Below are 49,974 nucleotides of genomic sequence, written 5' to 3' on the forward strand. Positions count from 1 at the left end.
GGCGGGATAGGCGCGCCCTCCTGTCATTGCGAGGGAGGGGCGGCACCCAGCCGCGCTGGGTGGCGCCCGACCGAAGCAATCTCCTCCTTTAGCGGCAAGGGTGTCTCTTTCGTGCGCGCGGGAGATTGCGTCGCTGCGCTCGCAAGGACAGGTTGCGTCTGTCACTGCGAGGGGGTGTAGGGGCAGCGCGCCGCGCTGCCTACCCCCGCAGCAAGCTCCGCCTTCGGCGGAAAGGGTGCGTGATCCGGCGCCCGGCCCTGAAGGGCCGGGCTAAGCTTACGAAGCCCGCTGCGCGGGCTGGCCCTCACCCCCAGCCCCTCTCCCACTAGCGCGGGAGAGGGGCGTGCCGCTGCCATGTTCGGGAGGGATGGCTGCGCTGCGCGGGCAATGATAGGCGGGATAGGCGCGCCCTCCTGTCATTGCGAGGGAGGGGCGGCACCCAGCCGCGCTGGGTGGCGCCCGACCGAAGCAATCTCCTCCTTTAGCGGCAAGGGTGCCGTTCTCGTGCTCGTGGGATTGCGTCGCTCCGCTGCGCTGCGCTCGCAAGGACAGGCGAAAAGCGGGTTGCCGCACTCAGAGTCATACTTTCTTTCCCCACAGTTGCCGATTTCTCACTTTTCTGATCACTGGCACGTCTGGTATAAGTGTTAAGGCATACCATAAATTTCCTTCAGCTTATGCTAAGGAGCGCCAAAACGTTATGGCAACCGCGACCACGATGACCCTCGACCAACTGGCGCGTGGCCAGCCGGCGGTGATTGTGCGGATTGAGGGCGATCGCGCGCTGCGCCGCCGTTTGCTCGATATGGGGTTGATTACCGGCGAGACGGTGATCGTGAGCGGCGTTGCGCCGCTCGGCGATCCGCTGGAGGTGACGGTGAAGGGCTATCGGTTATCGTTGCGCAAGGCCGATGCGCGTTCGATTCAGGTGGAGCTGAAGCAATGAAACAGACGAGCCATCCGATTCCGTTGCGGTTTGTTAATCACGGGGTTCGCGCGAAGTTGGTCGGGATTCAAAGCAGCCAGCGCATCAGCCGGCGCTTGTCTGAGTTGGGGTTTGTGCCCGGTATTGAGCTGTCGGTGGTGGCGGATAGCGGCAGCGCTTTGATGATTGCTCTCGGCGATACCCGGATGGCGCTGGAGTATCCGCTGGCCCATGCGTTGTTGGTGACGGTGGTTGAACAGGGGGCTTGCTGATGGCAGCGGTACTGGTGGCTTTGGCTGGGAATCCGAATGTGGGCAAGAGCACGATCTTCAATGCCCTGACCGGCCTTAATCAGCACACCGGCAACTGGCCGGGCAAGACGGTCGAACGCAAAGAGGGGCGCTTGTCGCTGAAGGGGATGGCGGTGACGGTGGTCGATCTGCCCGGCGCCTACAGTCTGGCCGCCCGTTCGCTCGAAGAGCAGATCGCGCGCGATTTTATCGTCCGCGAGCGGCCCGATCTGGTGGTGAACGTGGTTGATGCCGCGAATCTTGAACGCAACCTTTACATGACGGCCCAATTGCTCGAAACTGGCGTGCCGTTGTTGGTGGCGGTGAATATGATCGACATCGCCAAAAGCCGCGGTATCACCATTCATACTGCGGCGCTGGCCGCTGGGTTGGGGGTGCCGGTGGTGGCGCTAGCGGCTGGTCGCGGTGAGGGTTTGCCGGCGCTGAAAGCGGCGATGGCTGAGCGGTTAGCTGCTCTGCCCAAGCACGAGCTGGCGCGTGAGGTGGCAGTATGACGACGATGGCTGGGTTTGCGCCGCAGATTCCTTTTTCCTATCCTGCACCGGTCGAGCGCGAGATCGCGCAGTTGGCGGCGCTCTTCGCCCAAACGCCGGCCTTGGCTGTCTACCCGGCGCGCTGGCTGGCGATTCAGGTGTTGGAAGGCGATGAAGCGCTGCTGGCCGAGATCGAGGCCCACGGCGGCAGCGCTGTGGTCGCGGCGCTGAACGATAGCCTTGAGCGGCTGCGCGCGGTCTATGGCGATGAGCTCGATATTGTGATGGTTGACCAGCGCTACCGTTTCGTCCACGAGGTGGCTACGCGCGCCGTGACTCGCCCGGCGACCCCGCCCGCCACACTCTCTGACCGGATCGACCGCATCGTGACCCATCGCTGGTTCGGCATTCCCATATTTCTGGCCGTCATGTGGGTGGTCTTCAAACTAACCACCGATGTCGCGGCGCCGTTTGTTGATTGGCTCGATAGCGTGGTGAGCGGCCCGCTCAGCCGTGGGGTGAGCGCGTTGCTGGGCATGGTTGGCGCCGGCGGCGGTTGGTTCGAGTCGCTGCTGATCGATGGCGTGATTGCTGGGGTGGGTGGGGTGCTGGCCTTTGTGCCGGTGCTGTTGAGCCTCTACTTTGCGCTGGCGCTGTTGGAAGATTCGGGGTACATGGCCCGCGCCGCCTTCGTGATGGATCGGGTCATGCGGCTGTTTGGCCTCCACGGCAAGAGCTTTTTGCCCATGATCGTCGGTTTTGGCTGTTCGGTGCCGGCGATCTACGCCACTCGCACGCTCGACAGCCGCCGCGATCGCATTCTGACCGGTCTGCTGGTGCCGTTTATGAGTTGCAGCGCGCGCCTGCCGGTCTATGTGCTGATTGCGATGATCTTCTTCCCCGCCTACGCCGGGCAGGTGATCTTTGGGTTGTACCTCACCGGCATTGTGGTGGCAGTGGGGGTGGGGGCGCTGGCACGCCGTACGCTGTTCGGGCGCCAGCCGCCAACCCCATTTGTGCTCGAACTGCCGCCGTACCGCTTGCCCACCCTGCGCCATATCTGGCGGCAGATGTGGGAGCGCACCGCGGCGTTTGTGCGCAAGGCGGGTACGGTGATCTTGGCGACGAGTGTTGTGGTCTGGCTGTTGCTGGCAATCCCGGCGCGCGGCGATGGCCAATTTGCTGCGACGCCGGTTGATCAGAGCGCCTTTGCTACGCTGGCCCACGCGGTGGCGCCAGTGTTTGCGCCGCTCGGTTTTGGCAATTGGGAAAGCAGCGGTGCGCTGGTGACCGGCCTGATCGCGAAAGAGGTGGTGGTTGGCACGCTGACGCAGGTGTATGTGGGAGAGGATGCGGTCGCCGAGCCGGCAGCGCCGCCGTCGTTGGGTGAAGATGTGGTGGCGATTGTCACCGGTTTTGGTGCGGCGATTGGCGATGCGTTGCGCGCGTTGCCGGGGATTATCGGGATCAACCTCAGCGCGGTGGAAGCTGAGCCGGTGGCTGACGAGTTGGCGACGGCGATCCAAGCCGGTCTCGCTGCGAGCAGCAATGGCCATGCGACAGCGGCGGCGCTCGCCTTGCTCGTCTTTGTCTTGCTCTATACGCCGTGCGTGGCGACGCTGGCTGCCAGCCGGCACGAGTTCGGCCTGCGCTGGATGCTGACCAGTTTGCTGGGCCAGTTTGCGATTGCGTGGCTGGCGGCGTTGATCGTGTTCCAAGGCGGGTGCATGATCGGCATGTAAACTGCTCGTTGCGTGAGCGATGAGGGTGAGGCGTCAATGCTCTATCAAATCCTCGAAATCCTCGAACAAGCTGAACAACCGTTGTCGCTGGCCGAACTCAGCCAGCGCTTGCAGATCGAACCGAGCGCGCTTGAGGGGATGATCGCGTTTTGGGTGCGCAAAGGCCGGTTGCGCGATACGGCGGTGCTGGGTTGCGGCGGGGGCGGGGCCGGCTGCACGTGCCACGCCTACCCGCAGGGCTGCCCGTTCCGCAGCGCCGGCCCGCGCATGATCACGTTGATCGACTAAACCCCTCGCCAATCACCTCGTCGACCTCGCCGACAATCACGAAGGCGGCGGGGTCAACCGTGCTAATGATATTCTTGAGCGCACCAATTTCAGTGCGGGCCACCACGCACAGCAACACGGCCCGCGTCATACCGGTGTAGCCGCCAATGCCTTCGAGTTGGGTGAGGCCGCGACCGAGCCGGTGGAGCACGGCTTGCCGGATCGGTTCTGGCGAGGAGGTGATAATTAGCGCCTGCCGCGCGCCTTTGCCGGCAGCCAGCACTGTGTCAATCGCCCGGCTAGAGGTGAACGCCACCAGCAGCGCGTACAGAATCTTTTCGGGGCCGTAGCTAAACAGGGCCGCGGTAAAGACCATCGTGTCGAAGCCTAACAAGCTGCGCCCCGGTTGAATACCGAAGCGCCGCTCGATCAGGCGGGCGAGAATATCGCTCCCGCCGGTGGTACCGCGCGCGCGCAAGACCAACCCAATCCCCAACCCGTCAATCAGGCCGCCGTAGAGACTGTACAGCAGCGGATCGTTGGTGATCGGGCGGGCAAAGGGGGCGAGGCCATCGATCGCCAGCGACATCACCACCACCGTGTAAAACGTGCGCACGCCGAAAACTGCCCCGCCAAGGTAGCGCCAGCCGGCAATCAGCAACGGCACGTTGAGGATCAGCACCACCGCGCCGACCGGCGTACCGAGAAAGGTATTCAGCAACTGGGCCACGCCAGTAATGCCGCCGCTCACCACCTGATTCGGCACTAGAAAGAAGCGCACGGCAGCGGCGCTCAGCAGCGCGCCAATCGTGAGCAAAACGTAGTCGTACATTGTGCTGGCAATCCGCCGCCAGCGCGATGAAGCGGTCATGTCACACCTTTATGCACGCAAAGACGCAAAGGGATGGAAGCGGGTAAAAGCACGCTTTTACGCACTAACAACCCTTTGCGTCTTTGCGTTCGTTTTTCCTATCAGCACTACAACCCAGCCGCGCGGCGCAACTCCTCCACGCGGTTGGTGCGCTCCCACGGCAGATCGATGTCGGTGCGGCCAAAGTGCCCGCCGGCTGCCGTCTTGCGGTAGATCGGACGGCGCAGATCGAGGTCGCGGATGATCGCGCCGGGCCGCAGGTCGAACACCTCATTGACCGCCTTGAGAATCACCTCATCGGCGACCGCGCCGGTGCCAAAGGTCTCGACGCTGAGCGAGAGCGGGCGGGCGACGCCGATGGCGTAGCTCACTTGCAGCTCGACGCGGCGGGCAAGGCCGGCGGCGACGATGTTCTTGGCCACCCAGCGGCAGGCGTAGGCGGCGCTGCGATCGACCTTTGAGGGGTCTTTGCCGCTGAAGGCGCCACCGCCATGGCGGGCCACGCCGCCGTAGGTGTCAACGATAATCTTGCGTCCGGTCAGGCCGCTATCACCCATCGGGCCGCCGATCACGAAGCGTCCGGTCGGGTTGATGAAAATCTTGGTCTGCGTGTCGAGCCACGCTTCCGGCACCTCAGTCTTGATCACGTGCTCGATCAGATCGGCCCGGATCTGCTCTTGGGTGACATCCGGCGCGTGCTGGCTGCTGATCAGCACCGTATCGACCCGCACCGGCTTGCCGAAGCTGTACTCAACCGTCACTTGCGACTTAGCATCGGGGCGCAGGTAGGGCAAGGTGCCATCTTTGCGCACCCGTTCGAGCCGGCGGATCAGCCGGTGCGCGAGTGCAATGCTAGCCGGCATCAGCTCAGGCGTCTCGTCGCAGGCGAAGCCGAACATCATGCCCTGATCGCCGGCGCCGACTGCCTCGACATCATCCTGCATCGCACCGATCTTGGCTTCGAGCGCCTTGTCAACTCCCATGGCGATGTCGGGCGATTGGCCGTGGATAGCGACCATCACGCCGCAGGTATCGGCGTCGAAGCCGTATTCGCCACTGGTATAGCCGATCTCTTTGACCGTGCGGCGGACGATCTCTTCGATCGGGATGTAGCCGCGCTCGTAGGTCACTTCACCCAACACGACGATCAACCCGGTGGTGGTGGCGGTCTCGACCGCGACCCGCGCTTTCGGATCGTGGCTGAGGAAGGCGTCGAGGATGGCGTCGCTGATCTGGTCGCACATCTTGTCGGGGTGCCCCTCGCTCACGCTTTCGCTGGTGAAGTAGAAGCGCGGGGAGTTCATGAAGGTGTTCGCCATAGTCAACCTCTTGCTGTGTGGTGGTTCGACCTGTTTGCTATCGGACGGGAGGCGCGGCCCCACGGGGCCGCGCGTCCGCGACGATTTACGTGCCCTCTTGCCACGAATTGAGGTAGGCCTCTTGTTCGGGGGTGAGGGTGTCGATCGAGATGCCCATTGCCGCCAACTTCAACGCTGCGATCTCGCGATCGAGTTCTTTGGGCAGAGCATGCACGCCGACCGGCAACTTGCCTTGGTTGCGCAACAAGAACTCGCTCGCCAACGCCTGATTAGCGAAGCTCATATCCATCACCGCGCTGGGGTGGCCTTCGGCGCTGGCCAAATTGATCAAGCGGCCTTCGCCGAGCAGATTGATCGCCCGCCCGTCGCGCAGAATGTACTGATCAACGAAGGCGCGGGGTTGGCGCTTCTCGACGCTGAGCGCTTCGAGGGCCGGGATGTTGATCTCGACGTTGAAGTGGCCGCTGTTAGCGATCACGCAGCCGTCTTTCATCACCGCGAAGGCATTGCTGTCGATCACATGCTTGTTGCCGGTAGCGGTGACGATAAAGTCGGCTTGCGGCGCGGCCTGCTCCATCGGCATGACCCGGAAGCCGTCCATCACCGCTTCGAGCGCCTTGACCGGATCGATCTCGGTGACGATCACATTTGCGCCCAAGCCGCGCGCACGCTCGGCGATGCCGCGCGAGCACCAGCCATAGCCGGCGACGACGAAGGTCTTGCCGGCCAGCAGGATGTTGGTAGCGCGGATGATGCCGTCGAGCGTGCTCTGGCCGGTGCCGTAGCGGTTGTCAAACATGTGCTTGGTGTCGCTATCGTTGACCGCGATCACCGGGAAGGGCAACACGCCTTGCTTGGCCATCGCCTTGAGCCGGATAACACCGGTAGTCGTCTCTTCGGTGCTGCCGACCATATGCGGGATGAGGTCAGGCCGATCCTTCAGCACGCCAGTCACCAAATCGGCGCCGTCGTCCATCGTCAGTTGCGGATTGTGATCCAGCGCTGCCCGGATATGGCTGTAGTAGACGTCGTTGCTCTCACCCTTAATCGCGAAGACCGGGATCTCTTCGTAGGCAACCAGCGCCGCCGCCACATCATCTTGGGTGCTCAGCGGGTTGGAAGCGACCAGCACCACATCGGCGCCGCCGGCGGCCAGCGTGCGCATCAGGTTAGCGGTCTCGGTGGTGACGTGCAGACAGGCGCTGATGCGCAGGCCGGCCAATGGCCGCTCGCGGGCAAACCGCTCGCGGATCAGGCGCAGCACTGGCATCTCCTTCTCGGCCCACTCGATCCGCTTACGGCCCTGCTCGGCAAGGCTAATGTCTTTGATGTCGTAGCTCGCGGTCATACCGTTTCGTTGCTCCTTTACTCATGCCCAACCAGCGTGCCTGCCGGCCACTCCGGCGCTAACGCTGGTTCGAGAATAACCGAATGTGTTGCAGTGTTGGCGCTGGCAAACAGCGCCTCCATCGCAGCGAGATTATCGAGCGATTCGGTGAGCGGCATCGCGCCGATGGCGGGAATAGGTTCGCCAACGGCGGCCAGCCGCGCAAAGCCTTCCGCCTCTAGTTGAAAGTGATCGGCGGGCGGAATGGTGATCGTTTCCACCGTAACGTGGCGACCGCCGCGAGCCACGGCGATGGTTGTCGCCTGTTCGGGGGTCGGGTTAAACGGACGTTCGAGATGGATCCAGCCGGCGTCGCCGATAATCTCAACCCGCTGGTTCCACGCGCTGCGGAAGCTGCACGTGATGGTGGCGAAGCGATCGCCGGCAAAGCGCAGCAAGCCGCTGAGGCTTAGATCGATCGGTTCACCGGCGCTAAACGCGCTCGCGATCTGGGGGCGGGAGCCAACGACCATGCGGGCATAGCTCAGCGGGTAGCAGCCAATATCGTAGAGCGCGCCGCCGCCTAAGGCGGGGTCGAGGCGAATATTCGCCGCATCATCGAGCCAGAAGGCGAAGCTGCCGCGAACCTGTTGCACCTCGCCGATCACGCCGTCGGCCAACAAGCGTTGGACAGTGATCGTCTGCGGATGGAAGCGATACATAAACGCCTCCATCAGCAGCCGCCGGTTGGCTTGGGCCGCAGCCACCATCGCCAACCCGTCGGCTAACGTCGTCGCCATTGGCTTTTCGCAGAGCACGTGCTTGCCGGCCTGCAAAGCCGCAATGGCCCATTCGGCATGCAGGGCATTGGGCAGCGCGATATACACCGCCTCAACATCTGGATCGGCTAACAGCGCGGTGTAATCGCTATAGGCGCGCGGAATGCCGAAATCGGCGGCGAACGTCACGGCGCGGGCAGGGTCACGCGCCGCGATCGCGACGGTCTGTTCGGTTGGCGAAGCGGCCAGCGCACCGGCAAACCGGCGGGCAATCCGGCCAGCGCTGAGAATGCCCCACTTCATGCCGCCTCCCGCAGCGAGAAGACGTCGAGCGGCAGATCGTGACCAAACGCAGCGCGGTACCGGCTGGCAAACTGGTTCAACGTAAAGCGATGCTCTTGGCAACCGCGCTCTTCAATCGCGTAGGCCGCGCAGAGCGCCGCGATCCGGCCGGTCACTTCCAGCGGCAGACCGCGCGCCAGCCCAAACGCAATCCCAGCTAGATAGGCATCGCCGGCGCCGGTCGGGTCGCGCACCTCGCTCACCGGCGCAACCGGAATCTGGGCCGCTAATTGGCCATCGACATAGATCTGCGAGCCATCAACCCCGCGAGTGACGACCGTAATCGGCGCGCGTGCGATCAGCTCGTCTTCGCTGATGCCAAGGCACTTCGCCATCATCCCAAACTCGTAGTCGTTGCTGATCAACACCCGCGCCCCTTGCAAGCCAACCGCCAGCAGGTCAGGGTCAAGCCGCGGCGTCTGCTTGCCCGGATCGAAGATATAGGGCACTCCCATCTGCTGGCATTCGAGGGCGAACCGGCGCATCGCATCGGGGTTAGTCGGAGAAATCAGCACCAGATCATCCGCCGTCAAGCCGCGATTTAAAAGGGAATTGTGGTGATCGTGCCCCATCGCGCCAGCGTAGAACGCGACAATCTGATTATTGGCCTGATCGGTATTGATAAAGCAAGAGGAGGTAAACTCGTGCTCGATGATCGCAATCCCGCTGGTGTCCACTCCCTGCTCTTCGAGCCACTCGCGATAGGCGCCGAAATCGTGGCCGGCGGCGCCGACGATCAGGGGCCGTTCGCCGAGCAGCGCCAAATTATAGGCAATATTCCCGGCGACGCCGCCGCGCAGCTTGCGCATCGAATCGACCAGAAAACTGACCGAAATAATATGCGCTTTGTCGCTCAGCATAAAATCTTTGAAATAGCCGGGAAAATCCATGATGTAATCGAAGGCAAGTGAACCGGTGACCACGATCTTCACGGTACGTACTCCTCTGCATACCCCGCGACCAGCGGGAGACCAATGTTACATGTCAGTAAAACCAACCGCCTGTTGGATTAACTGCGCCGTTTCGGCGCAAAGCTGCAACGCTTGTTCAGCTTGGGCCGGATTAAGGTAGGCTAAGCTACCGGTAAATGAGAGAAACGATTGGCGCTGCACCACTGCCGCATCAACGCCGGTGGTGGCGGCGATCTGATCGATCGCCTGCAACGTCTGATCACGCAGCTCGGCACTCTGCGCGTTGGCGAGCAGGCGCGCTTCTGCCGGCACTACTCCCCACGCCACACATCCGCCATCGGCCAGAAATTCGGCGAGCGGCGTCGCAGCGGCTAGCAGCGGTTGTAGATGGTCGGCCAGATGGCAGCCGATCACATCGACCGGCAGATGCAACACCTCTCCCCACTGCACCGCGCCGCTCAGAAAGAGACCGCGGCGGCTCGGCAGAGCAGCCAGCAACCGGTTGAGCAGATCGAGGCCATCCTCCCATGTGAGCGGGCAGAGCGGCGTTGACAGCGCATCGAGGAACGGCTCATCAATCATTGCTAGCCGGCGAATGGCGTAGCCTTGCACCTGTTCGTGCTGCCATGCCACGCGCAGGCTGCACAAATAGAGCAAGAGCTCGCGCCATTCCGGCTCATAGGCCAGTGGCCGGTCGTGATCATCGGTCAGCGCCAAGCTGAGGCTCACCGGGCCAATCGTCTCGTATTTGAGCAGCAGCGGTTGCCGTTCTTCGGTATTGAGCCGGCGCAGCAATTCTTCCAGCACAGTGACTGCCGGGCCGCTCAGCGCGGCAAACTGGGCATCGCCGCGGAGGTAGGCGAGACCAACTTGGGCCGCATCGCGTTCCAGCGTTTCGTGCTCAACCGCCAACCGGTCACGTTCCACATCGATCTGCACGCCGGGCAACCCCTGCGCCGCCAGCGCAAACGGCGTATCGGCTAGCGTGCGCGGCGGCGGCAACGGCCATGCCGGCGTTTGCGGCAGATACTGGCAGATCAACTGGGCAACCGTTGCCGGGTTGGCATGCGGCAACCCGCCGCGCAGCAGCGGCCGGCAAGCTGGTTGAAACGCGCCAAAGCCGCTCATGGCTTGCTCGCAAGTTGACGTAAAGCGTCAAGGAAGGGCGGGCGCACCACGCCACGCTCGGTAATAATGGCCGTCACCAATTCGTGCGGCGTCACGTCAAAGGCTGGGTGCGCGGCATTGACACCGTGCGGCGCAATCGCGATCCCGGCAATATGCGTCACCTCAGCCGGATCCCGCTCTTCAATCGGAATCTCGGCGCCGCTAGCAGTGGCGAGGTCGATGGTGGAGTAAGGAGCGGCGACGTAGAAGGGGATGTTGTGATAGCGGGCCAACACGGCCAAGCCGTAGGTGCCGATCTTGTTGGCGACATCGCCGTTAGCGGCGATGCGGTCAGCGCCGACGATAATGCAGTCAACGAGGCCGCGCTGCATCATAAACGCGGCCATATTGTCGGTAATCAGGGTCTGGGGGATCCCGGCTTGAAGCAGCTCCCACGCGGTCAAGCGCGCTCCCTGCAAGAAGGGGCGCGTCTCATCAACAAAGACGTGGATCGGGCGGCCTTGGGCGAAGGCGGTGCGGATCGGGGCCAGCGCAGTGCCGTAGCCGGCGGTGGCGAGCCCACCAGCGTTGCAGTGGGTGAGCACGTGACCGCGGGGCGGGATCAGCGGCGCGCCGTGGTCGCCAATGGCGTGGCACATGGCCAAATCCTCGGCATAGATCGCCTCAGCCTCGGCCAAGAGCGCCGTCTTGATCGCGTTGACGCCTTCGACGGCAACCGCCTCGGCCCGGCGCACCATGCGCGCGGTGGCCCATGCCAGATTCACGGCGGTGGGACGCTGCGCGTCGAGGGTTGCCTTCGCCTGCTGGAGATCGGCGAGCAACGTCTCTGGATTGGCAGCGCTGCTCTGGCGGGCGGCCAACGCCATTCCGTAGGCGGCGGTGCAACCGATCGCCGGCGCGCCGCGCACTTGCATGCTCCGGATCGCGTGAGCAACGTGGGCCAACTCGGTGCAATGCACCACTTCAAAGGTATGCGGCAGCTTGCGCTGGTCGATCAGGCGAACCGATTCCTCTTCCCACCAGACAGTGCGGAGTTCCATAGGCGTTGCAATAAGATGGAGCCACTCGCGCGGCGAGAGGCTCCGATAATCACGTCGTTCCTCTCATCTTCCGGCCAATGTTGTCCATTGCCGCTGGATTTGGCACCTTCCCTGACGGGGGTTGCCGGGCGTCATCGGGCCAGTCCCTCAGCCCATCTCGATGAGCATCTGAAGTTTGCCGGCGCGCCATGGCGCTGCGCGCAAACGTTGTGTGCGATTATAACACGGGTATGCACAAGCGGCAAATGACCGCGATCGCCGCTTCTACACAAAGTGGGCAAACACCTGATTGCCCAGCATCCGGCCACGGTCGGTCAACCGCACCCGTTCGTGATCGATGGTGATCAACCCCTGCGCGCTGAGTTCGGTCAGGGTGGCGCCGTACACCGCGGTTAACGGCTGGCCGGTGCGGGCGGCGAAATGGGCGAAACTGACGCCGATGTCGAGCCGCAACCCCATAAACATCGTTTCGGCGGCCAGATCGGCGCCGGTGAGCGGCGTGGTTTCGGCGATCGGGCGCTGGCCGGCCTGCACTGCGGCGATGTAGTTGTCGATTGGGCGCAGGTTGGCGTACCGCTGCGGGAAGACGTGGCCATGCGCGCCGGCACCGGCGGCAAGATAATCGCTGTTGAGCCAGTAGGCCAGATTGTGCTGGCAAGCCAGTGTGGGCGGCGCGCCGGGCCGGTCGGCGGGATGCGGGCGCACCCAGTTGGAAATCTCGTAGTGGCGGTAGCCAGCTTGGCCGAGCAGCTCCATCGCCAGCTCGTACATCGCGCCGGTCAGATCGTCATCGGGCACGCGCAAGCGTCCCGCCGTCACCTGTGCGTAGAGCGGCGTGCTCTCTTCCAGAATCAGCGAGTAGAGCGCGAAGTGATCGACGTCCCACCTGATCACCTCTTGCAAGGTGGCGCGCCATTCGGCCAAGTCTTGCCCCGGCAAGCCGAAGATGAAATCAAGGTTAATCGACTCAAATCCCACGCTGCGAGCGTCTTCGTAGCTGGCCCGCGCTTCGGCGGCGGTATGAATGCGACCGAGCATGCGCAAGGTCGGGTCGTGCAGGCTCTGCACTCCCATACTCAGCCGGTTGACGCCAAGCGCGCGCAGATCGCGCAGGTAGTCGCGGCCCAATACCGTGCCGGGGTTGGCTTCGAGCGAGATTTCGGCTTGCTCGATAGGCACGATTGCCACCGCTGCCTGCAAGATGCGCTCGATCTGGGCCGGGGTGAGCATACTCGGCGTGCCGCCGCCAAAGAAGATGCTCGGCCGCAACGCCGCCGCTTCGGGCGAGGCCGGCAATGGCGGGATGTGTTCGCGCAGCATGGCCAGCTCGGCGCAGAGCGCATCAACATACGCCGCGATCCGGTGCTCCATGTTGGCGTAGGTGTTGAAATCGCAGTACGAACAGCGGCGATGGCAGAATGGAATATGAAGGTAGAGATGGCGCATAACAGCGTTACCCGATCAAAATCTGCTCTTCAGGGTAGGCAACCGCTTGCGGCGCGGCATTGGGTCGCGCGATCGCGGTGATGATCGTCAATGCGCCTAACCTGCCCCAAAACATCACCGCAATAATCACGAGTTGGCCAAAGGTATTGAGTTCACTGGTGAAGCCGAGCGTCAAACCGCATGTCGCAAACGCTGACACCACTTCAAAGACGGCGCGATCGAGGGTGGTGTCGTGGGTGGTGACAATCAGCCACGACGCAAACAGCACCACGAAGAGCGAAATGGTTAACACAGCGGCAGCGCGCCGCACCATGCCGGTAGCGAGACTGCGCCCGCCAAACTGGGCGGTCGGCAAGTTGCGCGCGTAACTCCAGAGCGAAATCGAGAGCACGGCGAAGGTTCCGGTGGTAATGCCTCCTCCCATCGAGGCCGGCGCACAGCCGATGAACATTAACGCGATGAGCAGCAGTTGGCTGCCCGCTGTTAATTCCTCAAAGTTGGCGATGCCCGAAAAGCCGGCGGTGCGGGCCGAGATGGATTGAAACGTGGCGACGATGATCTGGCGGTCAAGCGGTTGCCCGTGCAACGCGCCATCGGCATCGAACCCCTCGCTCAACCAAAGCCCGACGGCGCCGCCACTCACGAGCAGCATGACGACAATGAGCGTAATGCGCGTGTGTAGCGATAGCTTGCGTTCGTAGGGGTATGAGAGAAGATCGGCGATGACCGGTATGCCTAAGCCGCCGAGAAAGATTAAACTGCCCAAAATAAACAGCGTCACGCTGTCACGGGGAATCCCATTCTCAAAACCGGGGGAGCCGGTAAAGAGATCAAACCCGGCGTTGCAAAATGCCGAGACAGCGTGAAACATCGCGTAGAAGAGCGCTTGCCCCTCACTCAGCCGCGAGTCGGTGCGCCAATGAAGGTAGAGCAGCGCGGCGCCAATGGCTTCGATGGTAATCACTGTAATCAGCACCCGCCGGGTGAGCGTAACAATCGCTGCCGGCGAGAGCAGGCCCAGCGAGTCACTCAGAGCAATGCGATCCGTAAAGCTGATCCGCCGTCCCAACAACCGGAAGATAATCACGGCGACGACCATAAAGCCGACACCGCCGATCTGAATCAGGAGCATGAGCAGGATTTGGCCGGCTAATGAGAGGTCTTGCACCGGCGTAATCACCGACAAACCGGTGACGCTCAAGGCGGAGGTCGCGGTGAACAGCGCCTCCATGAAGGTTAATGGTCGCGTGCTGCTGATCGGCAGCAAGAGCAGACCGGTGCCAATCACAACCAAGAGCGCTAATCCACCCACAATCCGGATCGGCGGTGGGATGGGCTTGCGCCGCAAGCGAGCTAGATTGCTCCCGCTGACAAGGGTCGTCATGATGATAGATCGCAGAAGGTGCTGATACTGGCGTCAGCGCCGATGATCAGAATCCGGTCATCGCGGCTGAACACGTACTCTGGCGGCGGTGTAACGATCATCTTATCGTTGTGTTTGACCGCCAGTACGTTGATCCCGTAGCGCCGGCGCAAGCCGCTTTGCATGAGGCTCTGCCCAACCAGCGGCGCCGGCACTTTGACTTCAGCCACACTGAAACCATGGCCAAGGTTGAGGTGCTCGAGCACGTGCGGTTCGGCGAGTTGCCATGCCAGCCGGGCGCCGGCTTCGTGTTCCGGCAACACCACCATATCGGCGCCGACGCGGGTTAAGATGTATTGCTGCCGCTCGTTGAGCGCCTTGCACACCACCCGCTTGACGCCGAGTTGCTTGAGTGCGACGGTGGTCATCAGGTTGGCTTCAAATTGCGATCCGATCGCCACCACCACCGTGTCGAATGACAAGATGTCAACCGCCCGCAGCGCATCTTCGTTGGTTGAATCCAGCGCGACCACTTGGGTCATGCGGTCGGCTAATTGCTGGACAATATTCGGATCGCGATCAATCCCTAACACCGTGTGGCCGCGTTCAAGCAAGTTTAGCGCGACGCTGCGCCCAAAGCGGCCAAGGCCGATCACGGCGAATTCGAGCCGGCTTGGCTTGCGCGCCATGCGACTCTCCCTCCTTCAATGGCGTCGTTATTCATGTCACTGGTGTCATTGTACCGCATGGGGCGCATGGCTGTGCGGGGGGCGGGGCCAGAACATCTGTCCGGCGCCCGGCCCTCAAGGGCCGGGCTACGCTTACGAAGCCCGCTGCGCGGGCTGATGCCCCCACCCCTTGCCCCTCCCCCGCTGGGGGAGGGAGCCAGAACTGCCTCTTATGCACTTCCTGTCATTGTGCGGGCGCGCAGCATCCGTGGCAATCTCCCCCTTCGGTGGAACAGGTGCATGAGGGGATGGCTCCCGTGCTCGCGGGGGATTGCTTCGCCTCGCTAGCGCTCGGCTCGCAATGACAGGCGGAGAGCGGGGCGCGCACAGCCCCCACCCCTTGCCCCTCCCCCGCTGGGGGAGGGGTGATGGGGAGCGTGGCACCGGGCTTTGAGGCATCGCGCAGCGATCAACCGTTGTCATCAATCAAATGTTCTGTCCGTACCGCTGTGCGGGGGGTGGGGATCCGCACCGCCGTGCGGCTCTACAGGTCGTGGTGTACCGGCGTGGGGGGGAGCCGCACGGCCGTGCGGCTGAACAATACGTGGGGCACATCGTCAGGGGGAGCCGCACGGCCGTGCGGCTCTACAATGTTTTACAGGTCGCGGGCCAATGCCCGGCCCTGTTCGGTCAGGCATAACACGTCGCCTTGCCGCCGCACCAACCCGCTCTGTTCGGCCCGGCGGACGATCGCGTTGGCGAAGGCCGGTGGCCAGCGCAGTTCTTCGATCAGGTGGCGGGGATGGCACTCGATCGCCGCATCGCCAGTGCTCTCGTGGTTGAGCAGGTGCAGAGTTAACATCTGCACGGCAAACCGCTCGCGCCGGCTGCGGTGTTGCAACGCCTGCGCAACGATGCCGCGCTGCGGCGCGAAGAGCCATGCCGCGCCGAAGCCAATGCCGGCCATGGTCGCCATAGCGCCGGCGATCGAGACATCGAACCAGCGCGCAACCCAATACCCGCTCAGCGCAGCGGCGACGCCGATCGCGACGCTGAGACCAATCATGCGCGGCAGCCGGTCAGTGAGCAGGTAGGCCGTCGCCGGCGGCGCGACCATCAACGCGATCACCAAGATCGAGCCAACGGCGTCAAAGGCAGTGACGGCGGTTAGCGAGACGCTGGTCATCAGGCCGTAGTGGATGATGGCGGGGCTGAAGCCGAGAGTGGCGGCCAAGGCCGGATCAAACGTCGCCAATTTCAACTCTTTGTAGAAGAGTGCGAGCAAGATCGCATTCAAGATCAACGCGCCGCCGCCGAAGATCAACGCGCGCGGCAGATCGATTCCCAACAGCTCGATCCGGTCAAACGGCGCAAAGGCCAATTCTCCCAGCAGCACGCTGTCGGTGTCGAGGTGGATGTTGCCGGTGTAGCGCGAGATGAGCAGCACCGCGATACTGAACAGCGCCGGAAAGACCAACCCGATCGCGGCGTCTTCACGCACCAGCCGGCTGCCGCTCACCATTTCGACCAACCAGACCGTGATCACGCCCATTGCTGCTGTACCCACAAACAACAGCGGCGAGGCGAGGCTGTTGCTGATCAGGTAAGCCAGCACAATCCCCAGCAAGACGGTATGGCTGATCGCGTCGCTCAGCATGGCCATGCGGCGCAACACAAGGAACACTCCCGGCAAGGCGCAGGCGGCGGCGATGATCACGGCAATCAGTTGCACTTCGAGTTGTGGCGTCAGCATGGCCTCCACCTCATCACTCGCCATTCCCGATCTGCCATTGCCGCATCAGCCGCCACCGTCGCCAGAGCAAGCCGCGTTCGGGGGCGATCAGCAGCGAGATTGCGGTTAAGGCGCTCATCGCTAGCACAATCACCGGCCCAGTAGCGAGCCGCTCGCCCTGCGCGCTGATCCACGCGCCGATAAACGCCGCTAGCGCGCCAAAGCCGGCGGCCAGCAGCACCATCGTCTCGAGCCGGTTTGTCCATTGGCGGGCAGCCACCGCCGGCGCAATCAGCATCGCGCTCATCAACACCACCCCGACCGTCTGCAACCCGATCACGATAGCCGCGACGAGCACACCGGTTAGCAAAACCTCAAACCGGCGCACCGGCAGTCCAAGGCTGCGGGCAACATCGGGGTCGAAGCTGATCAGTTTCACTTGCGGCCAAAAGATCGCGATCAACGCCAGCGCCGGCCCGCCAATCGCCAGCATGGCCCACAAATCGCGTTCGACTAAGGCCGCTGCCTGCCCGAACAGAAAACTCTTAAGGCCGGCTTGGGCAGCGGTGGGTTGGCGCTGGACATACGAGAGCAGCACCAAGCCAAAGCCAAAAAAGACGGCGAGGATGAGGGCCAGCGCCGCGTCATCCTTGATCCGGCTGGTGCGCACAATCGCCAACAACCAGAGCGCAGCGACCAGCGCTGCAATGGCGGCGCCGAGCAGCAGCGTAAACGGGTCGCGCTGGCCGGTCAGCAAAAACGCGAGCGCAATGCCGGGCAAAGCCGCGTGCGACATTGCATCGCCGAGCAATGCTTGCCGGCGCAGCACCGCAAAGCAGCCAAGCAAGCCGCTGATCGCGCCGAGCAGCATTGAGCCGAGGGTAACGTTGCGCAGCGTATAGTCGGTGAAGAGTTCCATAGGCTCACATCAATCTCCCGGCGCCGGTGTGGGTGTGGTGACAGCGCCAGCCGAACCGTTCGCCCCCAGCAGCGCCACCCGGCCACCGTAGGTTGCGCGCAGATTGGCTTCGGTAAACACCTCGCGCACCGGGCCGGCGGCAATCCGGCGCACATTGATCAACGCCACCTGATCGAAATACTCTGGCACGGTTTGTAAGTCGTGATGCACCACCACCACCGTCTTGCCGGCGGCGCGCAGCTTGCGCAAGACGTGGATGATCGCCCGCTCGGTGACAGCGTCCACCCCTTGGAACGGCTCATCCATAAAATAGACCTCGGCGTTCTGGGCCAAGGCGCGGGCCAAGAAGACCCGCTGCTGCTGGCCGCCGGAGAGCTGGCCGATCTGGCGGTGGGCGAAATCGGCCATCTGCACCTGTTCGAGCGCAGCCAGCGCCGCTTCGCGCTCGGCCCGGCCCGGACGGCGCAACCAGCCAAGCTGACCGTAGCGCCCCATCATCACCACATCCAACACCGTCGTGGGAAAGTCCCAGTCAACGCTGCTGCGTTGCGGTACATAAGCGACAAGGCGGCGTTGTTGTTCGTAGGGCTGGCCGTGAATCCGCACACTGCCCGCTGCTGGCTTGATCAACCCCAAGGTAGCCTTGAGCAGCGTCGTCTTGCCGGCCCCGTTAGGGCCGACAATCGCCATCAACACCCCCTGCGGCACGCGCAAATCAACATCCCAGAGCGCCGGTTTATCGCCGTAGGCGACGGTCAGGTCTTCTATTTCGACGGCAAACGCCATACGTGTTTCCTCCATCAGTACGGTTATTCAATTACTGCTGGTTGCTCTCATCAATCTGAACCGGCAGGCGCGAGCGCAGCGACGATCGTCTGCATATTGTGGCGCATCATGCCGGCATACGTCCCGGCTGGCCCATCGGGATCGCCAAGCGAGTCAGAGTAGAGTTCACCGCCAACCCGCACCTCGTGGCCGGCGGCGCGAGCCGCGCTCTGCACCGCCTCGATCGTGCGCGGCGAGACGCTGGTCTCGACGAAGATCGCCGGAATGCGGTTGGCGACCACCAGTTCGGTCAAGGCGCGAATATCGGCAGCGCTGGCTTCGCTGGCCGTGCTAATGCCTTGCACCGCTTCCACCCGCAAGCCGTAGGCCTGCCCAAAGTATTGAAAGGCATCGTGCGCGGTCACAAGGATGCGCCGCTCGGGCGGAATCTGCCCAGCCAGCGCGCGTAGCTCCGCATCGAGTGCTTGCAACTCAGCCAGATACTGCTCGCTGCGCTGCCGGTAGATCGCGCTGCCCGCCGGGTCAACCGCGATCAACGCATCGCGCACCGCTTCCACCGCGTAGCGCCAGCGTTGTGGATCGTGCCACACGTGCGGGTCATAGACCTTATCACCCTCCTCCCAGCGCAATAGCAGCGCCTCCGGCACCGCTTCCGCCACAGCGATCGCGGGTATCCGCCCGCTCCGGTTGATCGCCGTAAACACCCGGCTCAGACCAGCTTCGAGGTGCAAGCCGTTGTAGAGAATCAGCCGGGCCTCTTGCAGGGCAAACAAGTCGCTCTCAGTCGCAACATAGGTATGCGGATCAATGCCGGGGCCGAGCATCGTGCGCAACGCCACCCGCTCGCCGGCCAACGCCTGCACAATATCGCCGATCGGGCCAGTGGTCGCGACCACCCGGATCCTCCCATCGGCTGCCGGCGCGGCGCAGCCGCTTAAGATCACGAGCATGATCACGATGAAGCCTAGCCGAAGACGCATATCAATCCCTGCAAAAATATTTTTTAGCCATGCCTAAAATAGCAGAGAAACCACCCCCTGTCAAGAGGCTCTAACCGTAGATGTTTTACCGCAGAGGGCGCCGAGGGCAGGGATTTCGGTTCCCCTCACCCGCTTTCCGGCTGTCATTGCGAGGGAGTGGCGGCACCCAGCCGCGCTGGGTGCCGCCCGACCGAAGCAATCTCCCGCTTCAGCGGCACAAGCCGGCTCTGGGAAGGCAGGACGGTGAACCCAGCTCTGAAGGGTCACGCTAAGAGTACGAAATCTGCGGCGTGGGGTGCTGGCCCCCACCCCCGGCCCCTCCCCCGCTGGGGGAGGGGGGATCTTGCCCCCACCCCCGGCCCCTCCCCCGCTGGGGGAGGGGGTGTTTTTTTACCGCAGAGGGCGCAGAGAACGCAGAGGATGAGTACCATTCCAAAGAGCTTTGCGCCCTCTGCGTCCTCTGCGCCTTTGCGGTAAAATTCTCTGCGCCTTTGCTCGCTTTGCGCCGTGCGTCTAGGAGAGCCGCACAGCCGTGCGGCTTTACGAAGGGCGGCCATACATCCCGTACCGTCGCTGCGGCACAAAGCCGCACGCGCGGTAGAGGTTGAAGGCCGGCACGTTGGTCTCTTCCACTTCGATCCGGATATCGTGATAGCCAGCGGCGAGCAGACGGTGCAGGGTGGTCAGCAAGAGCAGCCGGCCATACCCGCGGCCCTGCTGGTCGCGGCGCACGCCGAAAGTCGTGATCATGATCCCCTGCTCGTTGCGCAGCAGGCGCATCGCCGCCACCGGTCTCGCGCCGATTTCGCCGATCACAAAGCGATGCACCGGGTTCGCGATGCGGTCGGCGACAAACGCCGCCACCTGCTCGACGGGGTCGCCGAAGGCATCGGCGATGATCGCGGTCAGCGCATCGGCGTCATTGGGTTCAGCGAGGCGGGTGTGCCACGCCGCCGGCACATCAGGCAGCGGCGGCAGCCGGGCCGGGTCAAGGACAAGCTGCACTTCGATGTTCAGCCGTTGCAACCCCAATGCCGCCGCGAATGGCGCGACCGCTGGCCCCGCTTCATCAGCCACCGCCACCCAGCTCCCGCCCCGCGCCTGCGCCCATTGCCCGATCTGGGTCAGCAAGCTCCGGCCAATGCCGCGCCGGCGCCACGCTGGATCAACCGCAATCACGGCTTCGATCTCAAAGTAGCCGTACAGCACCGCACCCCCCGCTACGGTCTCGCCGATCCGCGCCGCGACCAGTGCCGGCAACGGATCGGCATCGAGCCACACCGGTAAGACGATGCCGTCGCTGTGGTTGCAGCGGTCAAACAGTTCGAGCACGGCGGGCCATTCGGAACGGGAGATGATCGTGATGTTGAGGGTCATCGTGGTGGTTGGTGCTTTCATATAGGCAGGCGAGATGGCGCCGGCTTTTTTCTCAGCACATAGTGCCAGTGGCGCCGGTTCGGCGCCAAATGTCTGCATGCTCAACGCACACAGCGTAAGGTGTGTTAACTGCAATATGAGTATACGCTATATCAGCTCGGCTTTTTGCGGCTATCCTAACTCTCTGCCAGCATACGCAACCGGCGATCGAGCGGGCCACCTTCACGGTAGGCTGCGCTGTGCGCAAACCACGCCGGCAACAGATCGCGCTCGATCCACGTCCAGCGGTCGGTGGTATTGGCAATGCTACGCGCGCCGCTCAACACCGCCGGTAAGCCAAAGAAGTTGGGGAAGGACGGCCCCCCCACTGGCCCGCCGCCGGTAAAGTCCATCCACGTGCCCAACGAAGCGATCAGGCGGCCAAGGTCTGACAAGCGGGCCATATACGGCGGCAAGATCGTCATCTGCTCGTGGCGCAGCAGGGTCAGCGCCGCCTGATTCACCAACTCCCAGCCGTCAGTGAAGGTCTCAGGTTTGCACATGCGTTGCGCGCCTTCATCAAGCAGGCGAAAGGCTACCAGAATAGCCTGATCGCTCTCGGCAACGCACCGCTCTAGCTCGGCCAACCCGCCGTGGATGTAGGCCAGATGGGCCCAGCCGGTATCGTTGAAGATAGCATCGTTGGCCTGTTTGATAACCAACAAGTCTTCCAGCAGTTGGCCGGTGGCGGCGGCGTGCAGCAGGGTAGGCGCAAGCAGGGCCAGACTTACGCCGCGCCCCGCCAGCACGCCGAGCAGGTCGAGCGTGGCGGCATTGGCCGGTTGCGCAGCGCCGTTGCCGATCATCCGCTGCGGTGCCATCAGTTGCTCGGCCAGCGCGATACCAATCCCGGCTTGGGCCGAAGCAAAGGCGGCTAAGCCAGCCCAGCGAAACAACCACGGCTGGCGCAGATACCAACTGGCGTAGGCGGCGGTGATAGCGCGATTGCGCGCGACGAGCTGGTTAACCGGGGGCAGATGGCGATCGATGATGGCGCACCAGTCGGTTTTGGTGGGCATAGGGTTCCCTTATAGACAAAGCGACGTTCCGTCTCTCATGGTACAGCAGGCAGTTCCTGCGCTCGCGGGGAGTGGTGTGGCCCCACCCCCGGCCTCCTTCTCCGGGGGCAAGGGCGATCTGCCCAGAACCCGGCCCTAAAGGGCCGGGCTAGGATTACGAAGCCCGCTGCGCGGGCTGCTGGCCCTCACCCCCAGCCCCTCTCCCACTGGCGCGGGAGAGGGGAGCGGAGAACCGAGTGTTGAGGCGTCGCATAGCGATCAAACAGTAGTACTCAACCAAGTGTTCTGTCCATCCCTCAATGGGGGAGGGAGTTACAGCGATGCGGAAAGTGGCCGCTCCCGCGCTCGTGGGGGATTGCTTCGCCGCCTCCGGCGGCTCGCAATGACAGGCCCGTCTGTCATTGCGAGGGCGCGAAGCGCCCGAAGCAATCTCCCGCTTTGGCGCGAGCGAACCCACCGCGGGTTGCTCCCGCGCTCGTAGCAAGCGGCGTGGCCCCCACCCCCGGCCCCTCCCCCGCTGGGGGAGGGGGGATCTGGCCCCACCCCAGCCCTCCCCCGCTGGGGGAGGGAGGTGCAGCGATACGGAAAGGGGTTGCTCTCGCGCTCGCGAAGCGGCGGTTATGGAGTGCGGCAGTTTGACTGCCGCACTCCACAGTTCCTACAACTTATACCCAATCCGGCGCAAGAACTCTTTCCGCCACGCGATACCCGCTTCGTCCTCAACACCCAGCGGCGGCGAGCCGTCGATCACGCCGAGGATGCCCCGCCCTTGGCTGCTCTCGGCGATCACCACCTCGACCGGGTTGGCGGTGGCGCAAAAGATGCGGCAGACCTCCGGCACCTGTTTGATGGCGTTCAACACATTGACCGGATAGAACCCGTTGCCAAGCACGATGAGAAAGCTGTGCCCGGCGCCGATCGCCAGCGCATTCTCGCGCGCCAGCGTGATCAACGTCTCGTCGGTGCCGCTCCAGCGCACTAGCCGTTCGCCCGACGCTTCGCAGAAGGCGAGGCCGAAGCGAATCCCCGGTACGGCGTTGACCAGTGCCTCGTGCAGATCTTCGACCGTCTTGATGAAATGGCTCTGGCCGAGAATGATGTTCAGCTCAGCCGGTTTCTTGATTGGCACGAGATGTAGTTCCATCGCTCACCCCTTCAACCTCAAGCCGCAAAGACGCAAAGAGTTTTACACGCAAAGGCGCAAAGACGCAAAGGTTTTGAGTATATGGTGTAAGCGTGCTTGTACCCCTCCCCAAAAAACCTTCGCGCCCTCTGCGTTCTTGGCGTCTTTGCGTTTAGAATCTCTGCATCCTCTGCGCCTTTGCCCCCTCTGCGCCTTCCGCTTACCACGCACCCATCTCTTTGATGTCGTTATGCGGCGCCGCCACTTCGCGCCGGTGCTCGGCGACGAACGAGGCGATGGTTGGCTGCGCCAGCCGGGCAAAGTCGCTGTAGGACAGGCTCAACGCAGTGGTATGCTCTCCCGGCTGGATGAAGATAATCGGATCGGCGGTCAGTGTCTCGTCAACGTACACCGGCATCTGATAGAGATTGCCGAACGGCGGAATAGCGCCAATCTCACAATCCGGGAAGGCTTCGGCCAATTCCAACTCGGTCGCCAGCCGCACCTCGCTAGCATTGAGCAACGCGCGCACCTTTGCTACATCAATCCGGCGCGAGGCCGGCACCACCAGCATCACCAGCTCGCCATCGGCCACTGCGATCACCACCTTCGCCACCATCTGGTTCGGCACGTGCTCGCGTTCGGCCACTGCCTGCGCGGTGTAGGCCGGCGCGTGATGGTAAAGATGGTAGGCGACGCCATTGTCGTGCAGATACTGTTCGAGCCGTTCGCGGCACTTCATTGTGCTGCCTCCTTTGTTCTGGGGAATGGGCCAATTGCCACGCATGCGCACCTATCGCAAGGATAGGTATACTGTAGCGCAAGCGCGGTAGGTTGCGCGAGAGAGATTGCTCACCTAACGCAAAGATCTGTTTACTAGGACGCAAAGGGCGCAAAGGATGTAACACGCAAAGGCGCAAAGTGTACAACGCAGAGACGCAGAGGGAGCAAAGACGCAAAGGATGTTGTTTGGGATGGTTCGAGCCTGCTTGTACCCCTCCCAAAAACCCTTTGCGCCCTCTGCGTCCTTCGCGTCTTTGCGTTTAGCATCTCTGCGCCGGCGCAAAGGCGCAAAGGGTTTGGTGGAGTGGTTCAAGCGTGCTTGTACCCCTCCCCAAAAAGCCTCTGCGTTCTTAGCGTTCTTCGCGCTGATTTAGCGCGTTACAATGAGCTAAATCGCGATTTTACAACCCCAAAAAGCCTCTGCGTTCTTAGCGTTCTTCGCGCCTTTGCGTTTAAAATGCTTTGCGTTCTTGGCGTCCTCTGCGCCTTTGCTTGCTCTGCGCCTTTGGATTAGGAGGTCGTATGCTATGGCCGCTCTCGCCTGACCGATGTTTCAGCAGCGACCCGGCCCGCCGCACCCTCGCCCGCGCGCTCTACGAACAGGTCAACACGTTGCCGCTCGTCTGCCCGCACGGCCACGTGCCGCCGCAGTTGCTGGCCGATCCAGTAGCGCGCTTTGGCTCGCCGACCGAACTCTTCATCCTGCCCGATCACTACATCTTGCGCATGCTAGCCAGCCAAGGGGTTTCGCTCGCACACATGGGGATTGCGCCGCGAGATGGCGGCTGGCACGAGACCGATCACCGCGCGATCTGGCAACGCTTCGCCGAACACATTCACCTGTTTCGCGCCACCCCCACCGGCCTCTGGCTGGCGACCGTGCTGGTTGAGCTGTTTGGGGTCACGGAACGGCTCACTGCCGCCAGCGCCCAACGCATCTACGATCAGATTGCGGCCCGGCTGGCCGAACCGGATTTCACCCCGCGCGCGCTCTTCCGCCGCTTCCAGATCGAACTGCTCGCCACCACCGACGCCGCGACCGATCCGCTCGACCACCACCGCCGCCTGCGCGCTGACGGCTTCCCGCAAGTGCGCCCCACCTTCCGCCCCGACGCGCTGCTCGCGCTGGCTGACCCCGGCTGGCGCGAGACTGTTAGCCGGCTAAGCAGTTTGGCTGGGATTGACGTGGTGGATTACCGCACCTTCATCATGGCCATCGAACAGCGGCGGGCCGCGTTCAAAGCGCTTGGCGCGCTGGCAACCGATCACGGTGTCGAGACGCCATACACCGAGCGGCTGAGCCCAGTTGAAGCAGAGACAATCTTCACGCGCGCTTTGCGCGGCGCAGCCACGGCAAGCGACGCGGCCCGCTTCACCGCCCACATGCTGATCGAGTTCGCCCGCATGAGCTGCGAAGACGGCTTGGTCATGCAACTCCATGCCGGCAGTTTGCGCAACCATCACGCGGCGCTGCTAGCCCGCTTCGGCCCCGACAAAGGCGCCGACATTCCGCTCGCCACCGAATGGACGCGCAACCTGCGCCCGTTGCTCAACGCCTACGGCGACGACCCGCGCTTCCGCCTTATTCTCTTCACCCTCGACGAGAGCACCTACAGCCGCGAGCTAGCACCGTTAGCCGGCTACTATTCCGCCGTGCTGCTCGGCCCGCCGTGGTGGTTCTTTGACAGCGTGCAAGGCATGCGCCGCTACTTCGATCTGGTGATCGAAACGGCTGGCTTCGCCAACACCGCCGGCTTCAACGACGACACCCGCGCCTTCTGCTCAATCCCGGCCCGCCACGATGTCTGGCAGCGCGTGAGCTGCGACTGGCTGGCCGGCCACGTGGTGGAAGGCCTGCTCACCGAAGACGACGCGGTCGAGCTGGCCGGCGAACTGGCGGTCGGGTTGGCGCGCCGAGCGTATCGCCTGTAGAGCCGCACGGCAAAGCGAGCAAAGGCGCAAAGGGTTCAAACGCAAAGCCGCAAAGAACGCAGAGGGCGCAAAGGCTTTAAACGCAAAGCCGTTGTAGAGCCGGACGGCTGTCCGGCTCCGCAGAGGGCGCAAAGGGATGTTGGTGTGTTGATACCCCTCCGCGTCCTCCGCGCCCCCTGCGGTAAAAACCCCAACCGGCGCCAAGGTGGTTAGGGAAGCGCCGCTCCCCCCATGTCATTGCGAGCCGAGCGGTCGGGGCCGAGCGTTGCTCGGCCCACCGCGAGGCGAAGCAATCTCCCGCGAGGGCGGGATCCCATCACTCACCGATCAGCCCGTGCCGTGGGCTTCGTAAGGAGATCCCGCCTCTGAGCCGGCTCGTGCCGCTGAAGCAGGAGATTGCTTCGGTCGGGCGGCACCCAGCCACGCTGGGTACCGCCGCTCCCTCGCAATGACAGCCGGAAAGCGGGCGAGGGCGTCAACACAAAGCCGTAAAGCGAGCCAAGGCGCAGAGGGTCACACGCAAAGCCGTTGTAGAGCCGGACGGCTGTCCGGCTCCGCAAAGGCCGCAAAGTATGTAACACGCAAAGACGCAAAGGCGCAAAGGGTTTGGTGGAGTGGTTCAAGCGTGCTTATGCCCCTCTTCAAAAAACCTTCGCGCCCTCTGCGTTCTTCGCGCCTTTGCGTTTAAACATCTCTGCGCCTTTGCTTGCTCTGCGTCTTTGTGTGTAAGGCAATGCGTCTGCCGGATCGGGCGAACGGGCGTAAAGACGCACGGCAGTGCGTCTCCCCGGCAATGCGTCTGCCGGATCGGGCGAACGGTGGATAGAAAACTGGATTGCGGGTGTGTTACACTCCGGATCGACGCAGCTCTAGCTATGGAGTGCGGCAGTCACACTGCCGCACTCCTCACATTTAGCCGGTACCGCCTAGCCAGAAAGGAACCACCCTTGCTCCTCTACTACCTCGACCTTGCCGGCGTCGCAGTGTTTGCCGCCAGTGGCGTGATCGCCGCTCGCGACCGCGGACTCGATGCCTTTGGCCTGCTAGTCGTTGCAGCGGTGACCGCGATCGGCGGCGGCACCCTGCGCGATCTACTGCTCGACCGGCACCCGATCTTCTGGATCAGCGATTCGTGGTACGTCATCGTGATCATCGCAGCGGCGGCGCTGACCGTTGCCTACCTGCGCTTCTGGCCGGCGCCGCGCACACCGCTGCTCGTGGCCGATGCGTTAGGCTTAGGCTTATTCGCCCTCTCTGGCGCGCAAGTGGCCGAAGCCGCCCAATGCCCGCCGCTGATCGTCATCCTCCTCGGCACCATGACCGGCGTCACCGGCGGCGTCTTGCGCGATGTGCTCACCGCGCAAGTGCCGCTGATCCTGCGCCGCGAAATCTACGCCACTGCCGCCGTCAGCGGGATCGCGGTCTACCTCGGACTAGGAGCGTTCGGGGTCGCGCAACCGATCGCGCTCGCGGTGGGCATGCTGGTGGTCGTGATCCTGCGCCTGCTGGCCGTCCGCCGCGATTTGCACCTGCCGGCGCTGGGGCGGGCATAGAGAGCGGACACGGATTGGCACGGATTTGTGGCCCACTCCCAAAAGCGCCGTGCGCATCCGTGGCCGCTCCCCCCAAATGATCCCGCCACCCATCACGGCCAGCACCGCGCCGTCTCCACGATATGCTGCGCCAGCGCCGCCGGCAGCTTCGGCTGCTGCAACTGCTCGGCCAACGCGACGATCCACGGCGCCAGCGCCGCCAGATCGCCGAGCAGCGCCGGACGACCACGGCGGGCAAGGTCGCGCAACGTCTTGGCGAAGAGGGCAGCGTTGTCGCCGTGCGCGCTCGCGAGCTGCGGGGCGAGGGCGGCTAGTACTGCGGTACGGATTCCTTCAAGGTTAATGGCGCAGGCGCTGGCGAGTGCCGCGGCTAGCAGCACTTTAGGCAGGTAGGGAATGAGGGTGGTCAACGCGAAGGAACGGGGCACTTCTTCGGTGATGTCTTGAGTAGCAGTGAAGGCGTCGGTCAGCACGGCTTCCCGTTTGATAGTTGGTAGGTGAGGGGTGAGGGTGACCAGCGCATAGAAGCGGGATTCCGCATCGGTAATGACGTAAGCGGCGGCGAGGGCGTCGGCGAGGGCCTCGGCCAGCACCGGTTCGGGCAGGTGGGGAGCGAGAACGGCCAGCGCAAAGGTGCGGGATTTCACATCGGTGATAGCGAGAGCAGTGGTGAGGGCAGCGGCCAGCCCAGCGTCCCGTTCGACAGGTGGTAGGTGGGAGGCAAGGGTAGCTAGCGCATAGGCGCGAGCTTCCTCATTGGTAATGGCTTGGGCAGCGGCGAGAGCCTCGGCCAGCAGCGGAGGCGATAGATGGGGGGCGAGGGCAGCCAGCACCGTGGCACGATTTTTCTCATCGTTGATCGCTTGGGCGGCGGCGAGAGCCTTGACCTGCGTCGCTTCCCGGTCCGGAGACGGTAGGTAGGGGGCGAGGGCGGCCAGTGCTTCGGCGCGGTACCACTCATCAGTGATGGCTTGAGCGGCGGCGAGGGCCTCGATCAGCAGCGGTTCGGGCAGGTGGGGGGCGAGGGCGGCCAGCGCGCGGGCGCGGTACCGCTCATTAATGGCTGTGGCGGCGGCGAGGGCCTCGGCCAGCAGCGGTTCGGGCAGGTGGGGGGCGAGGGCGGCCAGCACGTCGGTGCGGCTCCATTCATTGCTGATCGCTTGCGCAGCAGTTAGGGTCTCTGCTAGTGCCGCTTCCCGGTTGGGCGGTGGCAAGAGGGGTGCGATAGCAGTGAGCGCCTTGGCACGGTACCCCGCATCGGTGATGGCTTTGGCGACGTCAAATGCATCGACCAGCAGCGGTGGTGGTAGGTGGGGGGCGAGGGTGGCTAGCGCCTCGGCGCGGGCATCCGCAGCGCGAATGGCTTGGGTGGCGGCGAGGGCCTTGGTCAGTACAGCGTCCCGTTCGGCAGGCGGCAGGTGGGGGGCGAGGGCGGCCAGCGCCTCGGCGCGGTACCGTTCATCAGTGATGGCTTGGGCGGCGGCAAGGACCTCGGCCAGCGCCGCTGTCTGGTCGGGTGGGGGCAGGTGGGGGGCGAGGGCGGCCAGCGCCTCGGCGCGGTACCGTTCATCAGTGATGGTTTGGGCGGCGGTGAGGGCCTCGGCCAGAGCCGCTTCCCGGTCCGGAGGCGGTAGGTAGGGGGCGAGGGCGGCCAGCGCGCGGGCGCGGGCATCCGCAGCGCGAATGACTTGGGCGGCGGCGAGGGCGTCGGCTAGCAACGGTTCGGGCAGGTGGGGGGCGAGGGCGGCTAGCGCTGCGGCGCGGGGACCTTCATTGGTGATGGCTTTAGCGGCAGTGAGGGCGTCGGCCAGCAACGGTTCGGGCAGGTGGGGGCCGAGGGCGGCCAGCGCCTCGGCACGTTCATCCTCAACACGAATGGCGGTAGCAGTAGTAAGAGCCTCAGCTAACACGTTGTTTCGTTCGGCAGACGACAGGTGAGGAGCGAGGGTAACCAGCGCACGGACGTGGTACCTTCTATCAGCGATGGCGACCGCGGCCAGCACTTCGTCCCGGTCGGCAGATGACAGGTGAGGAGCGAGGGCAGCCAGCACACGAACGCGGTACCTTCTATCAGCGATGGCGAGGGCGGCGGCGAGGGCTTTTGACAGCAGCGGTTTAGGCAGATGGGGGGCGAGAGCGGTCAGCGCCTTGGCGCGGGGCCATTCATTAGCGATAGTTTGAGCGGTAGCGAGGGCCGCGGCCAGTAGTGGTTCGGGCAGGCGAGGAGCGAGGGCGGCCAGCGCCTCGACGCGGGGCCATTCATTAGCGATGGCTTGGGTGGCGGCAAGGGCGTTAGTCAGCACGGTGTCCTGTTCAACAGGTGGTAGGTGGGGAGCGAGGACGGCCAGCGCGCGGGCGTGAGAATACTCATTGGAGATAGCTTGAACGGCGGCGAGGGCGTTAGTCAGCACTTCGTCCCGTTCGGCAGGCGGCAAGCGGGGAACGAGGGCGGCCAGTGCCTCGGCGCGGGGCCACTCATCAGTGATGGCTTGAGCGGCGGCAAAGGCCTCGGCCAGCAGTGGTGATGGCAGGTGCGGGGCGAGGGCGGCCAGTGTCTGCGCTTGGTACCATTCATCGGTGATAGTGCGGGCAACCTCCAGTGCCCGTTCCCACAGCAGTTCGATGCCGGCCTCGATGAGCGCGCCGATACACGCGGCCTGCTGCCTTGCCTCCGGCATGTGCGCTACCGTCTCTAATGCTGCCGCTGCGCTCCACGTGCCCTCCGGCGTGCCTATTTGCACCAGTTGCACCAGCAGTTCCGGCGTGAGGTTGCCGCTGCGGCTGCGCAGGCTGGCGGCGATCAGCGCGCAGCGTAGGGCTAACCCAAGATCGTTATGCTGATCTGCCCAATCCCAGAGGATGGCGAGGTCGCTCAGATAGCCGGTATCGCTCCCCTCCGCCGCGGAGCGCGCCACCTGCCACGGTTGGTAAACGCGCTGGCCGTCAGCGCTGGGGACAATCTCCGTCAGCACGCGCTCCATCAGCTCCCATTCCCCGCCAGCGCGCAGGTGGGCGATCCAGAACTGGCGCAGGTAGTCGGGCAGGGGCTGGCTGCGGTTGGCGTACCACTGCTTGCCGTAGCTGATTAACCGTTGCTGGAGCTGGGCCCGATCCTTGGCCGGGTAGACCTGTTCGAGGAAGACTTCGCGCAGCCGTTGGTGGCTGAAGACATACGTGTGCTCGCCAACGGTGATGATGAACCGGGCCACCTCGTCGTCGTGAACCGCATCAACAATCTCGCTCTGTTCGGCGAAGACGTCCGGCGCCAAGGCTTGGAGATCGTCGCTGCTCAGCGGCCCGTAGGCGGCGGCGCAGAGCGCCAGCAGTTCGCGGATGGGCCGGCTGGCTTGCCGCCGTTTCCGTAGGCTGTCTACCCAATCTCTGAGGAATTCTGCCAGACCCGGCGGTCGCCGGCTGAGGGAGGCGGGGGTGATCGCGTTACTGCGCAGCGCCTTGATCAGCAGGTTGCACGTCAGCGGATCGCCTTCGCTGACCCGGTAGAATTGATCGATGAAGTCCGGATCGCCGGCCTGCTCCAACCCGCTCTGCCGCAGCAGCGCAGCGACGGCAGGCCGGGTAAGGTTGGCGAGGGTGAGCTGCTGGACCGGCGTGTAGTCCCAGCCAAGCTGGTGTTGGTAGCCGGCGCGGGTGGCGTTGGCGTGCTCGCGCGCCGCCACGATGATCTTCACCCCAGCGGCGGGACGGCCCAGCGGGCCGAGCTGCCAGCCGGTCGCTTCATCAATCCCGTCGATCGCTACTAGGAGTTGGACGCCGGCGGGGAGCGGGCGGCGCAGATAGTCGCTGATCAGCGCGCGCAGGCTGGGCGGCGATTGGTCGTAGCGGCTGTATTGGTCAAGATCGTTGTGGGCTTCGGCGAGACTGTGGGCCAGCAATCCTAGCGCAACCTGCTCGCTCGCGGTTTGGAAGCGGATGCTGATCGGCGCGAAGATGATCCGCCACTGCGGGGACTGTTGTTGCACCCGCGCGATCCAGTGAACGAGCAGTGCCGTTTTGCCGCGTCCGGTCGGGGCGACCAGCAGGGCGCAGGGGTGGTCAGGATCGGCCAAGAAGGCGTCGAGCGCGGCCAGTTCGGTCTCACGTCCGCCAAAGACGGCGGTGTAGTGTTCGATCAGTGGCTGCACCAGCGTTCGATACTGCACGGGCAGCGGACGCCAGATCGCTTGGTACTGATGAACAACCTTATCGCCGGCGACATAATCGCCGCCAATCTGGTTGACATCTCTGCCGGCGTGGATGGGGCCAGATTGGTTCGATTGTCCCTCACTTATCATTCCGCTCCTTGCGTACCTTTTCTGCCACCTTGCGCGCGACGGTTGCGAAGGCGGTCGCCGGCTGAGGGAGTCGGGGGTGATCGCGCCGCTGGTAAGCGCTTTGATCAGCAGGTTGCACGTCAGCGGATCGCCTTCGCTGACCCGGTAGAATTGATCGATGAAGTCCGGATCGCCGGCCTGCTCCAACCCGCTCTGCCGCAGCAGCTCTTCGACGGCGGGCCGGGTGAGGTTGGCGAGGGTGAGCTGCTGGACCGGCGTGTAGTCCCAGCCAAGCTGGTGTTGGTAGTCAGCGCGGGTGGCTTTGGCGTGCTCGCGCGCCGCCACGATGATCTTCACCCGATCGGCGGGACGGCCCAGCGGGCCGAGCTGCCAGCCGGTCGCTTTATCAATCCCGTCGATCGCTACTAGGAGTTGGACGCCGGCGGGGAGCGGGCGGCGCAGATAGTCGCTGATCAGCGCGCGCAGGCTGAGCGGCGATTGGTCGTAGCGGCCGTATTGGTCAAGATCGTTGTGGGCTTCGGCAAGGCTGTGGGCCAGTAATCCCAGCGCGACCTGCTCGCTCGCGGTTTGGAAGCGGATGCTGATCGGCGCGAAGATGACCCGCCACTGCGGGGACTGTTGTTGCACCCGCGCGATCCAGTGAACGAGCAGCGCCGTTTTGCCGCGTCCGGTCGGGGCGACCAGCAGGGCGCAAGGGTGGTCAGGATCGGCCAAGAAGGCGTCAAGCGTGGCCAGTTCGGTCTCACGTCCGCCAAAGACGGCGGTGTAGTGTTCGATCAGCGGCTGCACCAGCGTTCGATACTGCACGGGCAACGGACGCCAGATCGCTTGGTACAGATGAACAACCTTATCGCCGGCCACATTATCGCCGCCAATCTGGTAAACGTCTCTGCCGGCGTGGATGGTGTCGCGGCCAGATTGGTTCGATTGTCCCTCACTCATCATTCTGCTCCTTGCGTACCTTTTCTGCTACCTTGCGCGCGACGGTTGCGAAGGCGGCCTGCGGCCCAGTGAGCGCAGCTACCGTGACCTCAAAGATATCATCGGCCATAGCGGCAAGGTTGCGCAGCCAGCGGGTGAGTTTGTGCTCGTTGGCTTGATCCCTTTTCAGCGCCTCTTGCTCAATCTTCTTGACCGTATCACTCATCTCGGTTTTATCAACGTTCGGGTCTTCCGGGCGGGCCTTGATGGCGGCGTAGATCGCGGCGAAGGCGCGGGCGAAGGCCGCGTGGTCGCTGCTCTGCTGCACGATGGCCTGTGCATGTGAGCCAATTGCGATCCCGGTGCCGCTGATGTTGCCGGTGGTGATTTTGTCGCCGGCCACATAATCACCGCCAATCTGGTTGACATCTCTACCGGCTCGAATGGTGTCGCGGCCCGACTGGATCACCGTGTTGTGGGTGCCGGTGATGATCGGGCTGTTGCTCGCTGACCCGCCAATCCCAACTGCCCCAGCGCCGCTGATCGACTGCGCAAAGACCCACTGGCTGTGCTCCGGCGGTACCTCGCGCAGGGCAACGCCGGCGGGTGGCGCGTGGTCTGCCGGGAAGTCGCCGAGCGTGGTGGCCCCGCGGTACAGCGCGACCGGAAACGGCCCTACTCCCTTCAGCACCGTCAATTCCGGTTCTTGGGTATCGCAACGGTGAAGCTGGCGCTGCGCCGGCGTTACATGCCGTTGCACCGCGTCAGTCACCGCAAAATAGAGATGGGTGTAGAGGTCGAACACGCTGATGTAGCCGGCCCTCCCGCTGAAGCCGTGCCCGCGCAAGCCGTCGGTCAGCGCCTGCGCAAAGATGGTGAGCGGGCCGGGGCCGATGTACGAGACTTGCTGTTCGCGACAGGCGGTAATGATGATCCTGCCGCTGCCGGTGGCGAGGATCGCATCGGCAGTGTGCGCCGGCAACGGCTGGCCGATAGAGAGCTGCTCGCTCCCGCCAAGCACGGGTGACAGCTCGCCGGCGTGGCAGGCATTGATCAGCAAGAGCAGCCGTTGCGCCGGAATCGCGCGCAGCCTGTCGAGCAACTCTGGCTGGCTCACTGCCGTACCGGCTGCCACCTGATCACCGGCCCAGCGGGTATCGTGCGTCGTGAGATGGTACATTTTATCGGCGCTATACGCACCGTGACCGCTGTAGAAGATCAACACCGTATCAGCATGCGTCGTGCGCGCGGCAAGGTCATTCAACGCGGCAAGGATGCGATCGCGGGTTGCAGTGGCATTGGTCAGGAGCGTTACCTGCGCTGCTGGATAGCCGCAGAACTGCGGATCGCGTACAACCGTCGCCACCGCCTCGGCATCAGCCACCGTGATCGGCACGTTCAGCCGCGGCTCATACTGGTAGCTGCCGACTCCAATGATCAAAGCGTGGCCGTGGGTGAAGGGCATAGGCTGGCCTCACGATGTATCATTTCAAGCGATATTCACTATTATAGCGCGCCTTATGCTGCTCTTGCAGGCAGGTAACTAAGCGGCGTATGATGCACAGCCGCGCTACGCTGGCTCGCAGCGTGATGGATAGGCTTATTCAATTACTAGGACACAGATGAACACGGATGGAATGGATTTCCACGGTTTTGGGGGACCGCAAAGCCGTGTCTATCCGTAAAATCCGGGTGTATGTCCCATTCAAACGCAATCGGACGCGGATCCACCTCATCTTCCGGTTAGCTCCCTGCACCCTCACCATCGCCGTGATATACTTTTTGCATACCTTTTTCGCGTGATTTGCATGGGACAACGCCATGAACATCTTTACGCTCCGTGACCGGTTGATTGGCGAGTATCGCGATTACACCAGCAGCTTTTACCAGATCCGCGATGCGCGGATCCGCCAGACGGTAGAGGACGCGATTGCGAACGGGTTGCTCTGGCCGGATGCGCTGATCCAACTGAACCCGGCCTTTCAGCCGGGGGCGTGGATCGATGATCTGGTGGCCGAAGGGGTGTTGCATCCCACCTGTGGCCAGATCTTTCGCCGCGACAAGGATCGCGGCCCCAGTAAGCCGTTGCGCTTGCATACCCACCAAGAAGCGGCGGTGCGCACGGCGCGCGCCGGCCATCATTATGTCCTCACCACCGGCACCGGTTCCGGTAAGAGTCTGTCGTACATTGTCCCAATTGTCGATCACGTGCTGCGGCGCGGGTCGGGCAATGGCATTCAGGCGATTATCGTCTACCCGATGAATGCGCTGGCCAACAGCCAGTACGGCGAGTTGGAGAAGTTTCTCCGCGCGGGGTTTCCCGATGGGCGCGGCCCAGTGACCTTTGCCCGCTATACCGGCCAAGAGGACGATGAAACGCGCCAAGCGATTATTGCCCAGCCGCCCGATATTCTGCTCACCAACTATGTGATGCTCGAACTCATCTTGACCCGTCCGCTTGAACGCCAGTTGGTGGCGCAGGCGCAGGGATTGCGGTTTCTGGTCTTTGATGAGCTGCATACCTACCGTGGCCGCCAAGGATCGGATGTGGCCCTGCTCATCCGGCGGGCGCAGGATCGGTTCGCCTCTGCGCACATCCAGATGGTCGGCACCTCGGCGACGCTGGCCGGCGCGGGGACGTTTGCCGAGCAGCAGGCGGAAGTGGCGAAGGTGGCGTCGCAGATCTTCGGCGTCACGGTGGCGCCCGAACACGTGATCGGTGAGACGCTCCGCCGGATGACGCCAGAGCGGCGGGTGGACGACCCAGCGTTTCTGGCCGCGCTGCGCGACCGCCTCCGCGATCCTGCCGCGCCGCCTCCCACCCGCTTCGATGCGTTTATCGCCGACCCGCTGGCGAGCTGGATCGAAAGCGCGTTCGGCGTGCGCGCCGAACCCGGTAGCGGGCGCTTGGTGCGGGCGCAACCGTGCAGCATCACCGATGCGGCGGAGAAGCTGCACGATCTGACCGGCGCGCCGGTCGCGGATTGCGCCACCGCCATCCAAACCACCCTGCTCGGCGGCTATGCCTGCGAACCCGATCCCGCCACCGGCATGCGTCCGTTTGCCTTCCGCCTCCACCAGTTCATCAGTCGCGGCGATACCGTCTACGCCTCGCTCGAACCGGAAGACCGGCGGTTTATCACGGTGTATGGCCAGCAGTTCGTTCCCGGTGCGCGTGAGAAACGGCTGTTTCCGCTCGCGTTCTGCCGCGAGTGCGGGCAAGAGTACTACAGCGTCTTCCGTGTGCGTGATAGCCAGACCGGACGGGAGTACCTCACGCCGCGCACGCCTGATGAGCTGAGTGACGATACTGCCAGCGAGCGGGCACTTGGCTATCTCTATGTCAGTCGTGACGCGCCGTGGCCGGAGGACTGGGACGCGCAGCTCGACCGGCTGCCCGACGAATGGCTGGAAGAGACTGCTGCCGGCGATCTGCGGGTGCGCAAAGATCAGCAGAAGTTTGTACCGGAGCAGATGATGGTCACGCCTGCCGGTGAAGCTGGTGAGGGCGCGCTTGTCTGCCACTACGTGCCGGCGCCGTTCCGCTTCTGCTTGCGCTGCGGCGTCTCGTATCAAGCCCGGATCGGCGAGTTTGCCAAACTGAGCACGCTCAGCTCGGAAGGGCGCAGCACGGCGACTACGATTCTCAATCTCGCCGCCATTCACGCCCTCCGCGAATCAGAGTTGCCGCGCCAAGCGCAGAAGGTGCTCAGCTTCACCGATAATCGCCAAGACGCGGCGCTGCAAGCCGGCCACTTCAACGATTTTGTCGAGATTGGCGTGTTGCGCGGCGCGATCTATGCGGCGGTGCAACGCGCTGGGCCGCAGGGGGTGCGCTTCGATGAACTGACCCAAAAGGTGTTCGAGGCGCTCAACCTGCCATTTGCGGCCTATGCCGCCAATCCGCAGGCGCGCTTTGCGGCCAAGACCGAGACCGAGCAAGCCCTCCGCAACGTGTTGGGGTATCGCATCTATCGCGATCTGAAGCGCGGCTGGCGGATTACCTCGCCCAACCTTGAACAGTGCGGTTTGCTCGAGATTCACTATGAGTCGCTCGCTGATCTGTGCGCCGCCGAAGACATCTGGCACGCAACGCATCCGGCGCTCGCCGGTGCGTCACCGCAGACCCGCCGCGAGGTGGCGCGGACGCTGCTGGATGTGATGCGGCGAGAGTTGGCGATTCAGGTCGAATATCTCGACCAGACGTATCACGAGCGGCTGCGCCAAGCCAGCAGCCAATACCTGATCGCGCCGTGGGCGCTCGATGAAGACGAGCAGATGGAGCATGCCGCCGTGCTCTATCCGCGGTCGCGCGGCCCGAACGATTATGGCGGCAATCTCTACCTCTCGGCCCGCTCAAGCTTTGGCCGCTTGCTCCGCCGGCGTACGACCTTTCCTGAGTACGGCGAACGCATCAGCCTTGCCGATACCGAGGCGATCATCCGCCAGCTTCTCGAGGCGCTCGTGATCGCGGGGTTGGTTGCCGTCGTCGATCACCCGAGGACGCCGCGGGACGTGCCGGGGTATCAGCTCAAGGCGTCCGGCCTGCGCTGGATGGCCGGCGATGGCGCCCGCCCCTTCCGCGACCCCATCCGCATGCCGAACGAGTCGCAAGACGGCGGGCGCACCAATCCGTTCTTCGTGCGCTTCTACCGCGAGGTGGCGGCGAAACTGGCCGGGATTGAGGCCCGCGAACATACTGCCCAAGTCCCGGCGGAAGATCGCCAAACCCGCGAACAGGCGTTCCGCGAGGGGGCATTGCCGGTCCTCTACTGTTCGCCGACGATGGAGCTGGGGGTGGATATTGCCGAGCTGAATGTGGTCTACCTGCGCAATGTGCCGCCGACCCCGGCCAACTATGCCCAGCGCAGCGGGCGGGCCGGGCGCAGCGGCCAGCCGGCGCTGGTGATGACCTACTGCTCGACCGGCAGCCCGCACGACCAGTATTTCTTCCAACGGCCCGAACGGATGGTGGCTGGCGCGGTGACGCCGCCCCGCCTCGATCTCGCTAACCAAGAGTTGCTCCGCGCGCATATCCATGCCGTCTGGCTGGCCGAATCCGGCCTCAGTCTCGGCACATCCTTGCGTGACGTGCTGGATGTCGCCGGCGACAAACCTTCATTGAAGGTGCAACCGCACGTCGAGGCGGCGCTGGCCGACCCCGGCGCGCGCCGGCGCACCCGTACCCGCGCCGAGCAGGTGCTTGCCTCCCTCCGTCCGGCATTGCAGGCGGCGGGGTGGTACCACGACGGTTGGCTCGATCAGGTGATCACGCAGATCCCAGCGGCGTTCGACCGCGCCTGTGACCGCTGGCGCAGCTTGTACCGGTCGGCGCTGGATCAAGCGGCGGCCCAAGATCGGATCATCCGCGATGCGTCGCGCAGCGCCGGCGACAAGCAACAAGCCGAGCGGCTGCGCGCCGAAGCCGAACAACAACTCAAACTGCTCACCGCGGTTGATAATCTGCTCCAATCCGACTTCTACAGCTATCGCTACTTCGCCAGCGAAGGCTTCTTGCCCGGCTACAACTTCCCGCGCCTGCCGTTGTCGGCCTACCTTCCCGCCCGCCGCACCCGCCAGCGCGATCGCGATGAATTTCTCTCCCGCCCGCGCTTTCTGGCGATTACCGAGTTTGGCCCGCGCGCGATTGTCTACCACGAAGGGTCGCGCTACATCATCAACAAGGTCATTATGCCCCCCGCCAGCGAAGACGAGCCGCTGACCAGCGAGGCCAAGCGGTGCGCGCAGTGCGGCTATCTCCATCCGCGCGCCAGTGCCGGCGATCCCGATCGCTGCCACCACTGCAACGAACTGCTCGATCCGCCGTTCCGCAGTCTATTCCGCTTGCAGAACGTCGCCACCAAACGGCGCGACCGGATTACCTCGGATGAAGAAGAGCGCATGCGGATCGGGTATGAGGTCATCACCGGCGTGCGCTTCGACGAGAGCGGCCAACGCGGCGTCGCCAAGCGGGTCGCGACCGTCATGCGCGCTGACACCCCGCTGGCCCGCCTGACCTACGGCCACAGCGCGACGATCTGGCGGATCAACCTCGGCTGGAAGCGGCGCAAGGTCAAGGAACAGCACGGCTTTCTGCTCGATATCGAGCGCGGCTATTGGGAAAAGCATGACCGGGCGGATACCAGCGATGACCCGATCTCCGAGCGCGTCCGGCGCGTGATCCCGTATGTTGAGGATTACCGCAACTGCCTGCTCTTCCAACCGGCGGAGCCGCTCTCACTGGCGGCGATGGCGTCGTTGCAAGCTGCCCTCAAGCATGCTATGCAAGCCGTCTTCCACCTTGAAGACAATGAGCTGGCGGTTGACCCGCTGCCGTCTGAGGCTGATCGGCGGCTGCTCCTCTTCTACGAGGCCGCCGAGGGTGGGGCGGGTGTGCTCAGCCGGCTGCTCGATGAACCCGACGCGCTGGCCCGCGTTGCTCAAGAGGCGCTGCGCATCTGCCATTTCGATCCAGCGACCGGCGCCGACCTGCGCCGCGCTCCGCGCGCGCGCGAAGATTGTGAAGCGGCCTGTTACGACTGTCTGCTGAGCTACACCAACCAGCGTGATCATGCCATCCTCGACCGGCAGGCCATCCGCGCGGTGCTGCTCGATCTGGCGCAGAGCCGGGTTGACGCCGCACCCGCGGCTGCGAGCCGCGCCGACCATCTCGCCGCGCTGCTGCGCCAAGCCGGTTCCGACCTCGAACAGCAGTGGCTGCACTTCATCGCCGGCCGCGGCTTGCGCTTGCCCTCGCACGCCCAATCCCTGATCGCGGAGTGCCAGACCCGGCCCGATTTCGTGTATCGCGACGAGCAGGTGGCGGTGTACATTGACGGCCCGCACCATCTCTTCCCCGAACGGGCCGCCCGCGATGCCGAGCAGCAAGCGTGCCTTGAAGATATGGGGTACACCGTGATCCGCTTCGGCTATACCGATGATTGGGAGGCGATCGTGGCCCAGTATCCGTTCGTGTTTGGCCGCCCGGCGACGCCGTAGCGCCGGACGGTTGCCCGGCGCGCAGAGGGCGCATTGGGGGAAATAGCCACAAAGAGACACAAAAGCCACAAAAAAGTTTTGGTGTATTGTGTGTCTCTTTGTGGCTATGCATCCCCCTCGCTCCGACATGGGGTGGGTGGTGAGTGCAAACGGTGTATCGCTGGGAACATATCAAACCTTTCGCGTCCTCTGCGATCTTCGCGCCTTTGCGTTTAACCCCTCTGCGCCTTTGCTCGCTTTGCGCCGTTATGGGGAAATGCCGCTTCCCCTTTGTCATTGCGAGCCGAGCGGTCGGGGCATCACGGCGTGATGCCCGCCGCGAGGCGAAGCAATCCCCCGCGAGCGCGGGATCCCATCACTCATCGGTCAGCCCGCACAGCGGGCTTCGTAAGGGTCGCCCGCCCCTTCAGCGCCTGCCATCCCAGTGCCGGCGCGTGCCGCTACAGCGGGAGATTGCTTCGGTCGGGCGCCACCCAGCGCGGCTGGATGCCGCCGCTCCCTCGCAATGACAGGTGGAACGCAGGGGTGGGGATGGGGGTGGGGGCTAGCAACCCGCACCACGGGCTTCGTACCCCAAGCCCGCCCCTTCAGCGCCTGCCATCCCAGCGCCGGCTCGTACCGCTACAGCGGGAGATTGCTTCGGTCGGGCGCCACCCAGCGCGGCTGGGTGCCGCCGCTCCCTCGCAATGACAGGTGGAACGCGGGCGAGGGGCCGGGGGGGGCAACGCCAAACCGCGCGGGGGCAAAGGGTTGGGGGCGAAGCGCCGCCCCCCCTTTGTCATTGCGAGCCGAGCGTAGGGGCATCACGGTGTGATGCCCGCCGCGAGGCGAAGCAATCTCCCGCGAGCGCGAGACCCCATCACTTACCCATCAGCCCGCGGAGCGGGCTTCGTAATCCTAGCCCGGCCCTTCAGGGCCGGGTTCCTGCCATCCCAGCGCCGGCTCGTACCGCTACAGCGGGAGATTGCTTCGGTCGGGCGCCACCCAGCGCGGCTGGGTGCCGCCGCTCCCTCGCAATGACAGGTGGAACGCGGGCGAGGGGTGTCCCCTCACCCCCAGCCCCTCTCCCACTGGCGCGGGAGAGGGGCGCTGCTGCGTGCCGCCAAACGATGCAACAGCCACCAACAAGAAAGATGTTGTGCGTTTTGTGTCTCTTTGTGGCTATTCACTCCGGCACAGGCCAGTGATTGCGGGCCCCAAGTGTTGTATCATATAACAAACCATCCATACCGTGACGAGATCACCCTATGACCACATCCGCCGCCTTCACACCCGGTTCACTGGTGCGCGCCCGCGGGCGCGAATGGGTCGTCTTGCCCGAATCAACCCCTGACCTGCTCGTCGTGCGCCCGTTGGGAGGGACGGATGATGAGATCACCGGCATCTACCTCCCGCTCGAACCGGTCGAGCCAGCCACCTTTGCCCTGCCCGACCCCGCCCATCCCGGTGATGCGCGCTCGTGCCGGCTGCTGCGCGACGCCGTCCGGCTGGGGTTCCGTTCCAGCGCCGGCCCCTTCCGCTCGTTCGCCCGCATTGCCGTCGAGCCGCGCCCCTACCAGCTCGTGCCGCTGCTCATGGCGCTCAAGCTCGATCCGGTGCGTCTGCTGATCGCCGACGACGTCGGGATCGGCAAGACGATTGAAGCGGCGTTGGTCGCTCGTGAATTGCTCGATCGCGGCGATGCCCAACGCCTTGCCGTGCTCTGCCCGCCCCATCTCGCCGAGCAGTGGCAGACCGAGTTACGCGAGAAGTTTCATCTGGAGGCCGAGCTGGTGCTGCCCGGCACCGCCGCTCGCCTCGAACGGCGCTGCGCCCTCGGCCAGTCGTTGTTTGAAGTCTACGACCACGTGATCGTGTCGCTCGATTTCATCAAGTCCGAGCGCCGCCGCGATGAGTTCTTGCGCACCTGTCCCGATCTCGTGATCGTGGATGAAGCCCACACCTGCGCCTTTAGTCTCGAACGGCGCAGCGGCCAGCATCAGCGCCACGCGCTGGTCAAAGCGCTGGCCGCCGATCGCCAGCGCCATCTCATCCTCGTCACCGCGACGCCGCATAGCGGTGATGAAGCGGCCTTCCGCTCGCTGCTCGCGCTGCTCGATCCCGCGTTCGCCGATCTGCCCGACGACCTGAGCGGCCCGCAGCACGAGGCTCACCGCCGCCGCTTGGCCGCCCATTTCGTCCAGCGCCGGCGCGGCGATATTCGCCACTACCTCCACGCTGATACGCCCTTCCCCCAGCGCGATGACCGCGAAGAGACCTATCGCCTCAGCGAGGGCTATCGCCGGTTGTTCGATCGGGTGCTGCGCTATGCCCGCGAGACGGTGACCGATCCTGCCGGCGGCAATCGCCATCGCCAGCGCGTGCGCTGGTGGTCGGCCCTTGCCTTGCTGCGCGCCTTGGCCTCTAGCCCGGCTGCCGCCGCTGCTACCCTGCGCACCCGCGCCGCCACCGCCGATACCGAGACCGTCGAAGAGGCCGATGCGCTCGGTCGCCGCACGGTGCTCGATCAGATCGATGACGAGAGTAGCGAGGGGATGGATGTCATTCCCGGCAGCGATCCCGGTGAGGATGGCGATGCTTCACCGCTGCGCCGCCGCTTGCTCGATCTGGCCCGTGACGCCGAGGCGTTGCGCGGCGCTGGCGATGCCAAGCTGCAACGGGCAATTGGATTGGTGCGCGAATTGATCGACGACGGCTATCGCCCGATTGTCTTCTGCCGCTTCATCCACACCGCCGAGTATGTCGCTGCCGCCCTCCGCGAGCATCTGCCCAGCGTGACGGTCGAAGCCGTCACCGGCTTGCTGCCCCACGACGAACGCGAAGCGCGGGTGCTGGCGCTGGCTGAGCATCCCAAACGGGTGTTGGTGGCGACCGACTGTCTCAGCGAGGGGATTAATCTGCAACACCACTTCAACGCGGTGCTGCACTACGATCTCTCGTGGAACCCGACCCGCCACGAGCAGCGCGAAGGCCGGGTTGACCGCTTTGGCCAACCCGACCCGACCGTGCGCGTGATCACCTATTACGGCGTGGATAACCAGATTGACGGGATCGTGCTCGATGTCTTGATCCGCAAGCATCGCGCGATTCGCAACGCCTTGGGGGTGTCGGTGCCGGCGCCGATCGACTCGGATGCAGTGGTCGAAGCGATCTTCGAGGGCCTGTTGCTGCGCGGCGGCGTGCCCGCTGCCGGTGCGCAGGCGGCCTTGCCCGGCTTTGCCGAAGCGATGGTTCCGCAGCGTGAAGCGCTGTTCCGCAGTTGGGAAGCCGCTGCCGATCGCGAGAAACGGTCGCGCACGATGTTTGCCCAAGAGAGTTTGAAACCCGATGAAGTGGCCCGCGAACTCGACGCGGCCCGCGCCGCGATCGGCGGCAGCGCCGAGGTCGAGGCGTTTGTCCGCGCGGCAGTGCCGGCGTTCGGCGGTGTGGTGACGCCGGCCAACGGCGTGTTGCGGATCGATCTGCGCGAAGCGCCGCGCCCGCTCAAAGACGCCACTGGCGTGGCTGAGACGCTGGCTGCTCGTTGCACGCTGCCGGTCGCCGACGGCGAGGTCTACCTCAGCCGCACCCATCCGTTTGTCGAAGGGTTGGCGAGTTACGTGCTCGAAAGCGCGCTCGATCCGCTCGGCGCGAGCGTTGCCCGCCGCTGCGGCGCCATGCGCACCCGCGCCGTCGCCACCCGCACCACCCTGCTGCTGCTGCGCCTGCGCCACCACGTCATCACCCGCCGCGCCGCCGGCGAAACCGCCATGCTCGCCGAAGAATGCGTCACCGTCGCCTTCACCGGCGCGCCCGACCGCGCCGTCTGGCTCGATCCCGCCGCCGCCGAAGCCTTGCTCGCCGCCCAACCCGACGCCAATATTACGCCCGACCAAGCCACCCAATTCCTGCGCCGCGTGATCGATCACTTCGACCTGCTCTGGCCGCAGCTCAATCAGGTGGCCCACGACCGCGCCCAACAGGTGCTGGCTGCCCATCGCCGCGTGCGCGACGCCGCCCGCATGCGCGGCGTTACCTACCGTGTCGAACCGCAAACCCCGCCCGATGTGGTGGGGGTGTACGTATTATTGCCGGTGGCGATGTAATGGAATAGCCACAAAAAGATTTTGTGAATTTTACGTCTCTTTGTGGAATAGCCACAAAAAGACACAAAAGCCACAAAAAGATTTTGTGAATTTTGCGTCTCTTTGTGGAATAGCCACAAAAAGACACAAAAGCCACAAAAGATTTTGTGAATTTTGCGTCTCTTCGTGGCTATTCCACAGCCACAAAAGGTTTTTGTGAATTTTGCGTCTCTTCGTGGCTATTCCACAGCCACAAAAGGTTTTTGTGAATTTTGCGTCTCTTCGTGGCTATTCCACAGCCACAAAAGGTTTTTGTGAATTTTGCGTCTCTTCATGGCTATTTCAGCCCGATCTATCCGTCGTCGCTCGCTTGTCTGACAGGATACCGTCTATGCCGACTCGCACCCGCACCCCCTTCACCGCCATCCGCAGCGAAGGCGCGCTCCTGCCGCCCGACTTGCTCCAGCGCATCGCCGATGGCGATCCCACGCTCGGCGGGCTTGACCCGGCAGCCTACCACCTCGTCGCTGGCGAACGCCTCTCCGAGGCGATTAATCGCTCGTGGAGCCGCCTGCTCGGTCTGTGGGAGTCGTTTCGCCACGCTGCCGCTGCGTTGCCTCCCGCTGATCCCGCCACCGGCCTCACCCGCGAACGCTGGTTGCTGCCCCTCTTTGCTGAATTGGGCTATGGCCGTCTCCAACCGGCCAAGGCGGTCGAGGTCAATGGCAAGACGTATCCCATCTCGCACCTGTGGGGCCAGACGCCCATCCACCTCGTCGGCTGCGGCGTCGATCTCGACCGCCGCCAGCCCGGCGTCGCCGGCGCCGCCAAGGCCAGCCCGCATAGCCTGCTCCAAGAAGCCCTCAACCGCAGCGAGGCATGGCAGTGGGGGTTGGTGTCGAACGGCCTCCGCCTGCGCGTGCTGCGCGATACCGTTCATCTCACCCGCCAATCGTACCTTGAGTTCGACCTCGAAGCGATCTTTGCCGGCCAGCTCTACGCTGACTTTGCCCTGCTCTGGCTGATCTGCCACCAGTCGCGGGTCGAAGCGGGGCCGGACGGCGCCTGCTGGCTCGAACGCTGGTCGCAGGTGGCGCAGGCCCAAGGCGCGCGCGCGCTCGATCGGTTGCGCGCCGGCGTCGAGCAGGCGATTGCCGCTCTTGGCCGCGGCTTCCTCGCCCATCCCGCCAACAGCGCCGTGCGCGAGCGGCTGCGCAGCGGCCAGCTCAGCGCCCAAGACTATTACCGCCAATTGTTGCGCTTGGTCTACCGGCTGCTCTTTCTGTTGGTGGCTGAAGATCGCGATGTCCTGCTCGATCCCCATGCCGATCCCGTTGCCCGCCAACGCTACACCCAGTACTACGCCCTCGCCGGCATTCGCCGCTTGGCTGAACGGCGGGCCGGCACCCAGCACGCCGACCTCTACCGGCGGGTGCGGCTGGTGATGCAGTGGCTCGGCGGCGACGGCGCGCCGGCGCTGGCTCTGCCCGCCCTCGGCGGCTGGCTCTTTTCGCCGGCAGCCGTACCCGATCTCGATGCCGCCGAACTGGCCAACCGCGACCTGCTCGCCGCCCTGCGCGCGCTGGCCTTCGTCGAAGATCGCCACGGGCGCCGCATGGTCGATTACCAGCATCTCGGCGCTGAAGAGCTGGGCAGCGTCTATGAGTCGCTGCTCGAACTGCGCCCCGTCCTCAACGTCGATGCCGCCAGCTTCGCGCTCGAAACCCTCAGCGGCCACGAGCGCAAGACCACCGGCAGCTACTACACGCCGAGCAGTCTGATTACCGTCTTGCTGGAGAGCGCGCTCGAACCGGCGCTGGCCGCCGCCGCGCGCCAGCCCAACCCCGAACACGCCATCCTTGCGCTGAAGGTGGTTGATCCGGCCTGCGGCAGCGGCCACTTCCTGCTTGCCGTTGCCCACCGCATGGCCCGCCGCCTCGCCGCCGTCCGCACCGGCGACGAGGAGCCGGCCCCGGAAGCGACCCGCACCGCCTTGCGCGATGTGATCGGGCGCTGTCTCTATGGGGTTGACCTCAACCCGATGGCGGTCGAGCTGTGCAAGGTGAGTCTGTGGCTCGAAGCGCTCGAACCCGGCAAGCCGCTCACCTTCCTCGACCACCATATCCAGTGCGGCAACAGTCTGATCGGGGCGACGCCGGCCCTGCTCGCCGCCGGCATTCCCGACGGCGCGTTCGATCCGGTCAGCGGTGATGACAAGACGGTCTGCCGCGAGTATCGCAAGCGCAACCAGCGCGAGCGCAGCGGCCAGCTCAGTATGTTCGATGCGGCGCAGGCGCCATGGGAGCGGCTGGGGAATCTGGCGACGGCGATGCTGGCCGTCGATGCGCTGCCCGATGCGACAATTGCCGATGCGCGCCGCAAACAAGCCTTGTACGAAGAGATGGTGCGGTCGAGCGGCTACGAGCACGGGCGCTTGCTGGCCGACCTCTGGTGTGCGGCGCTGGTCTGGCCCAAAGTGACCACTGACGCGCTGCCCTACCCGATCACCGAAGAGGTCTTTCGCCGCGCCGAACGCAATCCCTACGATCTGCCCCACTGGCTGCGGGCCGAAGTCGAGCGGCTGGCCAGCCAGTACCGCTTCTTCCACTGGCACCTCGCCTTCCCCGATGTCTTCCGCCCGTGCGCGCCAACCGACCCCGCCGGCAGGCCGCCCGGCTGGACGGGAGGGTTCGATGTGGTGCTGGGCAACCCGCCGTGGGAGATGATCAACCTGATAGAGAAGGAACATTTCGCTGATGTGCCGGAAATTCGCGACGCGCCGACCAAAGCTGCTAGAAAGCGGTTAATGGAGATTTGGCATGCTGGCCACGAGTATCAACGTGCTCGCATGATGCAGTACTATGAAACGTTGTATCGGTCTGAAGCTGAGCGTCGTTTTATCCAAAGCAGTGGCCGTTACTCACTTACTGCGGTGGGCCGGTTAAACACTTACGCCCTTTTTGCGGAACTATCTCGCGATCTGCTCGCGCCGCACGGGCGGGCCGGGATCATCGTGCCGACCGGCATCGCCACCGACGACAGCACCAAAGCCTTCTTCGCCGATCTGGTGCAGCGCGGCCAGTTGGTCAGCCTGTACGATTTCGAGAACCGCGAGAAACTGTTTCCGGCAGTGGATAGCCGCCAAAAATTCTGCCTGCTCACCATCGGCCACACCGCGCAGCCGGCCCGCGTCGCCTTCTTCCTCACCCAGCCGGCCCAGCTCGCCGATGCGCAGCGCGTTTTCACCCTCAGCGCCGATGATCTGGCCCTGCTCAACCCCAACACCCGCACCGCGCCGGTCTTCCGCACCCGCGCCGACGCCGATCTGACCAAAGCCATCTACCAACGCGCGCCGGTGATGGTCAACGAGCGGACGGACGAGAACCCGTGGGGAGTGCGCTTTATGACGATGTTTTCTGCTGCAACTGATAGCCATCTTTTCCATGCTGCGCCGGGGGCCGGGTTGCTGCCGCTGTACGAAGCCAAGCTGCTCCACCAGTTCACCCACCGCTGGGCCACCTACCACGGCGGCGCCAAGCCGGAGACCCGCGACCTGACTGCCGCTGAGCTGGCCGACCCGGCGCTGACGGTCACGCCGCGCTATTGGGTACCCGCCGCCGAAGTTGAGCAGCGGTTAGCCGGACGCTGGGCACGGCAGTGGTTGCTGGGGTGGCGGGATATTACAAGAGCTACTGATGAACGCACGTTCATTGCAACGGTCTTTCCAAGGTACGGAGTAAGTGATACTTTTTTACTCATGTTTCCAGAAGCTGATACTTTGTATACAGCTTGCCTTCTAGCGACGTTGAATAGTCTCACTTTTGACTTTGTTGCTCGACAAAAGATTGCTGGCGTCCACGCTAAATTCTTTACCGTAAAACAACTCCCCGTGCTCCCCCCTGCTGCCTTCACGCCGGACGATCTGGCCTACATCGTGCCGCGGGTGGTGGAACTGGTCTACACCGCGTGGGATATGCGCCCCTTCGCCGTCGATGTGTGGGAGGAGGCAGGCAGTGGGGAGTGGGGAGGAGGGAATAGGGAATGGGGTACAATGGTGCAGCGAGCGATTTGGCAGCGGTGGAGGGAATGCAATGGCAGCGGAGATGCCGATCCGGTCGTACCGGGATCGACGGATTTGGCAAGCAGGAATGAATCTGGCCGAGCAATGTTATTATCTGACGCAGACCTTTCCCGCGCAGGAACGGTATGGCATGATCAGCCAGATCCGGCGCGCGGCGGCGTCGATTCCGGCCAACATCGCGGAGGGCTATGGCCGCGAGAATCGGGGCGAATACCTCCAGTTTCTCAGGATCGCGCAGGGATCATTGAAGGAACTGGAGACCCATCTCTTGCTAGCGGAGCGTTGCCGCATCACCGGCAGCCAACCGATCGCGCCGATCTTGACCCAGTGCGAGGAGTTGGGCAAGATGCTGCACACGCTGATCCGGCGTCTTCAGCACACCTAACCCTATCTCCCCACTCCCTATCTCCCCACTCCCCCCCGCCGCCCTTCCGCTGGAACGAGGAGCGGCGCGCGCTCATCCGCGCCGAACTCGATGCCCGCATTGCCCGGCGCTACGGCCTCAGCCGCGACGAACTGCGCTACATCCTCGACCCCGCCGATGTCTACGGCCCCGCCTTCCCCGGCGAAACCTTCCGCGTGCTCAAAGACAACGAACTGCGCCGCTACGGTGAATACCGCACTCGCCGGCTCGTGCTCGAGGCGTGGGATCGGGAGCCACACGCCTAAATCACCGCAATGCCGATACGGGTCAGTACTTTGCTATGGTTTCCAGTACTTGACAATACCTATCGACCGTGTTATAATCTCAATGCGTACAATTGTTGCGCGTGCTGATTTTTGTTGACTTCTTCTTACTCTCCGTAATCCCCTCTTTGTTGCGTGTAAATTCCCGTTAGTGTCTGTACCTTCTTTGTACCGCAGTATCCCCTCTTTGTTTTGCTACGATTCGTAATTTTTACGAACCGATACAAGTGATGGCTGTCGGCATCGTGCCGGCATTGGCAGCCCTCGTATCCCGTAGGTCTTGCTGGCATTGTGCCGGCAAGACCGATAGCGCGGCCAAGGAGGTACCATGACCGAACTCGACGCCGGGACACCGCTCCTGTTCGCCCTTGGAATCACGGTGGACTGGTACACCGTGGTTCGTGTTGTGATCGAGATAATACGCTTCGTGCGGGAGCAATGGGGCCAACAATCTGCACCCCAGCCGCCGTCTTCGTTCGTTATTTGCATGCAACTGGAGAAAACCATTGCCAGACGTGGAGCGCACAATATCGTAGGTCTTGCTGTCATTGTGCCAGCAAGACCGATAGTGCGGTCAAGGAGGGGCGCCATGCTCGATCGCGACGTCGGGACGTCGTTCCTGCTCTCCTTTGGAACCACGGCGGGCCGACCCACCGTGGTTCGTCTTGTGTTCGAGGGGGCATGCTTCGTGCGGGAGCAATGGGGCCACCGTCCCAACTCCACACCGACGATAGTGATCATTCTCACTCAACAGGACAAGACCATTGCCGGACGCCGATCGCATAACCAAGGGGCAAAGAGCAAACGCCGGAAATCTCGCCGGCGAAGACGGTTTCGACCCTGAGCTGACCACGCATCGGTCGCGCAACCCACCAGCTCCGCCGTGACGACCGTAGACGCATACCCACGGTGGGGGATGTTCTCCCCCACCGTGACCGCAATGCGTACTCGCTGAACAACTCCTCATCAACACTGCGAGCCGTGGCCAGCGGTGACAACGAACGCTGGGCGACGGAACTGCGCTGACGGAGGCAACGCTGGCGATGGTTTGGCATTGTGCCTCACCATCGAAGCAGCATGGTGGGCAGCGCGCATCATTGGCTAACCGGTGCGACACAATGCTGCAATATCGCCTCATCCAGACCTCATGCCGGTCTGTTCCGGCGACGCATCTTGTGCTGGCGGTCATAGGTGAATACCGCACTCGCCGGCTGGTGCTAGAAGCGTGGGATCGGGATCACCAAACACAACAGGACACGGATTAAGGGGGCAAAGGGTTGGGGCGAAGCGCCGCCCCCCTTTGTCATTGCGAGCCGAGCGGTCGGGGCATCACGGTGTGATGCCCGCCGCGAGGCGAAGCAATCTCCCGCGAGGGCGGGACGCCATCACTCACCGGTCAACCCGCGCAGCGGGCTTCGTAGCCCAAGCCCGGCCCTTTAAGGCCGGGTACCCCGTCCTGCTATCCCAAAGCCGGCTCGTACCGCTAGAGCGGGAGATTGCTTCGGTCGGGCGGCTCCCAGCGCGGCAGGGTGCCGCCGCTCCCTCGCAATGACAGCCGGCAAGCGGGCGAGGGTATACCCTCACCCCCAACCCCTCTCCCACTAACGCGGGAGAGGGGCGCTGCTGCGTTCCACGTAACCGGTGCCTTTCGCGCAGCCACGGCGGCTCCCCCTCGCTCGCCGTCAGGCGGGCGAGGGGGCCGGGGGGGGAGGGCACCTCCCCTCCCCCAGCGGGGGAGGGGGCGGGGGGGGGGGCCAAACACAAAGACGCAAAGG

31 protein-coding genes, 1 pseudogene and 1 riboswitch are annotated in these 49,974 nt (G+C 63.9%); of the genes and pseudogenes, 12 read left to right on the forward strand and 20 right to left on the reverse strand.

The features are described 5' to 3' along the window. Positions 1-700 precede the first annotated feature (700 nt). The 5 genes from A6A03_RS11365 to A6A03_RS11385 are packed head-to-tail and all read left to right on the forward strand — an operon-like array spanning position 701 to position 3,739. A complete protein-coding gene (locus A6A03_RS11365; RefSeq protein ID WP_172812307.1) occupies positions 701-946 on the forward strand; it encodes a FeoA family protein in 246 nt (81 codons plus the stop codon). After that, complete coding sequence (locus tag A6A03_RS11370; RefSeq protein WP_066788086.1) at positions 943-1,197, forward strand: FeoA family protein; 255 nt, start codon at positions 943-945, stop codon at positions 1,195-1,197. The genes A6A03_RS11365 and A6A03_RS11370 overlap by 4 nt, the downstream gene beginning before the upstream one ends. Continuing rightward, entirely contained in the window at positions 1,197-1,730 is a 534-nt protein-coding gene (locus A6A03_RS11375; RefSeq protein ID WP_066788088.1) for a FeoB small GTPase domain-containing protein, read from the forward strand. The genes A6A03_RS11370 and A6A03_RS11375 overlap by 1 nt, the downstream gene beginning before the upstream one ends. Beyond that, positions 1,727-3,451 (forward strand): ferrous iron transport protein B, encoded by a 1,725-nt coding sequence (gene feoB / locus A6A03_RS11380; RefSeq protein ID WP_066788091.1) that lies wholly within the window; start codon positions 1,727-1,729, stop codon positions 3,449-3,451. The genes A6A03_RS11375 and feoB overlap by 4 nt, the downstream gene beginning before the upstream one ends. 36 nt (positions 3,452-3,487) lie before the next feature. Beyond that, positions 3,488-3,739: a FeoC-like transcriptional regulator gene (locus A6A03_RS11385; protein ID WP_066788094.1), complete on the forward strand. Its 252-nt coding sequence runs from the start codon at positions 3,488-3,490 to the stop codon at positions 3,737-3,739. On the opposite strand, the gene A6A03_RS11390 is transcribed toward A6A03_RS11385, so the two are convergent. The 18 genes from A6A03_RS11390 to A6A03_RS11475 all read right to left on the reverse strand — a co-directional run bounded on the left by A6A03_RS11390 (position 3,723) and on the right by A6A03_RS11475 (position 23,629). Further along, positions 3,723-4,589 (reverse strand): YitT family protein, encoded by an 867-nt coding sequence (locus tag A6A03_RS11390; RefSeq protein ID WP_066788097.1) that lies wholly within the window; start codon positions 4,587-4,589, stop codon positions 3,723-3,725. The genes A6A03_RS11385 and A6A03_RS11390 overlap by 17 nt on opposite strands. A gap of 107 nt (positions 4,590-4,696) precedes the next feature. Further along, positions 4,697-5,908: a methionine adenosyltransferase gene (gene metK, locus A6A03_RS11395; RefSeq protein ID WP_066788100.1), complete on the reverse strand. Its 1,212-nt coding sequence runs from the start codon at positions 5,906-5,908 to the stop codon at positions 4,697-4,699. 85 nt (positions 5,909-5,993) lie between these two features. Further along, positions 5,994-7,256 (reverse strand): adenosylhomocysteinase, encoded by a 1,263-nt coding sequence (gene ahcY / locus A6A03_RS11400; protein ID WP_066788103.1) that lies wholly within the window; start codon positions 7,254-7,256, stop codon positions 5,994-5,996. A gap of 17 nt (positions 7,257-7,273) precedes the next feature. Next, positions 7,274-8,317: a Gfo/Idh/MocA family protein gene (locus A6A03_RS11405; protein WP_066788106.1), complete on the reverse strand. Its 1,044-nt coding sequence runs from the start codon at positions 8,315-8,317 to the stop codon at positions 7,274-7,276. Next, on the reverse strand, positions 8,314-9,288 hold the full coding sequence (locus tag A6A03_RS11410; RefSeq protein ID WP_066788109.1) for a carbohydrate kinase family protein: 975 nt from the start codon (positions 9,286-9,288) through the stop codon (positions 8,314-8,316). Before A6A03_RS11410 ends, A6A03_RS11405 begins: the two co-directional genes overlap by 4 nt. A 45-nt stretch (positions 9,289-9,333) precedes the next feature. Next, the gene (locus A6A03_RS11415; protein WP_066788111.1) at positions 9,334-10,395 is read right to left on the reverse strand and encodes a uroporphyrinogen decarboxylase/cobalamine-independent methonine synthase family protein; all 1,062 of its coding nucleotides are present in this window, start codon (positions 10,393-10,395) and stop codon (positions 9,334-9,336) included. Next, a complete protein-coding gene (mtnA, locus tag A6A03_RS11420; RefSeq protein ID WP_066788114.1) occupies positions 10,392-11,435 on the reverse strand; it encodes an S-methyl-5-thioribose-1-phosphate isomerase in 1,044 nt (347 codons plus the stop codon). The genes A6A03_RS11415 and mtnA overlap by 4 nt, the downstream gene beginning before the upstream one ends. A 60-nt stretch (positions 11,436-11,495) precedes the next feature. Continuing rightward, positions 11,496-11,602, reverse strand: a riboswitch (SAM riboswitch). Positions 11,603-11,699: 97 nt separating this feature from the next. Further along, on the reverse strand, positions 11,700-12,881 hold the full coding sequence (hemW, locus tag A6A03_RS11425) for a radical SAM family heme chaperone HemW (RefSeq protein ID WP_066788117.1): 1,182 nt from the start codon (positions 12,879-12,881) through the stop codon (positions 11,700-11,702). A gap of 7 nt (positions 12,882-12,888) precedes the next feature. After that, positions 12,889-14,265, reverse strand: a complete 1,377-nt coding sequence (locus A6A03_RS11430; protein ID WP_066788120.1) for a TrkH family potassium uptake protein — start codon at positions 14,263-14,265, stop codon at positions 12,889-12,891. Further along, on the reverse strand, positions 14,262-14,933 hold the full coding sequence (locus tag A6A03_RS11435) for a potassium channel family protein (RefSeq protein ID WP_066788122.1): 672 nt from the start codon (positions 14,931-14,933) through the stop codon (positions 14,262-14,264). Before A6A03_RS11435 ends, A6A03_RS11430 begins: the two co-directional genes overlap by 4 nt. 634 nt (positions 14,934-15,567) lie before the next feature. Continuing rightward, on the reverse strand, positions 15,568-16,665 hold the full coding sequence (locus A6A03_RS11440) for a metal ABC transporter permease (protein WP_172812308.1): 1,098 nt from the start codon (positions 16,663-16,665) through the stop codon (positions 15,568-15,570). 13 nt (positions 16,666-16,678) lie between these two features. After that, positions 16,679-17,563 carry a metal ABC transporter permease gene (locus A6A03_RS11445; RefSeq protein WP_066788131.1) on the reverse strand — a complete coding sequence of 295 codons (885 nt, stop codon included), beginning with the start codon at positions 17,561-17,563 and terminating at the stop codon, positions 16,679-16,681. A 9-nt stretch (positions 17,564-17,572) separates the two neighbouring features. Then, the gene (locus tag A6A03_RS11450; protein WP_066788134.1) at positions 17,573-18,349 is read right to left on the reverse strand and encodes a metal ABC transporter ATP-binding protein; all 777 of its coding nucleotides are present in this window, start codon (positions 18,347-18,349) and stop codon (positions 17,573-17,575) included. 50 nt (positions 18,350-18,399) lie between these two features. Continuing rightward, complete coding sequence (locus tag A6A03_RS11455) at positions 18,400-19,329, reverse strand: metal ABC transporter solute-binding protein, Zn/Mn family (RefSeq protein ID WP_066788137.1); 930 nt, start codon at positions 19,327-19,329, stop codon at positions 18,400-18,402. 540 nt (positions 19,330-19,869) lie between these two features. After that, the gene (locus A6A03_RS11460; RefSeq protein WP_245668959.1) at positions 19,870-20,805 is read right to left on the reverse strand and encodes a GNAT family N-acetyltransferase; all 936 of its coding nucleotides are present in this window, start codon (positions 20,803-20,805) and stop codon (positions 19,870-19,872) included. 77 nt (positions 20,806-20,882) lie between these two features. Beyond that, a complete protein-coding gene (locus A6A03_RS11465) occupies positions 20,883-21,764 on the reverse strand; it encodes a DUF2515 family protein (protein ID WP_066788139.1) in 882 nt (293 codons plus the stop codon). A gap of 658 nt (positions 21,765-22,422) precedes the next feature. Then, on the reverse strand, positions 22,423-22,908 hold the full coding sequence (locus A6A03_RS11470; RefSeq protein ID WP_066788141.1) for an adenosine diphosphatase: 486 nt from the start codon (positions 22,906-22,908) through the stop codon (positions 22,423-22,425). Between the two features lie 199 nt (positions 22,909-23,107). After that, complete coding sequence (locus A6A03_RS11475) at positions 23,108-23,629, reverse strand: aminoacyl-tRNA deacylase (protein ID WP_066788143.1); 522 nt, start codon at positions 23,627-23,629, stop codon at positions 23,108-23,110. 563 nt (positions 23,630-24,192) lie between these two features. On the opposite strand from A6A03_RS11475, the gene uxaC reads away from it, so the two are divergent. Together uxaC and A6A03_RS11485 are read left to right on the forward strand one after the other, a co-directional pair. Next, positions 24,193-25,602, forward strand: a complete 1,410-nt coding sequence (uxaC, locus tag A6A03_RS11480) for a glucuronate isomerase (RefSeq protein WP_066788145.1) — start codon at positions 24,193-24,195, stop codon at positions 25,600-25,602. Between the two features lie 947 nt (positions 25,603-26,549). Then, positions 26,550-27,155 carry a trimeric intracellular cation channel family protein gene (locus A6A03_RS11485; RefSeq protein ID WP_066788148.1) on the forward strand — a complete coding sequence of 202 codons (606 nt, stop codon included), beginning with the start codon at positions 26,550-26,552 and terminating at the stop codon, positions 27,153-27,155. 92 nt (positions 27,156-27,247) lie between these two features. Here the strand turns inward: A6A03_RS11485 and A6A03_RS11490 are convergent, their stop codons facing one another. Together A6A03_RS11490 and A6A03_RS11495 are read right to left on the reverse strand one after the other, a co-directional pair. Beyond that, positions 27,248-32,389: an ATP-binding protein gene (locus A6A03_RS11490; RefSeq protein ID WP_066788151.1), complete on the reverse strand. Its 5,142-nt coding sequence runs from the start codon at positions 32,387-32,389 to the stop codon at positions 27,248-27,250. After that, on the reverse strand, positions 32,382-33,833 hold the full coding sequence (locus A6A03_RS11495) for a caspase family protein (protein ID WP_066788155.1): 1,452 nt from the start codon (positions 33,831-33,833) through the stop codon (positions 32,382-32,384). Before A6A03_RS11495 ends, A6A03_RS11490 begins: the two co-directional genes overlap by 8 nt. A 356-nt stretch (positions 33,834-34,189) precedes the next feature. Between A6A03_RS11495 and A6A03_RS11500 the strand changes: the two genes are divergently transcribed. The 5 genes and pseudogenes from A6A03_RS11500 (at position 34,190) to A6A03_RS11515 (ending at position 49,043) form a co-directional block, all read left to right on the forward strand. Continuing rightward, the gene (locus A6A03_RS11500) at positions 34,190-39,367 is read left to right on the forward strand and encodes a DEAD/DEAH box helicase (RefSeq protein WP_066788158.1); all 5,178 of its coding nucleotides are present in this window, start codon (positions 34,190-34,192) and stop codon (positions 39,365-39,367) included. Positions 39,368-40,614: 1,247 nt separating this feature from the next. Continuing rightward, positions 40,615-43,452 (forward strand): helicase-related protein, encoded by a 2,838-nt coding sequence (locus A6A03_RS11505; RefSeq protein WP_066788161.1) that lies wholly within the window; start codon positions 40,615-40,617, stop codon positions 43,450-43,452. Positions 43,453-45,046: 1,594 nt separating this feature from the next. Next, a pseudogene (locus tag A6A03_RS21100) lies at positions 45,047-46,165 on the forward strand (Eco57I restriction-modification methylase domain-containing protein); the annotation flags it as partial. Between the two features lie 1,414 nt (positions 46,166-47,579). Then, positions 47,580-47,897, forward strand: a complete 318-nt coding sequence (locus A6A03_RS21060; RefSeq protein WP_483772862.1) for a four helix bundle protein — start codon at positions 47,580-47,582, stop codon at positions 47,895-47,897. A gap of 630 nt (positions 47,898-48,527) precedes the next feature. After that, positions 48,528-49,043, forward strand: a complete 516-nt coding sequence (locus A6A03_RS11515; RefSeq protein ID WP_066788168.1) for a hypothetical protein — start codon at positions 48,528-48,530, stop codon at positions 49,041-49,043. The last annotated feature ends 931 nt before the right edge of the window (positions 49,044-49,974 follow it).

Source organism: Chloroflexus islandicus (assembly GCF_001650695.1).
In the GTDB taxonomy this organism is placed as follows: domain Bacteria; phylum Chloroflexota; class Chloroflexia; order Chloroflexales; family Chloroflexaceae; genus Chloroflexus; species Chloroflexus islandicus.

Bases quoted from the DNA above. Each gene is read 5' to 3' on its own strand.
- A6A03_RS11365 (WP_172812307.1), top strand. From the start codon at position 701: ATGGCAACCGCGACCACGATGACCCTCGACCAACTGGCGCGTGGCCAG.
- A6A03_RS11370 (WP_066788086.1), top strand. From the start codon at position 943: ATGAAACAGACGAGCCATCCGATTCCGTTGCGGTTTGTTAATCACGGG.
- A6A03_RS11375 (WP_066788088.1), top strand. From the start codon at position 1,197: ATGGCAGCGGTACTGGTGGCTTTGGCTGGGAATCCGAATGTGGGCAAG.
- feoB (WP_066788091.1), top strand. From the start codon at position 1,727: ATGACGACGATGGCTGGGTTTGCGCCGCAGATTCCTTTTTCCTATCCT.
- A6A03_RS11385 (WP_066788094.1), top strand. From the start codon at position 3,488: ATGCTCTATCAAATCCTCGAAATCCTCGAACAAGCTGAACAACCGTTG.
- A6A03_RS11390 (WP_066788097.1), bottom strand. From the start codon at position 4,589: ATGACCGCTTCATCGCGCTGGCGGCGGATTGCCAGCACAATGTACGAC.
- metK (WP_066788100.1), bottom strand. From the start codon at position 5,908: ATGGCGAACACCTTCATGAACTCCCCGCGCTTCTACTTCACCAGCGAA.
- ahcY (WP_066788103.1), bottom strand. From the start codon at position 7,256: ATGACCGCGAGCTACGACATCAAAGACATTAGCCTTGCCGAGCAGGGC.
- A6A03_RS11405 (WP_066788106.1), bottom strand. From the start codon at position 8,317: ATGAAGTGGGGCATTCTCAGCGCTGGCCGGATTGCCCGCCGGTTTGCC.
- A6A03_RS11415 (WP_066788111.1), bottom strand. From the start codon at position 10,395: ATGAGCGGCTTTGGCGCGTTTCAACCAGCTTGCCGGCCGCTGCTGCGC.
- mtnA (WP_066788114.1), bottom strand. From the start codon at position 11,435: ATGGAACTCCGCACTGTCTGGTGGGAAGAGGAATCGGTTCGCCTGATC.
- hemW (WP_066788117.1), bottom strand. From the start codon at position 12,881: ATGCGCCATCTCTACCTTCATATTCCATTCTGCCATCGCCGCTGTTCG.
- A6A03_RS11430 (WP_066788120.1), bottom strand. From the start codon at position 14,265: ATGACGACCCTTGTCAGCGGGAGCAATCTAGCTCGCTTGCGGCGCAAG.
- A6A03_RS11435 (WP_066788122.1), bottom strand. From the start codon at position 14,933: ATGGCGCGCAAGCCAAGCCGGCTCGAATTCGCCGTGATCGGCCTTGGC.
- A6A03_RS11440 (WP_172812308.1), bottom strand. From the start codon at position 16,665: ATGCTGACGCCACAACTCGAAGTGCAACTGATTGCCGTGATCATCGCC.
- A6A03_RS11445 (WP_066788131.1), bottom strand. From the start codon at position 17,563: ATGGAACTCTTCACCGACTATACGCTGCGCAACGTTACCCTCGGCTCA.
- A6A03_RS11450 (WP_066788134.1), bottom strand. From the start codon at position 18,349: ATGGCGTTTGCCGTCGAAATAGAAGACCTGACCGTCGCCTACGGCGAT.
- A6A03_RS11455 (WP_066788137.1), bottom strand. From the start codon at position 19,329: ATGCGTCTTCGGCTAGGCTTCATCGTGATCATGCTCGTGATCTTAAGC.
- A6A03_RS11460 (WP_245668959.1), bottom strand. From the start codon at position 20,805: ATGCAGACATTTGGCGCCGAACCGGCGCCACTGGCACTATGTGCTGAG.
- A6A03_RS11465 (WP_066788139.1), bottom strand. From the start codon at position 21,764: ATGCCCACCAAAACCGACTGGTGCGCCATCATCGATCGCCATCTGCCC.
- A6A03_RS11470 (WP_066788141.1), bottom strand. From the start codon at position 22,908: ATGGAACTACATCTCGTGCCAATCAAGAAACCGGCTGAGCTGAACATC.
- A6A03_RS11475 (WP_066788143.1), bottom strand. From the start codon at position 23,629: ATGAAGTGCCGCGAACGGCTCGAACAGTATCTGCACGACAATGGCGTC.
- uxaC (WP_066788145.1), top strand. From the start codon at position 24,193: ATGCTATGGCCGCTCTCGCCTGACCGATGTTTCAGCAGCGACCCGGCC.
- A6A03_RS11490 (WP_066788151.1), bottom strand. From the start codon at position 32,389: ATGAGTGAGGGACAATCGAACCAATCTGGCCGCGACACCATCCACGCC.
- A6A03_RS11495 (WP_066788155.1), bottom strand. From the start codon at position 33,833: ATGCCCTTCACCCACGGCCACGCTTTGATCATTGGAGTCGGCAGCTAC.
- A6A03_RS11500 (WP_066788158.1), top strand. From the start codon at position 34,190: ATGAACATCTTTACGCTCCGTGACCGGTTGATTGGCGAGTATCGCGAT.
- A6A03_RS11505 (WP_066788161.1), top strand. From the start codon at position 40,615: ATGACCACATCCGCCGCCTTCACACCCGGTTCACTGGTGCGCGCCCGC.
- A6A03_RS21060 (WP_483772862.1), top strand. From the start codon at position 47,580: ATGAATCTGGCCGAGCAATGTTATTATCTGACGCAGACCTTTCCCGCG.
- A6A03_RS11515 (WP_066788168.1), top strand. From the start codon at position 48,528: ATGACCGAACTCGACGCCGGGACACCGCTCCTGTTCGCCCTTGGAATC.